Origin of the sequence: Halorubrum saccharovorum DSM 1137, assembly GCF_000337915.1 — an archaeon.
Lineage (GTDB): Archaea > Halobacteriota > Halobacteria > Halobacteriales > Haloferacaceae > Halorubrum > Halorubrum saccharovorum.
Genome location: NZ_AOJE01000069.1, coordinates 1 through 54683, shown reverse-complemented (window position 1 = coordinate 54683; position 54683 = coordinate 1). Strand labels below are relative to the sequence as shown.

Annotated in this window: 59 protein-coding genes and 1 pseudogene (1 of these 60 running past the window's edge); 32 read left to right on the top strand and 28 right to left on the bottom strand. The window is 68.7% G+C overall.

The genetic code is table 11. The features are described from left to right. Window positions 1-149, top strand: partial view of a DUF7129 domain-containing putative zinc-binding protein gene (locus C471_RS17510; protein WP_004050202.1) — the 3' portion only. 22 nt of this gene lie to the left of the window's left edge; the window shows 149 of its 171 coding nt (coding positions 23-171); its start codon lies beyond the left edge, outside the window; its stop codon occupies window positions 147-149. Window positions 150-162: 13 nt separating this feature from the next. Here C471_RS17510 and C471_RS14350 read toward each other — a convergent pair whose 3' ends face one another. Then, complete coding sequence (locus C471_RS14350) at window positions 163-1053, bottom strand: universal stress protein (protein ID WP_004050201.1); 891 nt, start codon at window positions 1051-1053, stop codon at window positions 163-165. Between the two features lie 120 nt (window positions 1054-1173). Then, complete coding sequence (locus tag C471_RS14345; protein ID WP_004050200.1) at window positions 1174-4287, bottom strand: PAS domain S-box protein; 3114 nt, start codon at window positions 4285-4287, stop codon at window positions 1174-1176. 173 nt (window positions 4288-4460) lie between these two features. On the opposite strand from C471_RS14345, the gene C471_RS14340 reads away from it, so the two are divergent. Beyond that, window positions 4461-5918 carry a sensor histidine kinase gene (locus C471_RS14340; RefSeq protein ID WP_004050199.1) on the top strand — a complete coding sequence of 486 codons (1458 nt, stop codon included), beginning with the start codon at window positions 4461-4463 and terminating at the stop codon, window positions 5916-5918. 617 nt (window positions 5919-6535) lie between these two features. Next, window positions 6536-7780, top strand: coding sequence for an adenosylhomocysteinase (locus C471_RS14335; RefSeq protein WP_004050198.1), 1245 nt, complete (start codon window positions 6536-6538; stop codon window positions 7778-7780). Between the two features lie 140 nt (window positions 7781-7920). On the opposite strand, the gene C471_RS18255 is transcribed toward C471_RS14335, so the two are convergent. After that, window positions 7921-11040: a surface glycoprotein gene (locus C471_RS18255; protein ID WP_004050197.1), complete on the bottom strand. Its 3120-nt coding sequence runs from the start codon at window positions 11038-11040 to the stop codon at window positions 7921-7923. Between the two features lie 413 nt (window positions 11041-11453). Beyond that, window positions 11454-12467 carry a PLP-dependent cysteine synthase family protein gene (locus C471_RS14325; protein ID WP_004050196.1) on the bottom strand — a complete coding sequence of 338 codons (1014 nt, stop codon included), beginning with the start codon at window positions 12465-12467 and terminating at the stop codon, window positions 11454-11456. A 203-nt stretch (window positions 12468-12670) separates the two neighbouring features. On the opposite strand from C471_RS14325, the gene C471_RS17775 reads away from it, so the two are divergent. The 3 genes from C471_RS17775 to C471_RS14320 all read left to right on the top strand — a co-directional run bounded on the left by C471_RS17775 (window position 12671) and on the right by C471_RS14320 (window position 14151). Beyond that, entirely contained in the window at window positions 12671-12820 is a 150-nt protein-coding gene (locus tag C471_RS17775; protein ID WP_004050195.1) for a DUF7557 family protein, read from the top strand. A 112-nt stretch (window positions 12821-12932) separates the two neighbouring features. Further along, complete coding sequence (locus C471_RS17505) at window positions 12933-13094, top strand: hypothetical protein (RefSeq protein WP_160163151.1); 162 nt, start codon at window positions 12933-12935, stop codon at window positions 13092-13094. Window positions 13095-13179: 85 nt separating this feature from the next. Next, window positions 13180-14151 (top strand): TIGR03557 family F420-dependent LLM class oxidoreductase, encoded by a 972-nt coding sequence (locus C471_RS14320; protein ID WP_004050194.1) that lies wholly within the window; start codon window positions 13180-13182, stop codon window positions 14149-14151. 121 nt (window positions 14152-14272) lie between these two features. Here C471_RS14320 and C471_RS14315 read toward each other — a convergent pair whose 3' ends face one another. After that, complete coding sequence (locus C471_RS14315) at window positions 14273-14794, bottom strand: response regulator (protein ID WP_004050193.1); 522 nt, start codon at window positions 14792-14794, stop codon at window positions 14273-14275. Window positions 14795-15114: 320 nt separating this feature from the next. Here C471_RS14315 and C471_RS14310 point away from each other — a divergent pair, with 320 nt between their 5' ends. From C471_RS14310 to C471_RS14290, 5 genes are all read left to right on the top strand, one after another. Next, complete coding sequence (locus tag C471_RS14310) at window positions 15115-15726, top strand: hypothetical protein (protein ID WP_004050192.1); 612 nt, start codon at window positions 15115-15117, stop codon at window positions 15724-15726. A gap of 149 nt (window positions 15727-15875) precedes the next feature. Then, entirely contained in the window at window positions 15876-16271 is a 396-nt protein-coding gene (locus C471_RS14305) for a DUF2267 domain-containing protein (RefSeq protein ID WP_049909440.1), read from the top strand. A gap of 158 nt (window positions 16272-16429) precedes the next feature. Next, window positions 16430-16810 carry a DUF5789 family protein gene (locus C471_RS14300; protein WP_004050190.1) on the top strand — a complete coding sequence of 127 codons (381 nt, stop codon included), beginning with the start codon at window positions 16430-16432 and terminating at the stop codon, window positions 16808-16810. 2 nt (window positions 16811-16812) lie between these two features. After that, complete coding sequence (locus C471_RS14295; RefSeq protein WP_004050189.1) at window positions 16813-18153, top strand: erythromycin esterase family protein; 1341 nt, start codon at window positions 16813-16815, stop codon at window positions 18151-18153. A 128-nt stretch (window positions 18154-18281) separates the two neighbouring features. Further along, window positions 18282-18914 carry an HAD family hydrolase gene (locus C471_RS14290; RefSeq protein WP_004050188.1) on the top strand — a complete coding sequence of 211 codons (633 nt, stop codon included), beginning with the start codon at window positions 18282-18284 and terminating at the stop codon, window positions 18912-18914. Between the two features lie 40 nt (window positions 18915-18954). Here the strand turns inward: C471_RS14290 and C471_RS14285 are convergent, their stop codons facing one another. Next, entirely contained in the window at window positions 18955-19374 is a 420-nt protein-coding gene (locus C471_RS14285) for a CBS domain-containing protein (RefSeq protein WP_004050187.1), read from the bottom strand. A 114-nt stretch (window positions 19375-19488) separates the two neighbouring features. Between C471_RS14285 and C471_RS14280 the strand changes: the two genes are divergently transcribed. After that, window positions 19489-19737 (top strand): hypothetical protein, encoded by a 249-nt coding sequence (locus C471_RS14280; RefSeq protein WP_004050186.1) that lies wholly within the window; start codon window positions 19489-19491, stop codon window positions 19735-19737. Window positions 19738-19782: 45 nt separating this feature from the next. Beyond that, the gene (locus C471_RS14275) at window positions 19783-20421 is read left to right on the top strand and encodes a phosphoribosyltransferase (RefSeq protein WP_004050185.1); all 639 of its coding nucleotides are present in this window, start codon (window positions 19783-19785) and stop codon (window positions 20419-20421) included. A gap of 15 nt (window positions 20422-20436) precedes the next feature. Here C471_RS14275 and C471_RS14270 read toward each other — a convergent pair whose 3' ends face one another. Both C471_RS14270 and C471_RS14265 read right to left on the bottom strand, forming a co-directional pair. Next, window positions 20437-21414 (bottom strand): amino acid kinase family protein, encoded by a 978-nt coding sequence (locus C471_RS14270; RefSeq protein ID WP_004050184.1) that lies wholly within the window; start codon window positions 21412-21414, stop codon window positions 20437-20439. A gap of 76 nt (window positions 21415-21490) precedes the next feature. Further along, window positions 21491-22816, bottom strand: coding sequence for a GTPase (locus C471_RS14265; protein ID WP_049909438.1), 1326 nt, complete (start codon window positions 22814-22816; stop codon window positions 21491-21493). 179 nt (window positions 22817-22995) lie between these two features. Between C471_RS14265 and C471_RS17240 the strand changes: the two genes are divergently transcribed. Beyond that, window positions 22996-23127 (top strand): rubrerythrin-like domain-containing protein, encoded by a 132-nt coding sequence (locus C471_RS17240; protein ID WP_152421915.1) that lies wholly within the window; start codon window positions 22996-22998, stop codon window positions 23125-23127. 12 nt (window positions 23128-23139) lie between these two features. Here C471_RS17240 and C471_RS14260 read toward each other — a convergent pair whose 3' ends face one another. From C471_RS14260 to proS, 3 genes are all read right to left on the bottom strand, one after another. Next, window positions 23140-24363, bottom strand: coding sequence for a helix-turn-helix transcriptional regulator (locus tag C471_RS14260; protein ID WP_049909437.1), 1224 nt, complete (start codon window positions 24361-24363; stop codon window positions 23140-23142). A 110-nt stretch (window positions 24364-24473) separates the two neighbouring features. After that, window positions 24474-25631 (bottom strand): hypothetical protein, encoded by a 1158-nt coding sequence (locus C471_RS14255; protein ID WP_004050181.1) that lies wholly within the window; start codon window positions 25629-25631, stop codon window positions 24474-24476. A 124-nt stretch (window positions 25632-25755) separates the two neighbouring features. Next, complete coding sequence (gene proS, locus C471_RS14250) at window positions 25756-27231, bottom strand: proline--tRNA ligase (protein ID WP_004050180.1); 1476 nt, start codon at window positions 27229-27231, stop codon at window positions 25756-25758. A 152-nt stretch (window positions 27232-27383) separates the two neighbouring features. On the opposite strand from proS, the gene C471_RS14245 reads away from it, so the two are divergent. Both C471_RS14245 and C471_RS14240 read left to right on the top strand, forming a co-directional pair. Beyond that, the gene (locus C471_RS14245) at window positions 27384-27986 is read left to right on the top strand and encodes an NUDIX hydrolase (protein ID WP_004050179.1); all 603 of its coding nucleotides are present in this window, start codon (window positions 27384-27386) and stop codon (window positions 27984-27986) included. 135 nt (window positions 27987-28121) lie between these two features. Next, window positions 28122-28475 (top strand): hypothetical protein, encoded by a 354-nt coding sequence (locus tag C471_RS14240; RefSeq protein WP_004050178.1) that lies wholly within the window; start codon window positions 28122-28124, stop codon window positions 28473-28475. A gap of 26 nt (window positions 28476-28501) precedes the next feature. Here C471_RS14240 and C471_RS14235 read toward each other — a convergent pair whose 3' ends face one another. Both C471_RS14235 and C471_RS14230 read right to left on the bottom strand, forming a co-directional pair. Next, window positions 28502-28996, bottom strand: a complete 495-nt coding sequence (locus C471_RS14235; RefSeq protein ID WP_004050177.1) for a DUF371 domain-containing protein — start codon at window positions 28994-28996, stop codon at window positions 28502-28504. 64 nt (window positions 28997-29060) lie between these two features. Continuing rightward, entirely contained in the window at window positions 29061-29891 is an 831-nt protein-coding gene (locus C471_RS14230) for an amidohydrolase family protein (protein WP_004050176.1), read from the bottom strand. A gap of 87 nt (window positions 29892-29978) precedes the next feature. Here C471_RS14230 and C471_RS14225 point away from each other — a divergent pair, with 87 nt between their 5' ends. Then, window positions 29979-30446 carry a GNAT family N-acetyltransferase gene (locus C471_RS14225; RefSeq protein ID WP_004050175.1) on the top strand — a complete coding sequence of 156 codons (468 nt, stop codon included), beginning with the start codon at window positions 29979-29981 and terminating at the stop codon, window positions 30444-30446. Between the two features lie 9 nt (window positions 30447-30455). Here C471_RS14225 and C471_RS14220 read toward each other — a convergent pair whose 3' ends face one another. Both C471_RS14220 and C471_RS14215 read right to left on the bottom strand, forming a co-directional pair. Further along, entirely contained in the window at window positions 30456-31643 is a 1188-nt protein-coding gene (locus C471_RS14220; protein ID WP_004050174.1) for a redox-regulated ATPase YchF, read from the bottom strand. A 69-nt stretch (window positions 31644-31712) separates the two neighbouring features. Then, window positions 31713-32822, bottom strand: coding sequence for an OBG GTPase family GTP-binding protein (locus tag C471_RS14215; RefSeq protein WP_004050173.1), 1110 nt, complete (start codon window positions 32820-32822; stop codon window positions 31713-31715). Window positions 32823-33020: 198 nt separating this feature from the next. Between C471_RS14215 and C471_RS14210 the strand changes: the two genes are divergently transcribed. Further along, entirely contained in the window at window positions 33021-33221 is a 201-nt protein-coding gene (locus C471_RS14210; RefSeq protein ID WP_004050172.1) for a VNG_1110C family protein, read from the top strand. A gap of 202 nt (window positions 33222-33423) precedes the next feature. Here the strand turns inward: C471_RS14210 and C471_RS14205 are convergent, their stop codons facing one another. Continuing rightward, on the bottom strand, window positions 33424-33876 hold the full coding sequence (locus C471_RS14205; RefSeq protein WP_004050171.1) for a hypothetical protein: 453 nt from the start codon (window positions 33874-33876) through the stop codon (window positions 33424-33426). A 206-nt stretch (window positions 33877-34082) separates the two neighbouring features. On the opposite strand from C471_RS14205, the gene coxB reads away from it, so the two are divergent. Then, window positions 34083-34871: a cytochrome c oxidase subunit II gene (coxB, locus tag C471_RS14200; protein ID WP_004050170.1), complete on the top strand. Its 789-nt coding sequence runs from the start codon at window positions 34083-34085 to the stop codon at window positions 34869-34871. Further along, a pseudogene (locus tag C471_RS14195) lies at window positions 34868-37310 on the top strand (cbb3-type cytochrome c oxidase subunit I). Before coxB ends, C471_RS14195 begins: the two are co-directional and overlap by 4 nt. A gap of 44 nt (window positions 37311-37354) precedes the next feature. Here C471_RS14195 and C471_RS14190 read toward each other — a convergent pair. Beyond that, on the bottom strand, window positions 37355-37885 hold the full coding sequence (locus C471_RS14190) for a zinc ribbon domain-containing protein (protein ID WP_004050168.1): 531 nt from the start codon (window positions 37883-37885) through the stop codon (window positions 37355-37357). A 79-nt stretch (window positions 37886-37964) separates the two neighbouring features. Between C471_RS14190 and C471_RS14185 the strand changes: the two genes are divergently transcribed. Then, complete coding sequence (locus C471_RS14185) at window positions 37965-38153, top strand: hypothetical protein (protein ID WP_004050167.1); 189 nt, start codon at window positions 37965-37967, stop codon at window positions 38151-38153. A 52-nt stretch (window positions 38154-38205) separates the two neighbouring features. Beyond that, entirely contained in the window at window positions 38206-39198 is a 993-nt protein-coding gene (locus tag C471_RS14180) for an NAD-dependent epimerase/dehydratase family protein (protein WP_049909435.1), read from the top strand. Window positions 39199-39221: 23 nt separating this feature from the next. On the opposite strand, the gene C471_RS14175 is transcribed toward C471_RS14180, so the two are convergent. Together C471_RS14175 and C471_RS14170 are read right to left on the bottom strand one after the other, a co-directional pair. After that, on the bottom strand, window positions 39222-39971 hold the full coding sequence (locus C471_RS14175; protein WP_004050165.1) for a GNAT family N-acetyltransferase: 750 nt from the start codon (window positions 39969-39971) through the stop codon (window positions 39222-39224). Between the two features lie 116 nt (window positions 39972-40087). Further along, window positions 40088-40363, bottom strand: coding sequence for a cytochrome C oxidase subunit IV family protein (locus tag C471_RS14170; protein ID WP_004050164.1), 276 nt, complete (start codon window positions 40361-40363; stop codon window positions 40088-40090). Window positions 40364-40517: 154 nt separating this feature from the next. On the opposite strand from C471_RS14170, the gene C471_RS14165 reads away from it, so the two are divergent. After that, window positions 40518-41036 carry a hypothetical protein gene (locus C471_RS14165; protein WP_004050163.1) on the top strand — a complete coding sequence of 173 codons (519 nt, stop codon included), beginning with the start codon at window positions 40518-40520 and terminating at the stop codon, window positions 41034-41036. A 104-nt stretch (window positions 41037-41140) separates the two neighbouring features. On the opposite strand, the gene C471_RS14160 is transcribed toward C471_RS14165, so the two are convergent. Beyond that, window positions 41141-41755, bottom strand: a complete 615-nt coding sequence (locus C471_RS14160; RefSeq protein WP_004050162.1) for a halocyanin domain-containing protein — start codon at window positions 41753-41755, stop codon at window positions 41141-41143. Window positions 41756-41890: 135 nt separating this feature from the next. On the opposite strand from C471_RS14160, the gene C471_RS14155 reads away from it, so the two are divergent. After that, window positions 41891-42490, top strand: coding sequence for a hypothetical protein (locus C471_RS14155; protein WP_004050161.1), 600 nt, complete (start codon window positions 41891-41893; stop codon window positions 42488-42490). 30 nt (window positions 42491-42520) lie between these two features. On the opposite strand, the gene C471_RS14150 is transcribed toward C471_RS14155, so the two are convergent. Continuing rightward, window positions 42521-42874, bottom strand: coding sequence for a helix-turn-helix transcriptional regulator (locus C471_RS14150; protein ID WP_004050160.1), 354 nt, complete (start codon window positions 42872-42874; stop codon window positions 42521-42523). 56 nt (window positions 42875-42930) lie between these two features. Further along, window positions 42931-43806, bottom strand: coding sequence for an NRDE family protein (locus C471_RS14145; protein WP_004050159.1), 876 nt, complete (start codon window positions 43804-43806; stop codon window positions 42931-42933). Between the two features lie 106 nt (window positions 43807-43912). On the opposite strand from C471_RS14145, the gene C471_RS14140 reads away from it, so the two are divergent. The 5 genes from C471_RS14140 (at window position 43913) to C471_RS14120 (ending at window position 47630) form a co-directional block, all read left to right on the top strand. After that, window positions 43913-44983, top strand: a complete 1071-nt coding sequence (locus C471_RS14140) for a glucose 1-dehydrogenase (protein ID WP_004050158.1) — start codon at window positions 43913-43915, stop codon at window positions 44981-44983. Continuing rightward, the gene (gene gfcR, locus C471_RS14135; RefSeq protein ID WP_004050157.1) at window positions 44970-45602 is read left to right on the top strand and encodes a transcriptional regulator GfcR; all 633 of its coding nucleotides are present in this window, start codon (window positions 44970-44972) and stop codon (window positions 45600-45602) included. Before C471_RS14140 ends, gfcR begins: the two co-directional genes overlap by 14 nt. Before the next feature lie 84 nt (window positions 45603-45686). Continuing rightward, complete coding sequence (locus C471_RS14130; protein ID WP_004050156.1) at window positions 45687-46031, top strand: glutaredoxin family protein; 345 nt, start codon at window positions 45687-45689, stop codon at window positions 46029-46031. Window positions 46032-46211: 180 nt separating this feature from the next. Then, window positions 46212-46781 carry a DUF7110 family protein gene (locus C471_RS14125; protein ID WP_004050155.1) on the top strand — a complete coding sequence of 190 codons (570 nt, stop codon included), beginning with the start codon at window positions 46212-46214 and terminating at the stop codon, window positions 46779-46781. Window positions 46782-46913: 132 nt separating this feature from the next. Beyond that, window positions 46914-47630 carry a diphthine--ammonia ligase gene (locus C471_RS14120; RefSeq protein WP_004050154.1) on the top strand — a complete coding sequence of 239 codons (717 nt, stop codon included), beginning with the start codon at window positions 46914-46916 and terminating at the stop codon, window positions 47628-47630. A 24-nt stretch (window positions 47631-47654) separates the two neighbouring features. Here C471_RS14120 and C471_RS14115 read toward each other — a convergent pair whose 3' ends face one another. Together C471_RS14115 and C471_RS14110 are read right to left on the bottom strand one after the other, a co-directional pair. Then, window positions 47655-48908 carry a Glu/Leu/Phe/Val family dehydrogenase gene (locus C471_RS14115; protein WP_004050153.1) on the bottom strand — a complete coding sequence of 418 codons (1254 nt, stop codon included), beginning with the start codon at window positions 48906-48908 and terminating at the stop codon, window positions 47655-47657. Between the two features lie 67 nt (window positions 48909-48975). Beyond that, window positions 48976-49842 (bottom strand): HpcH/HpaI aldolase/citrate lyase family protein, encoded by an 867-nt coding sequence (locus C471_RS14110; RefSeq protein ID WP_004050152.1) that lies wholly within the window; start codon window positions 49840-49842, stop codon window positions 48976-48978. A gap of 136 nt (window positions 49843-49978) precedes the next feature. On the opposite strand from C471_RS14110, the gene C471_RS14105 reads away from it, so the two are divergent. Then, entirely contained in the window at window positions 49979-50449 is a 471-nt protein-coding gene (locus tag C471_RS14105; RefSeq protein WP_004050151.1) for a MaoC family dehydratase, read from the top strand. A gap of 34 nt (window positions 50450-50483) precedes the next feature. On the opposite strand, the gene cyaB is transcribed toward C471_RS14105, so the two are convergent. Then, complete coding sequence (gene cyaB, locus C471_RS14100) at window positions 50484-51074, bottom strand: class IV adenylate cyclase (protein WP_004050150.1); 591 nt, start codon at window positions 51072-51074, stop codon at window positions 50484-50486. A gap of 162 nt (window positions 51075-51236) precedes the next feature. Here cyaB and C471_RS14095 point away from each other — a divergent pair, with 162 nt between their 5' ends. Together C471_RS14095 and C471_RS14090 are read left to right on the top strand one after the other, a co-directional pair. Then, the gene (locus C471_RS14095; RefSeq protein WP_004050149.1) at window positions 51237-52154 is read left to right on the top strand and encodes an FKBP-type peptidyl-prolyl cis-trans isomerase; all 918 of its coding nucleotides are present in this window, start codon (window positions 51237-51239) and stop codon (window positions 52152-52154) included. Between the two features lie 107 nt (window positions 52155-52261). Further along, window positions 52262-52528 (top strand): hypothetical protein, encoded by a 267-nt coding sequence (locus C471_RS14090; RefSeq protein WP_004050148.1) that lies wholly within the window; start codon window positions 52262-52264, stop codon window positions 52526-52528. 116 nt (window positions 52529-52644) lie between these two features. On the opposite strand, the gene C471_RS14085 is transcribed toward C471_RS14090, so the two are convergent. From C471_RS14085 to C471_RS14075, 3 genes are all read right to left on the bottom strand, one after another. Beyond that, window positions 52645-53304 (bottom strand): RAD55 family ATPase, encoded by a 660-nt coding sequence (locus tag C471_RS14085; RefSeq protein ID WP_004050147.1) that lies wholly within the window; start codon window positions 53302-53304, stop codon window positions 52645-52647. Between the two features lie 74 nt (window positions 53305-53378). After that, window positions 53379-54050, bottom strand: coding sequence for a MinD/ParA family ATP-binding protein (locus tag C471_RS14080; RefSeq protein ID WP_049909433.1), 672 nt, complete (start codon window positions 54048-54050; stop codon window positions 53379-53381). Window positions 54051-54136: 86 nt separating this feature from the next. Next, window positions 54137-54529 (bottom strand): YlbF family regulator, encoded by a 393-nt coding sequence (locus C471_RS14075; RefSeq protein ID WP_004050145.1) that lies wholly within the window; start codon window positions 54527-54529, stop codon window positions 54137-54139. Window positions 54530-54683 lie beyond the last annotated feature (154 nt).

The window sequence follows — 54683 nt, the reverse complement described above, 5'->3', positions numbered from 1 at the left end:
CCGAACGGCCGTTCGTGTACGAGTGCGCCGAGTGTCAGAGCCGTCTCGATCCCGCGACCCTCTCGGGGTTCGATCCGGGAGACGAGCTGATCGAGTGCCCCGAGTGCGGCGGCGAGCTGTGGAACCTCAGGACCCCGTCGGGGGAGTGAGCGCGCCGACGCCTCACTCGGCGATCGGGATCGCCAGGACGGGCGCCACCCCGTCTCGGACCGTCCGCTCGGTCACGCTGCCGAGGAAGAACCGCCGGACGCCCTCCCGACCGTGGGTCCCCATCGCGATGAGGTCGACGTCCCGCTCGCGGGCGTAGTCGGAGATCGCCCGTTCCGCGGTGCCCTCCATGACCCGTGACTCGAAGTCGAGGCCGTAGGCGTCGGCGTGTTCGCCGACCCTCTCCACGTCGTTCGAGCGCTGCTCTTCGAGGGCGTCGACGATGTCGGGGACCGCGATGGCGCCCGTCCCGCCCGTGGCCATCGACTGCACGTCGACGACCGCGAGACCGTGGACGGTCGCGTCGCAGGCGTCCGCGAGCGCGCAGGCGTGCTCCGCCGCGCGCTCCGATCCCGCCGAGCCGTCCGTCGGAACGAGGACGTCGTCGACGGCCGCGACAGCGTCGGGACCGGGGACGGCCAACACCGGCACGTCGAGGGTCCGAAGCGCCCGCTCGGTGACGCTCCCGAGCAGCAGGCGGTCCAACCCCGTCCGGCCGTGCGTGCCCATCGCGACGAGATCGGCGCCGACCCGGTCGACGTGGGCTTCGATCCGCTCGTGGGGCGCCCCCATCTCGATCGTCGTCCGAGAGGAGACGCCCGCGTCGGCCGCCGCGGCCTCGACGCGGCCGATGGCCTGCACCCAGTGCGTGCCGAGGTCCTCGCGGTCGGGGTCGTCCGGCAAGGGGTCGTCGGACACGACGCCGGTGCGCGGGTAGTGCGAGGGCTCCGCCACGGCGAGTATCGAGACCTCGGCGTCGACGATGTCTGCCACCCGAACGGCCGTCTCCGCGGCGGCCTCTGCCGGTTCACTGGCGTCGAACGGAACGACGATTGAATCGTACATGGGCTTCACTCCGGACCCTCAGCGGAGAGCCGGAAAAGGGGCGGACCTATCTGCTTACACGGACGGGGGTGGCACCGGCGACCGCGAGGGAGGCGCAACGCGGGAACGGGGCGCGCCGCCTCAGGCGCGGTCGAACCGCAGCCGGAAGACCGCGCCGTCGTGCTCGCTCTCGCCGACCTCGATGCTCCCGCCGTAGAAGTCGATGACCTCCTTCACGAGGTAGAGCCCGAAGCCGGTGCCGGGGTTTTCGAAGTCCTTCGCCGTCTGGTCGAACACGGTCTCGCGCCGCTCGTCGGGGATCCCGGGCCCGTTGTCGGCGACCGAGACCACGACCGAGTCCGAATCGACCGTCACGTCGACCCACACGGCCGGGTCGTCGCTCGGGTTGTGCTGGACGGCGTTGAGCAGGACGTTGTCGAGTACCTCACCGAGCAGGTCGTCGGCCACGACGTCGACGGACGGCGCCGACTGGAGGCGGTACGTCGCCTCGGAGTGAGTCCGCTGTGCACGGACGACGCGGCGTTCGATCACCGACCCGATGTCGCGGGGGCGCAGTTCCCGGTCCTCGCCGCGCCCGACCAGGTCCGTCACCCGCTGGACGGTCTCGACGAAGTCGATCATCTCGCGGGTCCGTTCGCTGGCGGTCTTCAGGCTCGACGCCACCTCGTAGTCGACGCGGCCGTCGAGCTGATCGAGGCGCGCTTCCAGCACGTTGAGGCTGTTGAGGAGGTTGTGGCGGAGCAGGCGGTTGATGAACTCGAGGCGGTTCCGCTCCCGCTGGAGCTGCCGGTCCTGCTCGACCGACTGCAGCGCGTACGAGATGATCGACCCGAAGCGCTCCAGCGCCGCCTGTTCCTCGTCGTCGAAGGCGTTCGTCCGGCGGGAGTACACGTTGAGCGTCCCGTGAAACTCGCCGCCGTCGACGATCGGGATCGACGCGGACGCCGAGTAGTCGAGCCGCTCCGCGTGGTCCCGCCACGGGTCGTATCGGCTGTCGGCCGAGACGTCTTGGACGACCTGCATCTCGCCCGTCAGGTGGGCCTGCGCGGTCGGGCCCTCGGTGGTCGGCCCCCCGTCGAGCCAGATCGTGGTGTCGTCGAGGTACCCCTCGACGCCGGCCTCGGCGCTCACCGTCACCTCGTCGTCCTCCGCGGTCCCGATCCACGCGAACGCGTAGGAGTCGGACGAGGCGAGCCGATCGCAGACCAGCTCCTCGATCTCCGACCGGGAGGAGAGACCGAATATCGACTCCACGAGGTTGCGCACGAGCGAGTTGAGGTCGTTGAGCGCCGTCAGCCGCTCGTGCTGGTCACGGAGCGTCTGCTCGCGCTCGATCCGGTGGACCGCGGCCGCGGCGGTCGTCGAGACGATCTCGATCAGCTCCCGCGTGCTCGCGTCGAACGCGCCGACCGCCGGCGAGCCGGCGACGAGGGCGCCTCGGTCGCCGACCGGTGCGAAGACGGCAGACCGGAGGTCGGCGTCACGGTCGAGGCCGTCGTAGCGGGGCGCGGTTCGGACGTCGTCCAGGCGGCGAGTCTCGCCCGCGGCGAACGCCGAGCCGAGAGGGGTCTCTCGGTCCAACGACACCGCGGGCGGATCGAGGTCCAGCAGTTCCGCGTCGTCGGCGATCGTCCGCGGTATCAGGGCGTCTTCCTCCGGGTCGTGATCGAGATACCACGCGGCGGGCGCGTCCAGCACGTCCCGAACGGCCGCCGTCGCGATCTCGGCGACCGCCTCCTCGGAATCGGCCCGGAGGAGGTCGGTCGTGACCCCGTGGAGGGCGACGAGCCGCTCCTCGAACCGCTTGCGCTCCGTGATGTCCCTGACGACGCCGCAGCGCCCGGTCCCCTCCTCGAACGCGAGGGGCTCTAACCGCGCTTCGACGGGGCGTTCCTCGCCGGACTTCGTGAACAGGTCGAGTTCGAGCGTCGCCTCCTCGCGGGTCCCCCGGACGAGCTCCTCGGCGAGCCGTTCGGCCTCCGAAGAGACCGCTTCGTCTTTGAGGACCGTTACGGGCTGGCCGAGCAGCTCCCCCCGATCGTATCCGCTCAGCTCGCAGAACGCGTCGTTGACCATGATGAACCGATCGTCCTCGTCGACCGCGTAGACGCCGTCGGTGACCGCCCCGACGACGCGTTCGTACAGCTCGAGGTCGCGTTCGCGCTCCTTGCGCTCGGTGATGTCCTGCGCGGTGCCTCGGAGCTTCGCCACGTCGCCGCCGTCCGTCACCGGCACGCCCTGGACGTGGAGCCACCTGACCTCGCCGTCGTCCGGCACGAACCGCGCCTCGATATCGAAGGAGTCGCCGGAGTCGAGCGCTCCGTTCACGGCCTCCTCGACGAGGCGTCGGTCGTCCTCGTGGTAGACCCCGAGGGCGGCTTCGAGGGACGGCTCCTCCTCGCGGTCGAAGCCGAGCATGTCGAAGAGGTGGTCGGACCAGAAGACCTCCGTCGTCTCGGCGTCGAGCTCCCACCCGCCGACGTCGGCGATCCGCTCCGCCTGTTCGAGCAGCTCCTGGGTTCGGTCGAGCTCCCGCTGCCGCGCTTTCTGTTCCGTGATGTCCCGGACGACGCCGACCCGTTCGCCGCTCGGGAGCAGCGAGAACGTGGCGACGGCGTCGAGCGTCTCTCCGTCGGCCCGTTCGAGCGTCGCCTCCAGGCTCGCCGTCGAGCGCGCTCCCGACCGCAGTTCGGCCTCGAGCGCCGACGCCGTTGCGGTCGTCTCCTCGTCGACGACCGCCGAGACGTCTCGACCGACCAGGTCCGCCTCCGAGTAGCCGACCATCTCGGCGTAGGAGTCGTTGGCCATCTGGAAGGTCCCCTCCTCGTCGACGACGTAGATCCCCTCGTGGATCGTCTCGACGATCCGCTCGTACCGTTCGAGGTCCCGCTCGCGTTCGATCCGCTCCGTCACGTCTCGGAAATACACGGACAGCCCCGTCTCAGACGGGTAGGCGTTGACCTCGAACCAGGAGTCCAGGGGCGGGTAATACTCCTCGAAGGAGACCGGCTCCTGGGTTGCCATCGCCCGCTCGTACTCGCGCTGGAAGGTCGTCCCGACGGCCGCCTCGAACGCGTCCCAGACGACCGTTCCGACGACGGCGTCCCGGTCGGCTTCGAGAAGCTCGGAGGCGCGTGCGTTGAGATACGTGAACTGCCACTCGTCGTCAAGCGCGAAGAAGGCGTCTTCGATACGCTCTAACACCTCCTCCGCGTCCGTGGCAACGGTCGCCATAGCGTATTACGGCAGTCTCGAAACAGCGGTATAGGCATTACGCCTCGGGGGGTGATCGGCGGCCGCCGGCGCGCCGACCGGGAGGTGGCTCGACGCGTTCGGACCGGCGCCCGGTCGGGCGAGTCAACGATTAGGTCGGGGGTTTATCAGTGGGATTCCGAATGCCACCCGTAATGAGCCTCCCGTTGGGAGACCGACTCCGACGCTGGCTCGCCGGCGGGAGCGTCAGTCTGCTCGGAGGCGGCCTTCTCGTCGTCCCGTTGTACGACATCTGGGACGACATCACCGATCTGTCGTGGAGTATCGCACCGACGCTGATCGAAAACGCCCCGTTCCTGCTTCTCGCAAGCGGGCTCGCGGTGGGGGGTATCTGGCTGATCCGGACCGACTGGGAGACGAGGCAGGTCACGACGGTCGCGCGCCGCACCCTGCTCACGGCAGCGGCCGTGATCGTGCTTCTCGGGCTGGCGATGGCCCTCCAGCTCCACGTGCTCGGTCGACTCAAGCCTGTCGTGTTGGCGCTCGACGGCATGCTGGTCGGGGCCGCCGCGTCGTTCGCGCTCAGCATCTCGACGGTACGGTCAAACATCTTCAGACAGCAGATCAGCCACCATCGGGAGCTGAACGATCGGCTGGAGGACCTCTACGAGGCCGTCAACGAGCTCGCCTCGGCGACGGACCGGGCGGAGACGTACGAGATCCTCGAAGACACGATCGCGGGCGTCGCCCCCGCCACCCCGTTTCGCGTCGTGGTCGACGGCGAGACCGTCATCGAGCACGGTCGGGAGGCGAACGCGACCGATCCCGCCCGCGACGTCGAGACCGTCCCGATCGGCGAGCGTGGGGCGATCGAACTCCAGGGCGGGAGCCTCGAACGTCACGAGCGCTCGACGCTGCAGCTGTTCGGCTCCTACGTCGACGAGACCATCCAGCGCGTCGAGCGCGAGGAGCGGCTCCGCGACGAGCGGAACCTGTTGGAGTTCGTCAACCGCACCCTCCGGCACGACCTGATCGGAGACATCTCGCTGGTCGAGGCGCGGCTCGGAATGCTCGACCGGAACGCGGACTTCGAGGACGACAGCAACGAGGACCACCTCGCGGTCGCGTTGGATCGGACCCAAGAGATGGAGGAGTTCGTCCAGACGATGCGAACGTATATGCGGTCGGTGTTGAACGACGACCACGACCTCCAGACCGTCGCGCTCGGACCGGTCGTCGACGAGCAGACAGAGGCGATCGAAGAGACGCACCCCCACGTCGAGGTCGAGAGGGGACGGGTTCCCGAGGCCCCCGTCCGGGCGGACGACCTGTTCCACCGAGTGCTGGCGAATCTGTTCGAGAACGCCGTCGAGCACAACCGCTCGTCGACGCCCCGGATCCGGATCGACGGCGAGCGGGACGGCGAGGTGGTCCGGCTCCGCGTCGCCGACAACGGGCCCGGAATCTCGGAGTCCCGGCGGGAGTCGATCTTCGCCCAGGAGGAGCGGGGAACCGACAGCGACGGGACCGGGTTCGGGCTCTACCTCGTCAAGGACATCGTCGAGGGATACGGGGGGAGCGTCAGCGTTCACGAGAACGATCCGCGCGGCGCCGTGTTCGAACTTGAGCTGCCGGTCGCCGGCCGTGGTTGACGACGGGCGCAGCGATCCGGCATCGGACGGCACGGCGATCTAACGCCGACCGCTGCCGGTGCTCGGCGCAGACGTGACCGCCACGTCCGCGACTGAAGCCGTGGGGTTCAGCCTCGCCCATCCGTGATCCGACGCGTTCTGTCACCGCCTCCGTACTCAAGGGCGGAGCGTCGACGGGAACTGCGGAAGAAGATACCCCGAGGGCCCACAGCACTCGGGGATTTCCCCGACGATGGGGCGCGGAACAACCATGTGATTGCCGGTCCCAGCAGAGGGGGGGGGGAGTGGGGCGGGCAGGTGGATGGTCGGCAGGTGGGCAGGTGGGTGGTCGGCAGGTGGGCAGGTGGGTGGTCGGCAGGTGGGCAGGTGGGTGGGGAGAGGGACCCTGTCGTCGTGTGGCGGACACAGGGCAGGGTTGTCGAATTGCGGATCGCCTCTGATCGACCCGCAATACCCTCTCCGTGCCTTAGGCTACTGAACCATCGGCCTAATCACGTGGCGAGTTCGACTTCGCCGGCTGCGTTCGCCGTGTGCCGGAACTCCCCGAAACGTCTCGCTCGGTCCCAGGACGGGCGTGTAGCCCGGAGCTATTTACGGAAACGGTCGCGGATCAGCGTATGGTCGAGCGACACCACGCCGATGACCCGCTGGCCCGACTCCGCGAGCGGACCCCCGTACTCCAGACGCTGAGCGAGGCGGGCGCGGAGGACCTGCCGTTCGAGGGGACGGCGGTCGCGGTCTCGTCGCACCTCGAACCGAAGACGGGGATCTTCGTCGAAACGCTGCGAGACGCCGGTGCGGAGGTCCTCTGCACGGCGAACGATCCCGAAAGCGTCCACGGCGACGTCGTCGCCCACCTCGACGCACAGCCGGGGATCACCGCGTTCGCCGAGCCGGGGATGAGCGAGGCCGATCTCGATCGAGCCCACCGCGAACTGCTGGACAGGGAGCCGGACGTCCTCGCGACCGACGGCGCGGAGCTGCTCGCCAAACTGTACGCCGACCCGGACCGTTCGACCGACGAAATACGCGGGTGTACCGAACAGACGACCTCCGGCGTCTCGCGGGCGCGGGCGATGGAGGCCGACGGCGTCCTCGACGTCCCCGTGTTCGCGGTCAATCACACGCCGATGAAACACTGGTTCGACAACGTCCACGGGACCGGCGAGAGCGCGCTGACGAACGTGATGATCTCGACCAACACGGTCCTCTCCGGGCGGACGGTCGTCGTCGCGGGGTACGGGTACGTGGGTCGCGGTGTCGCGACCAAGGCGCGCGCGATCGGGGCAAACACCGTCGTCACGGAGGTCGACCCGCGGAAAGCGATCAGAGCCCACATGGACGGCCACCGGGTGCTTCCGATGGACGAGGCCGCCGATGTCGGCGACCTGTTCGTCACCGCGACGGGCAACTGCCGCGTCCTCCGCGCGCGGCACTTCGAGCGGATGAGCGACGGCGCGATGCTGTGTAACGTCGGCCACCGCGACGTCGAAGTCGCCGTCGCGGAGCTCGCGGACATGGCGACCGAAATCACGGACCTCGAAGAGGGGATAACCCGCTACTCGCTGGCGGACGGTCGGGAGATCGACCTGTTGGCCGAGGGCAAGCTGGTGAACCTGACCGGGCCGTACAGCCAGGGACACCCCGCCGCGGTGATGGACTCGACGTTCGGTGCGATGTTTCTGGCGGCCCGCGAACTGGCGGTCGGCACCGAACGCGAGCCGGGCGTCCACCAGCTTCCCGAGCGGCTCGACAGGGACATCGCGCGGCTGAAACTCGACGCGCTCGGGGTGGAGATCGACTCGCTGACAGACCTGCAGCAGCGCTACCTCGACGCCTGGCAACGCGACGAGATCGTGTAGTTCCGGCGTCAGACAGGGAAAAAGGGATTCGCGGGAGATCGGAGGGGAAAGGCGGCGCTTCCCGGAGAGACGGGAGACGGGCGGTCCGCCGAGAGCCCCGGCCTACGGCCGGATCTCTGGCCGGTCACCGAGAGGGACAGTCAGTCGCGACGCCTTCGGGCCAGGAGCGCGACTCCGAGGAGCGCGATCCCAGCGAGCACCGCGAGCGCGATCTGCGATGCCCCGATGGGCGACGGCGAGTCATCGGTCACCGGTTGCCCGTCTCGGGTGTCCTGCCCGTCGGCTACCGGATCGAATTCGGGGACGGTCGGCGCGGGCAGTGCGTATTTCGGCGTATCGTCACCGTCAGTACTCCCGTCCGAACCGCCGTCGTCGCTGCCCGCGGTTCCGTCACTCCCGCCGGTTCTGTCGATCTCGTCACTCCCGTCGGTTTCGTCGCTCCCGTCGGTTCCATCACTTCCGTCAGTACCGTCGCTCCCGTCGGTTCCGTCACTCCCGTCACTCCCGTCGGTCCCGTCACTGCTATCGGTCTCGCCACTACCATCGGTCCCGTCGCTTCCGCCCCCACCGTCGCCGCCGGTCGTGGCGTCGATAGTGGCGACGTCGCTCCGCGTCACGCTACCGATCTTGCTGTCGACGAGTTGCGAATCGACGTCGTAGGTCGCCTCGCCGTTCGGATACGCGACGCTGACGTCGACGGAGACACAGAGGTCGATGTCGCCGCCACCGTCGGCGCTGGTCGCGAACTTCACCGTCTCGTCCGTGCCGTCGTCGTCGTACCCCTCGACGAGTTCGGCGCTGGAGGTGATGCTCGTGGCGTTGGCGTTCGCGGAGTTCACCGAGAGCCCGCTTGCGAGCGCGTTCGGGAACTCCACGTAGTGCCAGTCGGTGTCGCCGTCGGCGCTGACGTCCGACAGCTGGACGCACACCTTCTGGTTGTTCACGGTCTCGCCGGGCGTGACCGAGTTCGGCGTCGCCGAGCCGTCAACGATCGTCGCGGGCGTGCTGTCGAGCGTCACGGTGCCCGACTCGCCGTCGGCGCCGTCGTTGTTGTCGGCGTCGTCGGCCTCGGTCAGCGTCGCCGTGTAGGTCCCGTCGCTCGGGGCCGAGTACGTCGTGTCGTAGACCCAGGTGCCGCTCGCGTTCGTCTCCGAGAAGTCGCTCTCGGTGAGCGTCGCCACCGTCTCGTCGCTGCCGTTGGTGACATCGACGGTGGCGTTGACGATTTCCTGGCTGGAGTCGAAGCGCACGCTGACGTTTCGATCGGCGGGGTTCGTCACCGCGTAGTCGGTGATGATCGGCGCTTCCGTCTCGCCGACGGTGATCGACGTGACCGCGTCCTGTTCCGCGCTGTCGCCGTCGCTGTCCTCGACGCGGGCGTCGATGTCGTAGGTCGCGTTGGTGTCGGGGTAGTCGACGCTGGTGTCGACGGTGACGGTCAGATCGACCGCGCCGCCGGCGTCGGTGTCGGTCTGGAACCGCACCGTCTCGTCCGTGCCGTCGTCGTCGTACCCCTCGACGATCTGGGCGCTCTGAGCGATGCTCGCCGAGCCGTTGACGGTCGCGTAGTTCACCGAGAGCCCGTCAGCGAGCGCGTTCGGGAACTCCACGTAGTGCGTGTCGGTGTCGCCGTCGGCGCTGACGTTCGCGAGCGTCACCGCGACCTTCTGGTTGTTGACGGTCGTGCCGGGCGACACCCGTTCGGGGTCGGCCGCACCGCCGTCGATACCGACCGTGAGAACGTTGACCCTGACGGACTCGGTCTCGCCGCTGGCACCGTCGTGGCCCTCGTCGTCGACGGCCTTCCGAAGCGTGACGTCGTAGCTGCCGTCATCGCTCAGGGCGGTCGTCGCATCGTACGTGTAGGTGCTGTTGTGTCGGGTCTCGGTGAAGTCGCCCTCGGTGAGCGTCGTCACCGTCTCGCCGCTGCCGTCGGCGACATCGACGGCGATCTCCGCGAGGTGCTCGCTGGAGTTGAACGAGACGTTCACCTCCCGATCCGTCGGGTTCGACACCGCGTAGTCGGTGATCGAGGGGACCTCGCTCGTGGTGACCGTCGTCGCGTTCGTGACCTCCGCGGTGTCGCCGCCGCTGTCGACGACTCGGGCGTCGATCCCGTAGGTCGATTCGCCGGCGGGGTAGGTGACGCTGGCGTCGACCGTCAGGTCCAGGTCGGCGTCGCCGCCGCCGTCGCCGCTGGTCGCGAACTTCACCGTCTCGGTCACGCCGTCGTCGTCGTACCCCTCGACGAGTTCGGCGCTGGAGGTGATGCTCGTGGCGTTGGCGTTCGCGGAGTTCACAGAGAGGTTCCCGGCCAGCGCGTTCGGGAACTCCACGTAGTGCCAGTCGGTGTCGCCGTCCTGGCTCACGTTCGCCACCCGGACGGACACCTCCTGATTGTTCACCGTCTCGCCGGGGGTGACCAAGTCGGGATCCGCGGAGCCGTCAGCGATCGACATCGGGCCGGTGACGGTGACCTCGGTCGCACTCAGCTCGTCACTGATCGCGATGTCGCGAGCGCCCGTGGCGCTGAAGTCGGTGACGAACGAAACGGTCGTGCGCTCGCCGCTCGCGAGCGTCCCGTTGCGGTAGCGGACGACCGACCCGTCGATCCGCAGGGAGGCGTTGTACGTTTCGCTCCCGCTCGCCGTGTTTTCGACCGTCGCCGAGACGGTCAGGTCCTCGCCGACCTCGACCGTCGTGTTGTTGCCGTCGGCGACGCCGTCGTCAAACGTGAGGTTGCTGTACGTGACGTTCGGCGACGTGTCGATGTCCACGGTGTCGTGATACTCTTGCCACTGGTTGTCGCTCGTGTCGTGGAGCGTCAAGTTGGCGTCGAAGTCGTCGGACGGGTTCGTGACGTTGCCGACGACGACGCGGACGGGGTCACCGTCGCTCACGCTCCGGGAGTCTCCGAGCTTGAACCCCACAGTCCCTCCGGAGGAATCGAACTGAGTGAGATCGCCGGCGAACTCGTCGCCGTCGACGTACACCTGTACGTCCGACTCGCCGACGTCGCTCACGTCGGCCGGGGCGAGGTGGACATCGATGTGCTGCAGGGTGTCTTGGTTGTCCAACTCGACGTTTCCGTCCGCCGTGTACGTGACGTTGGACGCGCCCGCGTCGTCGTCGTCCGGGGCGATCGACGTGTTCGTCGCGGCCGCGGCGGTGCCGGCGAGGGCGACACTGCCGGCGACGACCGACGCGACCACGAGCGCCGAGAGCGCCAGCGCACGCCGCTTCGCTGGATCGCTACTCATCGATTATCTCCGCGGAGCGGCGGTTCGATTCGCCGGATCGGTCCGGGCTGTCGGACCACTCCGGGTGACGAGGCGCCGTCTCCGGCCGGGATGGTGTTGGTTCCTGGTCGTGCCCGCGACGCCAGTGTCCGTTCGCCGTATCGACGCGTCGGTCGAGTGGGCGGCTCATGATCGGTAGTCCTCTCTGATGCCGGCTCGGTACCGGAGCCTGGCACTGGACGGTGGTTGACTGAGAAGCCCAATCAGGGACGGACCTACACACTTCACGAAAAATCCGTCGAGACGCTCAGTAAAATCGCGAGACTGCAGCCGGATCCCACGGGCGGTTAGGCCGATATAGCGCGGGCGAACGGCGGCCAAGTCGCGACCTCAATGGGGCTCGACCCCGGGTCTCGTCGATGTCACCGCGACGCTCACGCGTCGTCCGTCGCCCCCGACCCGCGCAGGTCCCGCTCCGAGTACCGATCCCCGCGATCCGGGAGCGGGACCACGACCACGTCGTCGGCGCCGAGGACACCCAGCTCCGCCAGCCGATCGACCTTGGCCAGGCACGCACCACTCGACGGGCCGACGAGGAAGTCACCGTCGACCCGGAGGTGGTCGCGGACGAACGACCGGTCCCACTGGCCGGGGTCGACGATCCGGAGCCGCCGGTCCTCGTGTGCCCGGTAGAGCCGCCGTACGTACCGATAAGCCGTGTCAGTCGAGACGAACGACACCGTCTCGACGGCGCGCGGCTCGAACGTCCCCGGGACGTAGTGGCCCTGCGAGTGCATGTGTTTGAGCCCGGCGATGTCGTGCTCGTCGGTCGCCGGTTCGAACCCGTAGACGTCGACGCCCCGGTCGGCCAGCGCGCGGCTCACGCCGACGAGCGTGCCGCCCGTCCCCGCGCCGGCGACGAAGTGCGTGACGGCGCCGTCGGTCTGGCGCCAGATCTCGACGCCGGTCGTTCCGGCGTGGACGCCCGGGTTCGCCGGGTTCTCGTACTGGTCGAGGTAGCGGTACCGATCGGGGTCCGATCGGACCGTCTCCCGGCAGCGCTCGACGTACGCGTCGTAGCCGCGCTCGTCGTCGACGAACGTCGTCTCGGCGCCAGCGTCCTCGATCGCGGCGATCTTGCCCGCACCGGCGTCGTCGGGTAAGACGATCTCCACGTCGAGCCCGTATCTCCTGCCGAACCGCGCGACCGCCGCGCCGGTGTTCCCGCTCGACGCCTCGACGAGGGTCCGCCCGTCGAGCGGCTCCGGCGACGCCCGCGCCGCGTCGACCATCGCCTTCGCGATCCGGGTCTTGATCGACCCCCCGCCGTGCGGGAGCGTCGGCTGATTGAACCACTCGGCTTTCCCGTACACGGTCGGATCGACGTCCACCGCCAGTTCGACGAGGGGGGTCTCTCCGACGGCGTCGGGGTCTGCGGCGTTCGACATACCGGGCGTCCCGGTTCGATCGCCGAAAAACCCGAGCAAAATCGTCGCCTCTCCGTCTCGCGACGCTCCGACCGCGGCGGTGCGACCGCGACGCTCCGACCGCGGCGATGTGAGCAGGGGACCCGCCCCGTTCGCGTCGGACGCTCGCGGCGACCGTCGGTTAGCCCCCCGTTTTAACCGGACGGCACCGAGACGGGCGGTGCATGAGCCCGACGATCGAGGTCAGCGAAGAGACGGTACGCGAGTTGGACTCCCACCGAGAGGACGGCGAGAGCTACGACGAACTCATCCAGGAGTTGGTGGCCATCTACGAGCAACAGGGGGCGTTCACCCAAGAGGGGTACTCCGAGTAGCGAACTCGATCGGTAACGGCCTTCGAACGAACCGCCGTCGAGCGGCGGAGAGACGGCGCTGGTCGTCGCATTAGGGTGTGCGGTTATGAGCGCTGCCCCGCCTGCTTCGCCCATGTTCGACACGGACCCGACTGAGGGACTGGTCGCCTGTGAGGAGTGCGGCGCGCCGCGCTCCGCGACGGATATCGGACTGAGCGAGACCGACTCGGCCATGAGCTGCGTCCGGTGCGGGAACGACTCGTTCACGGAACTCCGCGACCCCTCGGAGGAGTGAACCGAACGCCGGGAGACGCGATCCGCGTCGCGGGGAGGTCCGGATTTGGAGCCGGATACAAGGGGCCGGCCCGAGGAGAGCCGCCATGGATATCGGCCTGTTTGCGCCGCACGAACAGCATGGCCCGTCCCGGCTCGTCGACCTCGCCGAGCACGCCGAGCGGGCGGGCTTCGACTCGGTCTGGACGAGCGACCACTTCCACCCCTGGTGGCACTCCGGCGCGGAGTGCGGCGCGGCGTGGCCGTGGCTCGGTGCGGCGCTGGAACGCACCGACGCGGTTCGGATCGGAACCGGCGTGACCGCGCCGATCGCCCGCTACCACCCGGGGCTGATCGCGCAGGCGTCGGCGACGCTCGCGTCGATGTACCCCGGTCGGCACCACCTCACGCTCGCGACGGGCGAGGCGCTCAACGAGCGGCCGCTGGGGTTCGACTGGCCGCCGTACGCGGAGCGAAAGCGTCGGCTGATCGACGCCTGCGAGATCGTCGATCGCCTGTGGGACGGAGGGTTCCACGACTACGACGGCCGCTACTGGGACCTCGACACCGCGAGGCTCTACACGCTGCCCGAGCGGCGCCCGCCGCTCTTCGTCGCAGGCAACGGCGCCGAGACGACGACGGTCGCCGGCCGATACGCCGACGGCTTCCTCACGCTGGCCGACGTGGAGACCTACCGCGACGAACTGGTCCCCGCGCTTGAACGGGGGGCCACCGAGGCGGGGCGGGACCCCGACTCGATCAGGCGGATCAAGCAGGCGTCGGTCGCCTTCGCGACCGACCGCGACGCGGCGCTCGACGCCGCGGAGTTCTGGAGCGGCTCGCACGCCGTCGGCTTCGACGAGGACGTCCACGACCCCCGCGAGATCGAGTCGCGGGGGGAGTCGCTGTCCCGCGAGGAGCGGGCCGACTGGGGGCTGGTCACGACCGACCCGGCCGAGGTGCGGGCCCTGATCGACCGCCACGCGGCGGCCGGCTTCGATGAGGTCGAACTGCTGGTCACGTCCCCGGATCTCGGGGAGTTCGTCGACGCGATGAGCGAGACGGTCCTGGGCGACTGATCGCCGCGGGACTCCGCCGCCGCTACCCCTCGAAGTACGCCGTGAGCACGTCGAGCGGGCGGGTGTTGCGCGCGTCGTCGAACTCGCGCCGGCCCCGCCCCCGCGATGAGAAACCGGAGCCTCACTCCAGGATCTTGTACGCCTTCCTGACCTCGTCGAGGTCCGACATCTGGTCTTCGATGCGCGCACGCGTCTGCTCGGCCTCGCGCCTGAGGGCGTCGACGGTGTCCGCGGTGTCGGTGGCGTCGTTGTTCTTCAGGGCCGCGATTTTCGACGTGAGCGTGAAGTGACGCTGGAGTTCGTCGTCCAGGTCCGATCGGACCCGGAGTTCGTCGACGGCGTCGCGGAGTTGCGACTTCGTGACCGGCTTCCTGAGGTACTCGTCGCAGGGGAGCTCGGCGAGGTCGCTGCCGGGCTCGAGGCCGGTCAGCATCGCCTTCTGATCGTTGACGTCCCGCTTCTCCATGTTCTGGATCACCGTCATTCCCGAGAGGTCGGGGATCTGTCGGTCGAGGAGGACGATGTCGACCGACGAGTCGTACCAGGTGAGTCCGTCCGATCCCGAGTAGGCGGTCCGAACCTCGTACTCTGGTTCGAGCCAGACCGAGTAGGTGTCCGCCAGTTCTCTGTCGTCCTCTACCACGAGTACGGTCGGCTCATCACCGGAGCGTCGAGTCTGTGACATGGTTAGGTTGGGCGGCTGTCGCTGGGCGTCGTCTCTCGCGACGTGACCGGCTTCACCGGCGGGCCTCGCGTCGTTTCCGTTCGGCCACTCATCGTTTTCGTGCGACAACTCTGGTCTGAACAACCATTAAAGACGGACCAATTTCGGGGTCCGGAAACGAGACCGACGAGGCATTCCCCGAGAGTGACCGACCGCGTCGCGTACTCGGTCGTGTCGGCGGCCGACCCAGCCCGTTAGGCCCTGGCATTACCCAACTGACGCCGGTAGAACCGGCTGAAATGTACGAGGATAGAGTTACCGCGGGCAGGAGACTCGGCGAAGAGCTGGCCGGTCAGTACATCCGCCCGGACGTCGTCTTCGCGATACCGGCGGGCGGTATCAACGTCGCCCGGCCGATCTGCGAGCGGTTCGACGCCGAGCTGGGGCTGATGGTCCCCGAGCCGATCCGGACCTCGGCGACCGACGACCTCCCGGTCGCCGCCGTCACCGACACCGGCGTCACGTGGGTCGACGAGCGCGCGGTCGAGGCCTTCGACGTCGACGACGAGGCGTTCGCCGCTGAGAAGCAGCGGGCCTTCCGAGACGCGAGGACCAAGCGCGAGCAGTACGAGGCCGAGGTCGGGGACCCGTCGCCCTCGGGGACGGTCGCGATCGTCGGCGACGGGGTCATCGACGGCATGCGGATGAACGCCTGCGTCTCGGCGGTTAGTCAGGTCGACGACGCCAGCGCCGTCGCGGCGGCGCCGATCGGGACGACCGACGCCGCCGCCGCCCTCCGCGCCGAGTGCGACGAGGTGGTGTTCAACCGGACGGTCTCCGGCAGCGAGGTTCTGGGCCGGTACTACGAAGCGTTCGGCGGGAGGACAGACCTGCCGGATTCGCAGCCGTAGGACGGTGGGACTCGCGCTGGCGCGGCGGTCACTTCGGTCCGCGATCCGCGGAGTGCATCGACGCGGAGGGAAGACAATAGGTCCCGTCTTGAGGGGGCCTCGGTCGGAACTCCCGTTCCGGTTTGTTCCGCGCAAACCGGTGATCCCACATGGATTACGACAGTTTCATGGGCGAAGTACAGCACAGACTCGAACTGAGTTCGAGCGGCGAGGCGGTCAGGGCGACCCGCGCCGTGTTGACGACGCTCGGGGAACGGCTCGGATCGGGTGAGGCGGCCGATCTCGCGGCCCAGCTCCCGATGGAGATCGATCGCTTCCTCACCGAGCCCCGTTCGGGCCAGCAGTTCACCTACGACGAGTTCGTCGACCGGGTCGCGGAGGAGGCACACGTCGGCGAGAGCGAGGCCGCGTTCTACGCGCAGGCCGTCGTGTCGCTGGTCTGTTCGATAGCCCACGACAGCGAGGTACGGGACGTTCGGACCCAGCTCCCGGACGAGTTCTCGGCCCTCTTCGAACTGGCGGACGCCGACGCCGCTCCCTGGTAACTCACTCGGGGAGGGGTTCCCGGGGTCCTGGGATCGACCGCCGAGCGCCGGGGGTTCGGCGTCGAGAAACGGGGCTTCCGCCCCCAACGAAGGCACACAGGGGCGTTCCGGCCCCCGATAGGCCGTGTCTTTTTCCCGAGCGTCGGGAGAGTCGTCCTATGGGCGAACCCGAACAGAACAGCGGTCTGCCCGTCGATCACGAGGAGTCGCGCGCAGAGCACGTCGAGTCGATTCTGGCGGAGACGGAGTGTCTCGCGGACGACGCCCACAAGTACCCGATGCGACGAGAGGAGCTGGCGACGGAGTACGCGGACCGCGTGATGGACCTGCCGAACGAGACGGAGTCGCTCGGCAGCGTCTTCGACAGGCTCGTCGACGAGCGGTACGACAGTCCGATGGAGGCCCGCGAGGCCGTCCTCAACGAGCTCACCGGCGAGGAACACGAGCTGCGCGAGTACAACGACGAGCGCGAACTCGAACGGCTCGCGGAGGACACCCACGCGGTCGGGTCGCTGCAAGACGACGACCGGGGGGAGTAACGATGGCACGGCTCGATCCGCGTCGGTCGTTCCGCGGCCCGTCCGAGGCGACCCCCGCCGTCGAATCGGTGAACAGACACGCTCGCGCGGTGAGCGATCCCCGGGACCTCGACCCCCTCGTCGACCGTCTCGCGGACGCCGACTGCGTCCTCCTGGGTGAGGCCTCGCACGGCACGTCGGAGTACTACCGCTGGCGTGCGGAGCTCACGGCGAAGCTGCTCCGCGATCACGGCTTCTCGTTCGTCGCCGTCGAGGGCGACTGGCCGAGCTGTTACGAGGTCAACCGCTACGTCAAGGACCTGCCGGACTCCCGCGACGGGGCTCGCGAGGCGGTCGACGCCTTCGGTCGGTGGCCCACCTGGATGTGGGCCAACTGGGAGACGATCGGCTTCCTCCGGTGGCTCCGAACGCACAACGACGGGCTCCCCGAAGGCGAACGGACGGGCTTCTACGGGCTGGACGTGTACAGCCTCTACGAGTCGCTTCAGGCGGTCATCGACTACCTCGACGAGGTCGATCCCGAGGCCGCCGCGGACGCTCGCGAGGCCTCCCGGTGTTTCGAGCCCTACGGGAAGGACGCACAGCGGTACGCCCGGTCCCTCCGGCTGGTCCCCGAGTCCTGCCAGGAGGAGGTCGTCGAACTGCTCGACGAGCTGCGTCGGAGCGCGCCGAAGTACGGCGAAGCGAGCGACGACGACGCGTTCAACGCCGAACAGAACGCGCTGGTCGCGCGGAACGCCGAGGCCTACTACCGGACGATGGTCGACGGCGAGGAGGACTCCTGGAACGTGCGCGATCGGCACATGACCCGAACGCTGAACCGGCTGCTCGACCATCACGGCCCGGACGCCTCCGGGATCGTCTGGGCGCACAACACCCACGTCGGCGACGCGCGCGCGACCGACATGCCGCGGCACGGGCGAATCAACATCGGTCAGCTCGCCCGCGAACAGGACACCATCGGCGACGTCGAACTCGTCGGGTTCGGCTCGACGGAGGGCGAGGTCGTCGCGAGCGACTCATGGGGTGCGGAGATGCGCACGCTGGACGTTCCCGCGGCCAGCGCGAACAGTTACGAGGACGTGTTCCGCCGGGCGGAGCCGGAGAACGCCCTCCTGTTCAGCGACGAGGTGCCCGACGGCGACCCGCTCGAAGACGCGCGCGGTCACCGCGCGATCGGCGTCGTCTACCGCCCGAAAAACGAATCCGGGAACTACGTCCCGACGGTCCTCCCCGAGCGCTACGACGCGTTCCTCCACATCGACGAGACGACCGCGCTCCACCCGATCGAGTTCCACCCCGATCGCGAACGCGTTCCCGAGCTGTACCCGTACGGGCTCTGAGGGCGTCCTCAGTCGGGGGCGCGCCGGGGCCGCGTCGGATGGGAGGCCCACCCGCCGTCCCCGCGGCGTCCGTCCGATGAAGATATTTGGGTCGGGGACTATCTCCCCTCGCCGCGAGCGGTTACGCAATGCTCGTCGCATTCGATTTCGACGGCGCGTTGGCGGTTTCGGACCCGTTCGTCCGACTCGGCGAACAGCACGGCACGGGAAACGACATCGCTTCCCTCCTCGACCGGATGCGGGCGGGCGACATCGAACACGAGGGCGGGCTGCGATCGATCGCCGACCACCTCGAAGGACTCGAGACCGAGGAGGTCGAGGAGGCGTTCACACACCTCCAGCGTCGCAGCGGCGCCTCCGACCTTCTCGGCGCGCTCCAGCGCGCCGGCCACCACGTCGCCGTCATCAGCGACGCCCCGGAGGTCGCGATCCGGTCGTGTCTCGAAGCGGATACCTTCGACGTTGACACGGTCGTCGGCACTCGCCTCGTGGGCGAGAAGGGCGCCCTCACCGGGGAGATCGAGGGGTCGCTTCTGGGAGAGAGCAAGGACGCGGTCCTGAAAGAGATCGTCGCTCGGGAGGGCGCAGAGATGGCGGAGACCGTCGCGGTCGGCGACGACCGGCGCGATCTACCGATGATTCAGGCGGCGGCGACGGGGATCGGCGTCGATCCCGACACGGCCGTCGCCGACCAGTGTGACCACGTCGTGCCCACGATCGACCGACTGCAACTCCGGTTCGAGGAGCACGGCATCGTCTGAAGGACGGGCCGACGAGCGTCGGATGAATCGGTCGCGGCGCTCAGGGCGAGTACTCGGGCGACTGGGCCTCGATCACTTCCGCGATGTCCCCCAACTCCTCGCCCGCCGTCGCGACGACGTCGTCGAGCGTCGCGACGCCGATGAGCTTCCCGTCCTCGACGACCGGAATCCGGCGCGCGTGCGTCTCGGCCATCGTCTTCGGCAGCTCGACCGCCTCGGCGTCGCCCTCGATGGTGACCGGGTCGGCGGTCATGATGTCGCTCGCGTCCAGCGCCGAGACGTCCCCGTGGTCCGCGACCGCCATCGCGACGTCCCTGTCGGTGACGACGCCGACGGGCCGTCCCGCCTCCTCGACGATGACGCTCCCGACGCCCTCGTTCCTGAGGAGCTCCGCGACGCGGACGGCTGGTGTGTCCGGCTCTGCGACGACTGGCTCGACTGCGAGGTGTTCGACTGGCATAGGTGCGGCCCTCACTTCCGGAGATTGGGGGTTAAACACGGAGCCTAAGCGCCCGAGCGACGTGTCGACGGATAGGCACGGGAGTATAACCCGCGGCGCCGTCAACCGCGCACCATGGCCGGGACCGACGAGACGGCTGGCCAAACGACCGACGGTCAGTTCGAGACGCCGAGCGACGTCAGCGACGACAACCCCTACGTCCGAGAGCCGGACACGGAGTTCGGGGCGGTCGCGGACCTCTCGAAAGCCGAGGCCGAAGCGCAGGCGGAGGACCTCCGGGAGGCGATCCGGTCCGCCGCGATCCGGGAAGCCGAGGTTCGAGCCGTCGAACACCGTGGGGCCCCACACCGGGCCCTCGATTAGGGCGGTCCTTCTTCGGTCCCGATCGCGAGCCGACCGAGACGAGCCATGTTCACGGACAGGGCCGACGCGGGTGAGCAACTCGCATCGATGCTCGAAGAGCGCGGCGTCGACGCGGACATCGTCCTCGGGATCCCGCGCGGCGGGTTGCCCGCGGCCGCGGCGGTGGCGGAGCGACTCGGGGTACCGTTGGACGTCATCGTCGCCAAGAAGATCGCGCACCCGGGCAACCCGGAGTACGCCGTCGGCGCGGTCACCGCCGACGACGTCGCGTGGTACGACGACGAGCCCCTCCGCCAGCTCGGGCTCGACGAGGACGAGCTCGACGACGAGCGCGAGCGGGCCCGACAGCGCGCCGAAGAGAAGCTCGACGGCTTCCAAGACGGGCGCCCGCCGGTCGATCTCGAGGGGAAGCACGTCCTGATCGTGGACGACGGCGTCGCGACCGGTGCGACGATGCGGTCCTGTGTCCGGACCGCCAAGGACGGGGGAGCGTCGCGCGTCACCGTCGCGGTCCCGGTGGCCCCGTCCACGAGAGTCCCCGAGCTGGAACGGGAGGCCGACGCAGTGATAACCCTCCGAGCGCCGGAGCGGTTCACGGCCGTCGGCCGGTTCCACCAGACGTTCGACCAGGTGTCGACCGAGGAGGCCGTCGAGTATCTCGAAGCGTCCGCCGCTCCCAGATAGCGGTCGAGACCTCCGTCAGGGGCGGATCTGCGTCCCGGCGTCCCCGGCGACGGCGGCGTCGATCTCGTCGGGGGTCGTGATGACCGCTCGCTCACCGCCGTCGTCGAGGAACGCCAGACACGCCTCGATCTTCGGTCGCATGCTCCCCGCGGCGAACTCGCCTTTCTCGAGAGCGACCCGGAGCGACGCGGCGTCCGTCTCCCGGATCGGTCGCTGGTCGTCGGTCCCGAAGTCGCGGTACGCGTACTCGACGTCCGTCGCCATCACCAGACACTCCGCGTCGACCGCCGAAGCGACGAGCCGCGTCGTGCGGTCTTTGTCGACGACGGCGTCGACCCCGTCTCCGTCGCGGACGACCCCGTCGCCGTCTCCGTGGCCGACGACCCCATCTCCCCCTCTGTCGCGGACGACCGCATCGCCGCCGTCGTCGACGACCGGAACGCCGCCACCGCCGCCGCAGACGACCGTCGATCCCCCGTCGACGAGGGCTCGGATCGCGTCGGTCTCGAGCACCGCCGTCGGTTCGGGCGAGGGGACCAGCCGCCGGTACGCTCGATCGCCGTCGGGCGTCGTGACTTCTCCCGTTTCGAAGGGCTTCTCCGCGGCTTCCGCCGCCGTGTAGTACGGGCCGACCGGCTTCGACGGGTCGTCGAAATCCGGATCGGCAGGGTCGACGCGCACCCGGGTCACGACGGTCGCGATCCGCCCGTCGACCGCGCCCTCCAGCTGGTCGGCGATCAGATAGCCGATCTGCGCCTGGGTCTCGGCGACGAGCACGTGGAGCGGGCGTTCGGGGGCGTCCGCCGTCGCCTGCTGTACCAACGACTGGCCGACTTGCGGGCCGTTACCGTGGGTGAACACGAGCTCGTGTCCCCGGTCGGTGAGCGCCTCGACGGCGTCGACCGTCTCCCCGATCCGCGCCTTCTGCCGGGCGACCGTGACCGGGCTCTCGCTGGCGATGGCGTTCCCGCCGAGCGCGATCGCTGTTCGCATACGCGTTCGTCTCGGTCGACGCTCAAAAATCAGCGGGCAAATCGCCGAACGGCGCTCCGGACTGAGTGTTGGCCGGTCAGAGGCCGAGCCGGTCGTCGTACCGGTCCAGCAGGTCGTCGAACGACCCCTCGTGGAGGTCGATGTCGTAGCCGACGTCGACGACTGGGACGTCGACGTCGACCTGGCGAGCGAGGTCGTGGGGGGTCCCCGCGAGGACGAGGTCGCAGTCGACGCCCGCGATCGTCGCTTCGAGGTCGCGGATCTGCTCGTCGCTGTACCCCATCGCGGGGAGGACCCCGTCGAGGTGGTCGTACTCCGCGAGCGCCTCCGCGATGCTCCCGACCGCCGCGTCAGTCGGGTCGACGCGAGCCGCCGCGCCGTACGTCTCGGCGGCGGCGGCGGCGGCGCCGCGGGTCGCGTCGCCGTGCGTGAGCGTCGGGCCGTCCTCGACGGCGAGCACGCGGGCGCCGTCGATCCGGTCCGGGTCGGGGACGCTCACGACCGAGTCCGCGTGACGGATATCGGCGTCGGGATTGACCTCGCGGACGTTCTCGACGACGGGCGCGACGGCGTCGGCGGTGTTCTCCTTGTTGAGGAGGACGCAGTCGGCCCGTCGGAGATTCGTCTCGCCGGGATGGTAGCTCGTCTCGTCGCCGGCCCGCAACGGGTCGGCGAGCACGACGTGCAGGTCCGGTCGGACGAAGGGCAGTTCGTTGTTTCCGCCGTCCCAGACGATGACGTCCGCCTCGGCCTCGGCGGCGTCGAGGACGGCCTCGTAGTCGACGCCCGCGAAGACCACGTGTCCGGCGTCGACGTGTTGTTCGTACTCCTCCCGTTCCTCGATGGTGACGCCGGCGGCGTCGAGGTCCGCGTGACTGGCGAACCGCTGGACGCGGTTCTCGACGAGGTCCCCGTAGGGCATCGGCTCCCGAATGAGACGGACGGCGTGGCCGCGGTCCGCGAGCGCGTCGGCGAACGCGCCCGCGGCCTGCGACTTGCCGCAGCCGGTGCGGACCGCGTCGACCGCGAGCACCGGCACGGACGCCTCAAGCATCATCGCGTCGGGCCCGACGATCCGGAAGTCCGCACCCGCCGCCATGGCGCGGGAGGCGGCGTGCATCACGTGTTCGTGAGAGACGTCGGAGTAGGAGAACACGACCTGATCGACGTCGTGGGTCTCGACCAGTTCCGCGAGCCGCTCCTCCGGCTCGATCGGGATGCCCTCGGGATACCCCTCGCCGGCGAGCGCGCTCGGGAACCGCCGGTCAACGCCTCCGAGTTCGCCGAGGTTCTGTCCGGGCGCCCGCGTGAAGGCGACGACCTCGGCGTCCTCACGGTCCTCGAAGACGGTCAGGAAGTCGTGGTAGTCTCGCCCCGCCGCACCCATAATTAGGACGCGCATCTCGGCATCGCGTTGAACCGCCGCGTGAAAGTGAGTTTCCCCTAATCGCTATGCCAGAGGCCGTTCACGCTCGTTCCCCGCCGAACCGATCGTTCGTTCACAGGACGCTCCTCCTTGGATTATACACTGTAAAGAATATTAGGGCTAATACTACACCCATCGGTAACAATTCACACAGTATGCGACCAGAATCAGAACACACCGGGCGAGAACTGTACGAGTGTTTCGAATGCGGCGAGCGCTACGAGAGGGGCGGCACCTGCGAGTGCGGCGGCGAGCTTCGACACCTCGGTCGGTCGCGGGACCTGTAACGAGGGCGGGCGTCACTCCTCGTCGTCGTCGTCCGCCTCGTCGTCGTCCGCCCCGCCGTTGTCCGCCGTCGCGTCGTAGTCGGGCAGCGAGAGGACGTTCTCCCGCCCGAGCCGGAACCCGTCGAGGTCGCCCTCGTCGCGGAGCCCGGTCACGACCTGACTCGTCTTGGCGGCGGTCCAGTCGAGCTCCTCGGCGACCCGCTTCTGCTTCATCCGGCCGCCGTTGGCCTCGACGAGGCGGAGCACCTGCTCTTCGTTGCTCAACAGGTCCTCGTCGATCTGCGGCGCCGAGTCGGAGCGCTCGTCCCCGTCTCCGCCGTCGTCGCCTTCCCCGCCCGCGTCGCCCTCGGATCCGCCCGCTGGCCCGCCGGATCCGCCTTCCCCGTCGGCAGTGCCGCTCGTCGGGGGTGCCGCGCTCTCCGCGGCCCCCGTGTCGCCGGGATCCGCGGCGGGCTCGCCGCCGGTCGCGGCCGGTCCCTCCGACGGTTGATCGGGCGCCGAGCCCTCCCACGGACGGCGCCGGTATCCGATCGCCGCGACGACCGCCACGAGTAGACCGAGCGCGACGAACAGGATCGGCCCGTCGGAGCGCCCCTCGGGCTCGATGGCCACGCGCGGTTGCCCCTCCGTGAAGTCGACCGGGCCCTGCCAGACGACCGCGCTGTCGCGGGTCTCGGTCGGCGACGGCGAGGCGTCGCCGAGCCGGTAGCCGTCCTCCCACGAGACGATGAGCGACGAGGCCTCGTCGAGGAACAGCGCGTCGATCGCGTCGCCGACGACGAGCCGGTCGCCGTCGACGGCCGCGAAGTTGCTCCACTCGAACCGGTAGGTGAGCACGCCGTACGACTGCGGGAGCTCGCGCCGCTCGGCGGTCACCGTGACGTTCGTGACGTTCATCTCGCGACCCGTCGCGTTCTCGGCGGCGCCGGCCGTCGCGCGCATCCGGTCGCCGAACCGCCTCGTGTACGCGTCCGGGTTCGCCCCCACGTCGGCGCTGAGCTCCTCGAAGGCCTGTTCCTCGTCGTCGCTCGCGAGTTGGACCCGATACTGCGTCTCCCAAACCGCGTCGCCGTCGGGCTCGACGGAGACCTCGATCAGGATGTCGTCCGGATCGACGTCCATCTGGTCGAAGCCGCCGGCCGGGAGGCCCGCGCCGCCCTGTGCCGCCCCGGTCGACGCGAGGCCGGCGCCGGCGGCGAGCGCGATGACGACCAGAAGGAGCACCGTTCGCTGCACGAACGGACAGTTACGAGGCACGGATAAATCGCTTCCCATCTACCGAGTGATGCCGAGTCGCACTCGGACCGCTCGCGGCCGCCCCGCGGTCCGGCCCGGCTGATCCCGGCCTATCCATCGATACCGCCGACGATCCGTCGGACGAGGTCGGCACCGTCCGTCACCGGTTCGGCGAGCCGCTCCGCGACCGCGTCGACGGCGTTCGCGGCGTTGGCGTCGAGGCGGTCACCGTCGCCCGCTTCCGGACCGTCACCGTCGCCCGCTCCCGGACCGTCACCGTCGCCCGCTCCCGGACCGTCATCATCGCCCGCTCCCGGGGAGTCGTCCCGGTCGCCGCCAGCGGGCGGGGACGGGCCGTCTCGCGGAGGCGTCGAGTCCCCCGCGTCGGCTCCGGTCCCCCGGTCGGCGCCGTCGCTCGCGTTCGCGGCGTTTCCGGCGTCGCGGTCCGGTGGCCCGCCACCGTGTGACACGTTACCTGGCGTTCCGTTACGGGGTGGTCCATCACCCGCTCCCGGAGTGTCACCCGCTCCCGGTCCGTCGCCGGCGCCCGATCCGTCGCCGGCGCCAGGTCCGCCGCCGGCGCCCGGTCCGCCCCCTCTCTCGGGGCCCTCACCGCCGCCCACGCCCTCCGGCGGTCCGCGTCCGGCGGACGCCAGCGGACCGCCCACATCGTTGCCGGCGACGCCGCGGGCGATGGCCGCGACCTCCGGGCCGCCCGCCTCGCTCGCTCGCTCGCGGAGTGCGTCGAGCCGCGCCTCGTCGAGCCCGCGGTTCTCCCTCGCGGCCTCCGGGAGCTCGCGGGCGACGGTGGCGCTCCGGTTCGCCTCGCGTTCGACCGTCTCGGCGCGAGCGCCCGTCTCCGCCATCCGCGCGGCGAACTCGCCCTGAGTCAGCTCGCCGGCGGCGCGGAGCTCGCGGAGCTCGCGCTGGCGCCGCTCGATATCGGTCAGCCGCTCCTCGGTCCCGTTCAGCCGCTCGGCGACCAGCTCGGCCCGCTCCTCGGGGCTCTTCGTTCGGTTGAGCGCGACCTCGAACGCCCGCGAGTCGACCTCGCCGGCTATCTCGGCGCGCTGGACGCCGAGCACGCCGGAGAGGCGCTCGCCGGGGCTGATGTCGGTCCCGTTCGTCGTCTCGTTACCCTCGCTCGTCTCGTTCGTCGCCAGTGGGTCGTCCTGGGCGACGGCCGTCCCGACGGGGCCGGCCGCGGCGATCCCGGCGACGCCGACGAGCACGACCGCGACGGCGATGAGCGCGATCCCTCGGTTCATCACCTGACGGTACGCGACGTATCCGTATATAAACCGATCTCCGTTAAGCCGGATCAACGCGGATTAAACGGGGGACGGCGGCGAGATGGGGGGGAGCGGGTGCGACCGCGTCGACGCCCCCGGTTCAGTACGACTTCGCGAAGTACGCCGTCCGCTCGGCGTCGTCGTCGCAGATCGCGCAGGTCTCGTCGTGGTCCGTCTCGACGAGGGGGTCGTCGTCCTCGAACGGGACCATCACGATCTCGGCGGCCATCGGCTCCTTGATCGGCTCCTCGCACTCCTCGTCGCCGCACCACGGGGCCTTCACGTAGCCGCCGTGCTGGCCGAGCGTGCCGAGGATGTCGGCGCGGTCGTCCGCCTCGCGCACCTCGCCGTCGAGGGTCTCCTCGGCGGCGGCGTACAGCTTCGCGTACACCTCGTCGAAGTGGTCACAGACCGTCTCGACGACGCCGTCGCGCCCCTCGACGACGCTCTCGCCGTCGGGTCGGTGGACGAGGGTGAGCTCGCCGTCCTCGACCTCGTGAGGGCCGATCTCGATCCGAAGGGGGACGCCGTTGAGCTCGTGCTCGTTGAACTTGAACCCGGGGTTGCGCCCGTCGCGGTCGTCGAGTTCGACGCGGATCCCCGCGTCGTCGAGGTCGTCAGCGACGCCCCGAGCGTACTCCAGCACCTCGTCTTTCGTGTCCTCCTGCCAGATCGGGACGACGGCGACCTGCTCGGGGGCGACGCCGGGCGGGAGCACGAGCCCCTGCTCGTCGGAGTGGGTCATGATCAGCGCGCCGAGTGCGCGCCACGAGAGCCCCCACGAGGTGGTGTGCGCGAGCCGCTCCTCCTCGTCCTCGTCGGAGTACGTGATGTCGAACGCCTCGGCGAACGACTGGCCGAGGTGGTGGGAGGTGCCGGCCTGCACCGACTTGCCGTCGGGCATCAGCGCCTCGACGGTCGCCGTCGTGTCCGCGCCGGGGAACTTGTCGTGGTCGGGCTTTTGCCCCTTCAGCACGGGCATCGCCAGCAGGTCCTCGTAAACCGACTCGTACTGGTCGAGCCGCGTCATCGTCTCCTCCCACGCGTCCTCGCTCGTCGCGTGGGCGGTGTGGCCCTCCTGCCAGAGGAACTCCTTCGTGCGGAAGAACGGCTTCGTCTCCGTCGCCTCCCAGCGCACGACCGAACACCACTGGTTCACGCGCAGCGGGAGGTCGCGGTGGCTCCGCACCCACTGGCTGATGTACGGAGTGATGATCGACTCGGAGGTGGGCCGGACGGCGAGCCGCTCTTCGAGCTCCTTGTTGCCCGCCTCGGTCACCCACGCGACTTCGGGGTCGAACCCCTCGACGATGTCCTTCTCTCGTTCGAGGTACGACTCGGGGATGAACAGCGGGAAGTAGGCGTTCTGGACGCCGGTGTCCTTGAACTTCGCGTCGAGGAACCCCTGTAGCCGCTCCCACACCGCGTACGCGCGGGGGCGGGTGACGATGAACCCGCTCATCCCCTCGGGGCCGTAGTCCGCCAGCCCCGCCTTCTGTACGACCTCGGCGTACCACTCGCCGGTGTTGTGTGACTTGGACTCGGTAATGCCGAGCTCCTGGTCGTCGTCGCTCATTGTCCTGTGAAGGGTTGGTCGCGGGCTTAAAACGTCCGAAGCCGTGCGGCCGCGTCCCGAACTCGACGCCGCCGTCTCGGTCATCCACCGAGTCGTTTCGGATCGCCGGAACGCGGAGAAACGTTAACCCCGTCCGAGCGTCTACTCCCGACATGGACCTGACGGGGCTCCGCCGGCACACGCCCGAGGAGGTGACTCGGACGCGCCGCGAGGCCGCCGTGTTGGCACCTGTCATCGAGCGCGGCGGCGAGGCCCACCTGCTGTTCACCAAGCGCGCGGCCCACCTCGGGAGACACCCCGGACAGATGAGCTTCCCCGGCGGCGGCCGCGAGCCGATCGACCGCACCCTGACCGACACCGCGCTCCGCGAGGCCGACGAGGAGGTCGGGATGCGACCCGTCGAGGTCGACGTGGTCGGACGGCTCGACGACACCCGAACCTCCTCCGCCTACCGGATCCGGCCGTTCGTCGGCGTCGCACCCGATCGCGAGTACGTCCCCGACGAGTCGGAGGTCGCGGAAGTGGCCGTCCTCTCCGTCAGCGGGCTGACCGACCCCGCGAACTACGAGTCTGAGCGTCGCGTCGGCCACCCGGAGTACGGCGACCACCGCGTTCACTTCTTCCACGTCGACGGCTACACCGTCTGGGGAGCGACCGGTCGGATGGTCGTGCAGCTTTTGGAACGGACGACCGACTGGCGCGCGCCCGAGGAGGTCGATCGGGTCGTCGGGGCGGACGCGGAGTTGCCGATCTGAGTCCCGCGTCGGCGACGCGTCCGGCCGGAACCCACCGGTCGGACACCTCGCCCGTCAACACGCTCTAATCCCGCCGGATCGGTCGGTAGGAACCCACCTGAGCACATTTACAACATACCAGTAATACTTGCTGGTATGTCTCAGATCGTCGATACTCTGCGCGGCATCGACGGGGCCACCGCTCGGGTTATCGCCCGCTTGGACTCCCTGGATTTCACGATCGAATGCGTCCGGGAAGACCTCGAATCCGAGTACACCGATCGGGATCTCGAGGAGGCGTATCAGCTGCTCATGGCGAATCAGGTCACCGGCGACGACTTCAAGGACCTCATCGGAGAGGAGTTCCAGGCGCAGACGCTGTTCTTCGAGAACATCGTCGTGCTCGTCCTCCCCTCGGCGCGCTACGAAGCCGCCTTCGCGTCGTTCGATCGCCGCGATCCGTTCCCCGTCATCGACCTCGCCGAAGCCGCTACCAGCGAGTTCGCCTGATCGGTGCTGATCGGGTCCTTCTCCCCTCACTCCGCGGACTCGACTTCCAACCGCAGCGTCAGGGGCGCGCCCCCCGCGAGCGCGGCCACGAGGTCGCGGTCGAGATCGGCGGCGGCGCCGTCGCCGTCGACGAAGATCGTGCGCTCGTCGTCGGTGTAGTCGCTGGTCCGGCCGACCATCGATCGGTCGTCGAGGAGGGCGAGTCCGGGGTCGCCGCGGCCGACGATCTCGGCGACGTGAGCGGGGTCGTCGAGGTCGGCCGCGTCGTCGCCCGGCTCGGCGACCGCGAACGTCGCCGTGATCGTGGCGTCCGCGTTCCGACACGCCTCGCGGAAGTCGGCGGCGAAGTCGCGCGGCGTTCGGTCGGCCTCGACGCCGACGATGCAGTCGCCCGCGGGGGTGAGCCAGTCGTCGGTCGTGAGTTCGACGGTGCTCGCGTGCTCGGCGGTGACGTTCTCGTGGCCCACGGCGCGGACGACCTCGACGAGCGGGCCGTCAGCGGAAGCGTCTGCGTCGCTCATGCTCGTCGGGTCGGCGTCGGTGCGACAAGTGGCTACCGTCTCGGACCGGTCGGACGGCAACGACTCAGACGTCGGCCCCCTCGGCGAGCGCGGGGATCAGCCGGGCGGGGTTCTTCGCAAACACGCGGCGCATCAGGTCCTCGGAGACGTCGAGGGTGAGCACCTCCATCACGCCGACGTTCGGGTGCACGTCGGGCGCGCCGGAGCCGAAGAGGACGCGGTCGGGGTGCTCCAGGACGCCGCGCTCGAGCACCTCGCGGTACCGCACCGCGCTCGTCTCGACGTACAGCCGGTCGTGATCCTCCAACAGGTCGAGCGTCTCGTTCATCAGGTCGGCGTCGAGGGGGTAGCCGCCGAAGCTGGCGAGCACGACCGGCATGTCGTAGCCGAGCAGCTCGCGCTCGACCGCCTCCGGGGGAAACCGCTTCCCCGCGTGGACGATCACGGGGAGGTCGGCGTCCTCCAACCGGGTGAGCACGTCCTCGTTCGGGAGCCCGTCGGCGTGCGGGACGAGGGTGAACCCGTGGAACCGGTCGTCGTAGGAGTACTGCTCGACGTCGTCGGGCCGGGCGTGGTGGTCGTCGCGCTCGGCGCGGATGTTCCTGACCGCGGAGAGGGGACCGCTGCCCGGATCGCGGGGGCCGTTGAGGCGGGCGAAGGCGACGAACGGGCGGTCGATCGAGAGCCGCGCGACCGCGTTGTTCGCGCGGAGGTAGCTCTGACCGGACGCGCGCCGGCCCGGGCTCGCGACCGCGCGGACGACGCCGGCCTGCAGCATCTCGCGTTCCAGCCGCTCGGGGGAGATGTCCCGCCCGTGGGTCGCGACCGACGACTCGTCGGGGTCGAGCGTCGCGCGGGTGTCGACGATCCGGAAGTCGTGTTCCAGCCCGAGCATCTACCGGCCCCTCTCGGCGGATCCGCATGTGCCTGTCGGTCGCACGCCGAGGGAAAACTGAAGGCCCGCGGCCGCGGGCGGGACGGCATGGAGCTCGTCGAAGCCACCGAGGCGGACCTCGACGCGCTCGTCGAGCGGTGGTACGACCTCGCGACGTCGATGGAACCGTACTCGGAGCTGAACGAACTCGCGTTCGAGGAGGCGACGGCGGTCCCGGACGACTGGTTCCGCGCACATCTCGATGACCCGTCCGTGACGGATTACCTCGTCGTCGTCGACGGCGACGCCGTCGGGTTCGTCACGGTCAAATCGGGCCGTCGACCCTCGCGGAAGCGCTCGCGATACCTGAAGATCGTGAACCTCGCCGTCGACGAGGAGCACCGAAACCGCGGCTACGGCACCGAGGTCCTCGACCGCGTGGCGGCGATGGCCCGGGATCAGGACCGCGACTATGTCACCGTCTCCTGCGAGCGGGGCAACGACGGCGCGCGGCGGTTCTACCGCGACTCGGGATTCGAGCCGAAGCGGGTGACCTTCGTGCGGTCGCTGGAGTGATCCCCGCGGTCAGGGTCCCGCGGTCGAGACGATCTTCACCACGTCGCCCTCCGAGAGCTCGTGGTCCTCGCCGATCCGGCGCGAGGAGCGCGCGTCGACCGCGTGGAGGTACCCCTCGCCGATGTCGGTGTGGACCGCGTACGCCAGGTCCGGCGGGGTCGCTCCCGACGGGAGAAGGAACGCGTCCGGGAGGACGTTCCCGGTCCCGTCCGTCCACTTCGAGGCGTCCTGCACTGGGTACACCGTGATCCGGTCGAGCAGGTCGTACACCGCCGCGTTGAGGCCAGTCTGAACGCCCGTCCCGCCGTGTTCGGCCATCGCCCCGCGGATCGCTTCCAGGCCTTCGCGTTGTCCGTCCGACACGTCGCCGACCACGTCGAACCCCTCGTCGCCCGGGTCGTAGTCGACGACGCCAGCCTCCGCGGCGCGGCGCAGGGCGAGTTCGCCGTCCGCCGTGGCCGGGACCACCGGCTTGTCCGTCCCCTCGCGGAGACGGTCGACCGCGCCCTCGGGCGCGGCATCGACCTTGTTGGCGACGACGACGATCGGCTTGGTCCGCCGCCGGATCGCCCGCGCGAGCGCCTCGCGGTCGTCGCCGCTCCACGCCTTCGGGTCGTCGGGGTACTCCAACTCGCGGAGGACCGCGGTCACGTCGTGCTCCGTCGCGCCGAACCCGGTCAAAAGATCGGTGACCGCCGCGTCCAGGTCGAAGTCGGGCGAGCGGGACTGCCGCTCGACGCCCTCCCAGTTGCGGTCGACGATCCCGGCGAGCCACAGGTCCATCTCCTCCTCGATGAAGTCCACGTCGTCGAGGGGGTCGTGGCTCCCGGGCTCGACGGGCTCGCCCTCGGCGTTCGTCGCCCCAGAGGCGTCGACGACGTTCAACACCACGTCCGCGTTCGTCAGCTCGTCGAGGAACTGGTTACCGAGCCCCTTCCCCTCGTGAGCGCCCGGGACCAGCCCGGCCACGTCGAGGAGCTCGACGGGGACGTACCGCTTCCCGTCGCGGCAGTTCTCCGACCCGCAGCGCTCGTCGCGGTCGAGGCAGGGGCACTCGGTGCGGACGTGGGTCACGCCGCGGTTGGCGTCGATCGTCGTGAACGGGTAGTTCGCCACGTCGACGTCGGCCCTCGTGGCGGCGGTGTAAAAGGTGGACTTGCCGGCGTTCGGCTTGCCCGCCAGCGCGACCGTGATCATGGTGGTGGGTCGCGGCCCCGGAAAAAGCGCCTTTCGGTCGGGCGGGGAGAGGCGTCGACCGACCCGGGTTTACTTCCGAGCGACGATCCGGAGCACGTCCTCGTCGGCCAGCTCGTGGCCCTTCCCGACCTGCTGGTCGTCGTGTTTCGCGCTCGGACCGGAGACGCGAGCGAACTTGAACCGCTCGTCGAACTCGCCGCCGATCTTCGAGCAGGCGTCGCCGACGGTGTCGCCCTCAAAGAGGACCAGCGGCTCCTCGTAGTCGACGCCGCGACCGGGCTTGTCCATGTAAATGCGGATGAGTCCCAGCTCCTCCCAGAGGCGCTCCTTGAGCCCGTCGAGACCGAGTTCCTTCTCGGCGGAGATAAAGAGCACGTCGTCGGGGTCGAGGTCGCGCTCGCGGAGCTCCTCTTTGACCGTCGGGAGGTAGCTCTTGTCGATGAGGTCCGCTTTGTTCACGGTGACCATCGAGGGGAGGTACTCGCGGTTGTCCATCACGGCGTCGATCAGCTCGTCGATGGTGAGGTCGTGAGGGATCGTCACCTTGGCGTTAACGTAGCCGTACTCGCGGAGCACCTGCTTGACGGTGCCCTCGTCGAGGCTCACGTCGTCGCTCATCGTCACCCCGATCCCGTCCTTGTGGGTTTTCCGAATGTTGATGTTGGGCGGCTCCGTGTCGAGCCGGATGTTGGTCGCGTACAGCTCCTCGCGGAGGCGGTCGTACTGCTCGATCTCGAAGACGGAGAGCATGAACACGACCAGATCCGCGGTCCGGACGACGGAGAGTACCTCCTTGCCGCCCCCGCGCCCGCCCGCGGCGCCCTCGATCAGTCCCGGCACGTCGAGGATCTGGATGTTCGCGCCGCGGTACTTCAGCATCCCGGGGTTGACGTCGAGGGTCGTGAACTCGTAGGACCCCACCTCGCTGTCGGCGTTGGTGAGGGCGTTGATGAGGGTGGACTTCCCCACGCTCGGGAACCCGACGAGCGCGACCGTGGCGTCCCCGTGCTTCTCGACCGCGTAGCCGTGGCCGCCGCCGGCGGAGGACTGGTTCTCCAGTTTCTCCTTTTTCTCCGCGAGTTTCGCCTTCAGCCGCCCGATGTGTGCCTCGGTGGACTTGTTGTAGGGCGTCTCGGCGATCTCCTCGCGGAGGTCCTCGATCTCTTCCTCCAGTCCCATTGGCGTACAGTCGGCCGCTCGTCTCGTTAAAGGTGTTCCTTCCGCCTCGCGGCCGCACCAGTCTCTCTCCATGCGCCGATTTCCGTCGACCCTGCCCACGGCTCGGAGCGTGACGGACCGCGTTGTTGGGAGATTCGAACCGATTCGGCAAACTTTCGACACGATTATACCGGTTTACTGCGACGGACGACACGTCGAATGCCCGATCCGTCGAGCCTCCGTGACAGCACGCAGATCGTTCTTCCGCGCCGCGCGCTCGACGGACTGCGGGACGGCGTCGCCGAGCGGTTCACCGTGACGGTGGTCGAGGGCGACGACCACTACCGGATCATCGGGAGTCCGGTCGAGATCAAGGCCGCGAGCGATTTTCTCGCCCGGAACGGCGTCGCGGTCGCCTGATCGGTCACGCGGCGAGGCCTACCACGCGGCGAGGCCTACCACGCGGCGAGGCCTACCAAAGTCGAAGCTTCTCGCGAGGGGCGCGCCTGAGTCGGAGCGCGTCGAGCGAGACGAAGAAACCGTCCTTCTGTCCGGCAGCCCCGCTGGCTGCGTGTCCGGTCACCTACCGGTCCGATCGGGTTACCCGAGAAAACCGACCGGGCTACCCGAGAAACCCGACGAGGAGCTCGGCCGCGATGAGCACGAGGAACACGAGCCCGGACGCGAACGTGCCGGCCGCGACGCCGTGGGCGTTCCCGAGACCGCGACCGCGGGTGCTGAAGTAGGCGCCGAGGAAGACGAAGCCGGTCACCAGGAGCCCGACGGCGACGTACGCGAGCGTGAGGAAGCTCCCGGAGAACCCCTCCGGCAGCCCGAAGTTACCGACCGCGAGGAGCGCGGTCGCACCGATGCCGACCGCGATGGCGATAAACGCGACCGCCCAGACGACTGGTTTCTGGGCGATGTCGCTCAGCGTCCCGACGATCGCGTCGTACCTGCTGGTCGATCCGGCGCCGGGCGCGGTTCGTTTCCCGCCGATCTGCGCGACGGCGACGAAGGTGGCCACGACGAGCAGCCCCATCAGTGCCGTGCTCAAGAGCGTGAGTGAGACCATGGTGAGTTCGTTGTTAGCCGGTCCGTTCCCGCGTACAAATAGCCTTCGTATGTTCCGCCGAACGCCCTTCGTACGTTCCGCCGAACGCCCCCCCGCGTCACCCCTGGGTCAGCTCACGTTGACCGCCAGGGGGTGCACGTCTCGGTCGGCTACACAAGAGTTAACTGCGCCTTCGCCAAGGAGGGTACAAGAGCAGAGAGACGAACATGACAGATACACTTATCCTGCAACAGGGGAGCAGCTGGCGCGCGCAGGCGGAGGTCTTCGACGAGATATTCTTCGTCTTCCTCGCGTTAGGAACCCTCATCGGAACCATCGTCGTCGCGTACACGCTGTGGAACGTGTACAAGTACCGCGACGACGGCGGGGAACCGAAAGAGGACTTCGACGCGCCGGAGGTCGGCGAGCTCCCGACGGGACAGGGCGGTCCGAAAGCAAAGAAGCTCTTCCTGTCGTTCGGGCTGAGCGCGATCGTCGTCATCAGCCTCGTCGTGTACGCGTACGGGATCCTCCTCTATGTCGAGGAGGGACCCGACGCCAACGGGGACAACATCGAGATCATGGTCGAGGGGTACCAGTACGGCTGGGACTACGAGTACCCGAACGGCCACACCGAGACGGGTGAGATGATCGTTCCCGCCGACACGCGGATCGACATCTCGGTGACCTCACGGGACGTGTGGCACAACTTCGGCTCGTCGGAGTTGCGGATAAAGTCCGACGCCATCCCGGGAGACACCAACACCAACTGGTTCTCCGTGAGTTCCGAAGAGGTCCAGGCGCAGGGCGGCGAAGCGACGTACAGGGTCGAGTGCTTCGAGCTCTGCGGCCCCGGTCACTCCGCGATGAAGGGACAGATCACCGTCATCCCGCAAGACGAGTGGGAGGAGTGGTACGAGGGGACCGGCGGTAACTCCTCCAACGTCGAGGGCGGTGCGAGCGTCGGCGGTGCCGCGAGCATCAACGGCGCCGCCATCGGAGGTGTGAGCGCATGAGCGAGCTTCCGCCCACGACCTCCGTCAAGCGCTGGTTCGTCACGACGAACCACAAGGACATCGGCATTCTGTACACGATCACCGCGCTGTTCTTCCTGCTGTTCGGCGGGGTGCTCGCGCTGCTGATCCGCATGCAGCTGTGGGACCCGACGAGCCAGATCCTCTCCGGGCTGGCGTACAACGAGGCCGTCACCGCGCACGGGCTCATCATGGTGTTCTGGTTCCTCTCGCCGTTCGGATTCGGGTTCGCGAACTACTTCGTGCCGCTGCAGATCGGCGCCGACGACCTCGCGTTCCCCCGACTAAACGCGCTGTCCTACTGGATGTACCTGTTCTCCGGCATTCTGCTGGGGATCAGCTTCTTCCAGGGAGGGACGCTCGACGCCGGGTGGACGATGTACGCCCCGCTCAACATCCCGATGTACACGCCGAGCATCGGGTCGACCGGGGCGGTGCTCGCGCTGTTCATGTTCGTCGTCGGCATCACGGCGTCAACGGTGAACTTCCTCACGTCTATCCATCACTCGCGCGCTGAGGGAATGGGGATCATGGACATGCCGATGTTCACCTGGTCCATGCTCGCGACGGTGTGGATGATGCTGTTCGCGTTCGCGGCACTGCTGGCGGTCGGGCTCATCCTCGCGTCCGACCGCGTGCTCGGGAGCGTGTACTTCTCCGCGACCGAAGGGGGCTCTCTGCTGTGGGGCCACCTCTTCTGGTTCTTCGGCCATCCGGAGGTGTACATCGTCTTCTTCCCGGCGCTCGGCGTGATGTTGGAGCTGTTCCAGACCTTCTCCGGGCGGCGGCTCGTCGGCCGCAAGTGGGTGATCATCTCCATCTGTCTGATCTCGGTTCAGTCGTTCCTCGTGTGGATGCACCACATGTTCCTGACGACGATCAACCTGGAGATCAAGACGCTGATGATGGCGACGACGATCGGGATCTCGTTACCCTTCGACCTGGTGGTGTTCTCGCTTATCTACACTCTGATCAAGGGTCGTATCCAGTTCACGACCCCGTTCCTCTTCGCGTTCGGGGCGCTGCTGCTGTTCATCCTCGGCGGCATCACCGGGGTATTCCTCGGCGCGATCGTGCTCGACTACGAGTTCCGCGGCACCTACTGGGTGGTCGCGCACTTCCACTACGTGATGTTCGGCGGCGCGACGGCGCTGTTCGGCGGGGCCTACTACTGGTTCCCGAAGGTGACCGGGAAGATGTACGACGAACTCCTCGGTAAGCTCCACTTCGTCGTCTTCTTCATCGGGTTCAACGCCGTCTACTTCTCGATGTTCCTCGGCTGGGAGACGCCCCGCCGTGTCTTCGAGTACAACCCCGAGTTCCAGATCTACCACCAGTTCGGGACGATCGGGGCGTTCGTGCTCGGGCTGTCCTTCTTCATCATGTTCTACAACTTCGCGAAGTCCTACGTCTCCGGCGAGCCCGCCGGGGACAACCCGTGGGACTACTCGCGGACCGCGGAGTGGGCTGTCTCCTCCCCCCCGCCGCTTGAGAACTGGCCGAACCGCCCCTCGTACGCCTCCGGCAAGCTCGAGTTCGTGAAGGACTACGTGCCCGACGGCGGCCCGGCCGTGAAGACCGACTCCGAGGGTAACGCCGCGACCGACGGCGGCGACAGCCACGACGAGCACATCACGGAGTATCCGTACTGGGACAAACACCCGAGCCACGCGAGCATCTGGCCGTTCGCCCTCTCGCTGGCGCTCGGCGTCATGCTGCTCGGCCTCTCCGGGTTCAGCGAGTCGGTCACCTTCGTCCTGGGTGAGACGCTGACCCAGACGAGCGTCGAGATATCGAACCCGATCTACCCGATACTCGCCGTCGCGGGACTGGTCGGGCTGATCTGGACCGGCGTGAAGTGGGGACTGGAGGACTTCTACGCCCCGCCTACCGAGTTCGCCGAACGGTGGCCCTTCGAGGGCATCGAGAAGGTGAAGCTGGGGGTGTGGTTCTTCCTCGCGTCGGACGTCATCGTCTTCGGCGCGTTCCTCTCCGCGGCCATCTTCGTCCGGTACAACGCCGGCTGGATGACGTGGGAGCCGCTGACGGAATCGCTACCCGGCCTCATCAACACGTTCGTGCTGATCACCTCCTCGTTCACGGTGATCCTCGCGCTGGTGGCCGCCCACCGCAAGAGCTGTCTCTTATACACATCTCTGAGCGGGCTGGCNGATGTGTATAAGAGACAGGATCAACGCCAACGCTCACGGCGACCCGGTTCAGGCGTCGATCTACTACGTGACGACCGGGCTCCACGGGATCCACGTGGTGATCGGTCTCCTGATCGCCATCTTCCTGTTCGTCCGGGCGTATCAGGGTCACTACATGGACGACGAACGGCCGATCGAGTACTTCGGCCTCTACTGGCACTTCGTGGACATCGTCTGGGTGTTCATCTTCCCGCTGTTCTACCTCTTCTGAGGTAGCGACGGACACCCCGGTTCGGCTCTTTTGCGGATTCGCCGTTACGCATCGAGCGACTCGGCGCACCACTGACAGAAGTCCAGCGTCGCGTCCGTGTCGCGACCGCAGTGGGGACACGAGACTTCGTCTTCGACCGGATCCGACACCGCTTCGGGCGGTCCACGTTCGGCGTCGGTCTCGCCGGTCTCTGTACCCTCAGCGACGGTAGCGGCCTCGATCCGCGGTGTCTCGCCGCGGTCGTCGGAGCGCGACGGGCCCTCTTCGGCCCCGGTCGACGACGAGCGTCGCTCGCGGGTCCGGTTGTCCCGGACGGCGAGGACGTACGCGTCGACGACGCTGGCGGCGACGACGACGAGCGCCGGAGCGATATCGCCGATCGGCGGGGGATCTCCGGCGACCACCCGATCGACCGCCGCGTCGGGGACGACGAACACGAGCGTCGCCGTGACCAACACGTACCACCCGAAAGCGCGGGCCCACCGCCTGAGGTAGGCGTGGCCGAGGCCGGACACCAGAAGCGCCAGCGCCGCCGCGAGCCACGGCCGGCGCCGACTGGGTTCGTGATCGCTCATGTCGGCGGGAACGGGCGCCAGCGCCGAGAAACTACCCCTCCCTCGGAGCGTTTATGTGGCCGAGTCGCCGAGGGGGAGTATGTTCGGCGTGCCGACCGGGGACTTCCTGATCGGAATCGGATTCGCGATCGCCGGGGTCGGGAGCTGGGTCGTCGGGCTCGGCGTCGCGTACCTCCTGTACCGCCGGTGGCGCGGCGACGGGCCGCGCGGCGACGGGGGCGACGGCACCGGAGGCACCGGTGACGACGAGCCGCGACCGGAGAACTGAGCGCCCGTTCCCGTTCGGCCACGCTTTTGAGTCCGCTTCCCGGATGGCCGGTATGACCGACACGGCGCTCGTCATCGGCGGCACCCGATTTATCGGCAGACACACCGTCTCGGAGCTGCTCGCGAACGACTACGAAGTCGGGATGTTGAACCGGGGCACCCACGAGAACCCGTTTTCCGACGACGACCGGGTGACGCACATCGAGGGCGACCGGAAGAACGAGCGAGACCTCCGGACCGCGAAGCTCTCGGTTGAGCCCGATGTCGTGATCGACTGCGTCGCCTATCAGCCGGCCGACGTGGAGACGGCCGCGGACGTGTTCGGCGACGTCGACGGCTACGTGTACATCTCCTCGGGCGACAGCTACGCCGCCGAGGAGATCCCCAAACGCGAGGGCGAGACGCCGCTTCGCCCGTGCACGCCCGAGCAGGCGACCGACGACGGGTCGAACACCTACGGGAACCGGAAGGCCGAGGGCGACCGGGTCGTCTTCGCGGCCGCCGAGGAAGGCGTCCGGGCGATGGCGGTGCGCCCCTGTATCGTCTACGGGCCGTACGACTACACCGAGCGGCTCGACTACTGGATCGACCGGGTGCTCTCACACGACCGCGTCGTCGTCCCCGGCGACGGGCAGAACCTCTGGCACCGCGCGTACGTCGAGGACGTGGCCAGCGCGCTCCGGATCGTCGCCGAGCGCGGCGAGGCGGGACGGGCGTACAACGTGGGCGACCGCCGGGCGCTCACGCTCGAAGAGACGCTGGAGGCGATCGCCGACGCGGCCGGCGCCGACTGCGAGCTCGTCACGGCGAGCGCCGACGCGCTCGCGGCCGGCGGCCTCGAACCGGACGATTTCGTGCTGTACCGAGAGTACCCGCACCTGCTCGACACGTGCGCGCTCGCCGACCTCGGATGGGAGTCGACGCCGGTCGACGAGGCGATGGCGCGGACCGTCGCCGAACACCGAGAGGCCGACCGCGACGGGAGCGAGTGGGACCCGGGCCGAGAGGCCGAGGAGCGCGTGCTGGGCGTGAAAGAGACGTTGTAGTCGGGAGGTACGAGCGGCGCGGCTCAGTACGCCGCGTCCCACCGGGCCGGCTTGCGGCGGTTACCGCAGTCGCGGCACTCCATCCGGTCCATCGTATCGATGGCGACGTTCGTCCCCTCGCAGTTCCCGCAGAGGTAGCCGTACCGCTGTGACAGGTCGGCGTCGGTGTACGCGACGTAGAACGGTGCGTGGGAACCCCGGTCGCTCTCGTCGAACGCGACGTAGACGGTATCGCCGTCGTCCGTCTCGTAGGTGCCCTCGGAGATGCCGGTCAGCCGTCCGATCTGTTTGCGGTACTCCCGCTCGTCGAACGTCTCGTCGCCGATCTCCACCGAGCGTTCGCCGTCGAGGTCGTACCCCTCGCGCTCGTAGAAGGCCGTCCCCGCCTCGTTGTCGACGAGGACGCGTGACTCGATGCGGTCGACGTCGGCCGCGCGGAGCTCCGACTCCACCCGTTCCAAGAGCTCGGAGCCGATTCCCGACTCCCGATGGTCGGGGTGGACGTGGAGCCAGTCGATCTCGCCGACGCGCTCGCGTCGGCCGACGACGTAGCTCTCAGCGAACCCGACGACCGTCCCGTCGACGACGGCAACCGGGAACACCGTGTCTTCGTCGCCGATATCGGCGCCGAGCTCGTCGGGGTCGTACCACTCGTCGACCGCCTCTTCCAACAGCGTCTCGTCGACGGCGTGACCGTAGGAAGCGATCAGCGATTCGCGCGCGACCGTTCGGATCGCGTCGATGTCGTCGAGCGTTGCAGGTCTGAGATCCATATCGCCTCATTCACGCGCGGCTACAAAAAACACACAGACGGAACGGGCGGGGGAAACGGAGACGGAACGGAGCGGGCGCGGGAAGCGCCGGAAAATCCGGGCAGTCGCGCGGCGCTCTACGAGATGGAGTACGTCGCGGCGGCCATCAGCAGCATGGTGAGCGCGAGCGCGAGCGACATCACGTACGTGAGCGAGCGGTTCTCCCACCGGAGGTGCTGGAAGTACGCGACGATGAGGAGCGTCTTGACCGTCGCGATCACCAGCGTGCCGCCGAGCGCCTGGGCGTACGTGAACTCGATGAACGATGTCTCGAAAAGAGCGAAGTTGAGGCTCGCCGCGACCAGGAGCGCGACGTAGATCGCGGTGTACAGTTTGAGCGAGTCGTCCGACATTGCTTGCCATCGACTTCGTCCCCGTGCTTAAAGAATTAACCATCCGGGGGGCGCGGTCGCGTCGGGGACGCCGAACTCCGACCGCGGATCCCGAAACGCCTATCCGCGCGACGCACCCACCTCACACCGGTCGCAGCCGCCGACCGGTATCACCGTGGACCCGCTCGAACCGACGGACGATCTGCTCGAATCGCTGTACGTCGTCAACAAGGTCGCGAAGCAATTCGCCGACGAGGCGACCGCCGCCTACGAGCGCGGCGACCTCACCGAGAGCAACGTCCGGTCGGCCCGCAAGGACGCGCTTTATCGGACGAAGACCGACGTCCTCTCGCGCGTCGTCGCCCACGACCCCTCCCGGGTCTCCGGGGAGTACCACGCGATCAACGGCGACGTGTGGCTCTTTCTGTCCGTCGACGGGTGGAAGTTTCACCAGCCGGCGTACGCGATCGGCGCCGAACTCACGGACGCGATCGACATCTCGAACTCGCGGTCGAACCCCCTCGACGCGCCGTACGCCCGCGACTCGACAGTCGAGCGCTCGGACCGCACGTTGGAGGAGTCGCTCTCGCGGCTGGCGGACGCCGGCGTCAACGCGAACGATCACCTCGCGCGCCCGACGGTCACGAGCGAGCACGACCGGATCGTCGACGTGCGGTGGTCGTTCCTCCCGTAGCCGTCGATGCCGGCAACACGGTCGCGATAGATCCGGACGGTCGCGCCGCTGACGGGTCGGCGTCCGAAAAAAAAAAAAAAACGGACCGCGGTCGATCGCCCGAGTTACGCTTCGACGACTTCGATAGCGCCGAGCATCCCGACCGTCTGGTGCGGGGTGCAGTAGTAGAGCTGAATCCCGGTGTTGTCGAACGACTGCTCGAAGGTTGTGCCCTCCTCGCTGACGGCGTTGCCGCTCTCGAAGTCGGACTCGGAGTTCTCGGCGGAGGCCACGTTGTGCGCGCCGCCCTGACCGGTCCACTCCCAGACGACGGTCGTGCTGGAGTCGATCCGGATCGCCGGCGGGTCGAACGCCAGCCCGTCGCTCCCGCCGCCGACGGCGACCGTGACCTCGTCCTGTCCGGTGTAGTCCATGATCGTCCCGTCGTACATCCGGGCGTCGGCGAGGTACTCGTCGATCTCGGTCGGAACGTCGTCGGCGGCCGACCCGCCGGAGTCGCCGCCATCGGAGCCGTCGGACCCGTCGGAACCGTCGGACCCGTCGGAACCGTCGGACCCGTCAGAGCCGTCGGAACCGTCAGAGCCGTCGGACCCGTCAGAGCCTACCTCGTCGCCGCCGTCGCCGCCGTCCCCGCCGCCGGAACAGCCGGCGAGCGTTCCGAGGGTCAGCGCGGCTCCGGTTCCGGCGACGTACCGCCGTCTAGACAGTTTGTCAGACATCAACCGTAACTAGGGGTTCGAGCCTTACAAACCCCTTGATGAACCCCGGACGGAGAGAACCCCTCATCGCCCGACCGGTCGGCGATGCGCTCCGCTGGCGGCGGCTTTATTCGCGGGCGCCTCCGTGGTCGATCCATGCGGGAGGACGAACTGGCGACGCGCGTGGTCGATCACTACGTCGCCGCCCACGACGATCCCGAGATTCGGTTGGAAGAGCCGTACGACGCGGGCGGGCGTCGCGGGGTCGTCGACGTGTACGTCCGGGTCCGTACGCCGGAGCGCGTCGATCACGTCGTCGAGCTCAAAGGCGATGCGGCCGTCCGACGCGCGACCGGCGCCAACGAGGTCCTCCGGCAGTACCGCCGAATGGAGCGGTACTTCCACGCCGACGCGGCCCACGCGCTCCGACCGAAGCTCGGCCGCACCGAACCGGGCGCACGGTTCCTCCTCTGTTTCGCGCCGACGCCGACCTGCGTCTACCACGTCGCTACCCATCGGTCGCTGTACGGCTCCGTCGACGCGGCGGCGCGGGTCGATGACGTGCCCGCGGTCCGAACGGTCGCGTTCCTCACCGGCCTCGACGGCGACCCCGCCGACCTTGGGATGGTGTCGGTCAACGGGGACGCGCCGTTCGGCTCTGACGCATTTTTAAAGGCCGTCCCCGACGGCTCTCGGCTGGCCGAGAGCATCCGACGTGTCGACGACGACGTGATCGATCCGGGAAACGAAGAATAAGACGTTCAGGGAAGCGACTCGGCGTCCGGCTTAGTACTCCTCGTACGCCAGGTTCATCATCCACTGCGAGAAGGCGTCGGCCTGCGCGTCGACTTCCTCCTCGCCGATGAACGGCGAGAGCATGTCGCCGGCCATGAGCAGCGAGAAGTCCAGGTCGCGGGGCGCGGGTTCGAGATAGTACGTGTTGTGGCCGTCGTAGACGGTGTCCGAGCGCTGGATGAGCCCGGACTCCTCTAACGCCTCCGCGATGCGGCTCCCCTTGCGCGAGGAGACATCGAGTTCCTTCCAGAAGTCGCTCTGGTGGATACCACCGGTCTCGCGGATGAGTTCGAGGCCGGCGCGTTCGTCCTCCGAGAGGTCGGCCTCGAGTTCGGACACGCTCATACAACACCGGGCGCCCGCGAGTCGCTTAAAACTGGCTTTCCGTGCCGTCGCCGCCGCTACGCCGATCCATCCGGTCGACCCGATCCGTCCGATCGACCCGGCCGACCCGATCCGAACCCCGCCGGCAGCGGCACCGACTCCGCGGGCGTCTCGCAGGGCGGTCCGTCGGCGTACGCGAACTCGGGTGCCGCCTCGGAACCGGAGACCGTCTCCGAATCGGGCGCGGTCCGAATCCGCGTGAACGACCGCGTGCCGAAGCCGTCGCCGTGGAGGCAGGCGCCGTACTCGTGGTCCGCGAGCGTGTCGCTCGCGCGATCGAGCCACGCCGCGCCCGACTCGCCGGGCTCGGGCACCAGCGCGGCCGCGACCGCCCGCGAGCTGTCGGCGCGCTCCGCGCCGAACTCCCGTCGCCGGTCCGGAACCGCGAAGCGTTCGGCGCCGTTGACCACGCCGCCGACGTTGCCGACGACGTGGACGCCGGGATCGAGGCGGGTGAGCGCCAGCCCGCCGTCGTACGAGAGGACGAAGGCGGCGTCGGCGTCGGCGAGCACGAGGTTGAACCCGTCGTACGACCGAGATTCGAGCTCGCGTTCGACCGTTCGAACGGCGCCCTCCGCGGAGTCGGCCTCCAAGCAGTCGCGGACGAGCAGCCCCCGGGAGCGGTCGCCCTCTCGGTCGGCGTCGAGCCAGCGGTTCGTGACCGCGGCGACGACCCCCGACGCGGAGAGCCCGATCCACGTCCCGCCGGCCTCGGCGTCGCGAGGGGCGACGTAGCCGCCGTCGCTGTCGCCGCTCTCGGCGTCACCTCCGCTGTCGTCGACCCCGCGGAGGGCCGGCGGTTCGGACGGCCGATCGAACGCTTCGTCGCGGTTCGCAGCGAGCGCGATGGGCGCGTCACCGAAGGTTCGCCACGCGAGCGAGAGGGTACACACGGCGATAGATCCGGCGGGCAACGACGAAAAACCAATGGTCAGCGCGGTGCGATCGTTTACTCATAATAAAAGAAATCTTTTGGTGACTGGCCGTCAAGACCGGGATATGAATGCGATCGCCGTGTACGACGGGACGGACGAACCGGTCGTGACTGAGAAGCCGCGACCGGAGCCGTCGCCCGGAGAAGCGCTTGTTCGGACCCTCAGAGTCGGCGTCGACGGAACCGATCACGAGGTTATTTCCGGGAGTCACGGTGGCTCTCCCGAAGGCGAGGACCACCTCGTGATGGGCCACGAGGCGGTCGGCGTGATCGAGGAGCCGAACGACACGCCGTTCGAGGTCGGAGACGTCGTGGTGCCGACGGTCCGTCGACCGCCGAACGGGGCGAACGAGTACTTCGCGCGCGGCGAGCCCGACATGGCGCCGAACGGCCAGTACCACGAGCGCGGCATCGTTGGCGCCCACGGCTTCATGGCGGAGTACTTCACCAGCCCCGCGGAGTTCCTCGTCGAGATTCCGCCCGCGCTGGCGGAGTGGGGTTTCCTCGTCGAGCCCGTCTCGATCGCGGAGAAGGCGATCGAACACGCCTACGCCAGCCGGTCGGCGTTCCACTGGGAGCCGGAGTCGGCGCTGATCTTGGGGAACGGCTCGCTGGGGCTGTTGACGGTGGCGACCCTCGACAAGGAGTTCGACCGGATCTACTGTCTCGGCCGCCGCGAGCGCCCGGACCCGACGATCGATATCATCGAGTCGCTCGGGGCGACGTACGTCAACTCCAACGAGACGCCGGTGCCCTCGGTGCCGGCGGCCCACGAGCCGATGGACTTCGTCTTCGAGGCGACGGGCTACGCGCCGCACGCCTTCGAGACGATCGAGGCGCTCGCCCCGAACGGGGTCGGCGCGCTGCTCGGCGTCCCGAGCGACTGGGAGTTCGAGATCGACGGCGGTCGGCTCCACCGGGAGTTCGTCCTCCACAACAAGGCGCTCGTCGGCAGCGTCAACTCCGGCTACGAGCACTTCGAGGCCGCCATCGACTCGCTATCCCGCTTTTCGGACACGTTCCTCGGCGATCTCGTCACGGGCGTACACGGTCTCGACGACTTCGAGGCCGCGTTCGCGGATGACGACACGACTATTAAAACGGCGGTCGAATTCAGCGCATATGAAGAACGTTGACGACCTGATAGACAGCGCGGCCGAGCTCGCTGAACACGGGCTCTCGAAGGGCGAAATCGCCGACGAACTGAACGTCTCCCGGGAGACCGCTAGTTGGCTCGTCGAGCGCGGCGGCAACGGCGCGGACATCGAGACCGCGGCGTCGACCTCGACGTCCGATATCCACGTCGACTGGTCGGCCCTGGGGCGCGACTCGACCCGGCTCCGGTACGCGGCGAGCGCGATGGCGGACCTGCTGGCCAAGCAAGGCGACGAGGTCGACCTGACGGTCGGCGTCGAGAAGGCCGGCGCGCCGCTCGCCACCGCGGTCGCGAACGAACTGGACACGGACCTCGGGACGTACGCGCCCGCGAAACACCAGTGGGACGAGGGCGATATCGACGAACAGGGCGGCGGTTTCTCGCGGAACTTCGCCGCCATCCGCGACCGCGACTGCTACGTCGTCGACGACATCATCACCTCGGGGACGACGATGCGCGAGTCGATCGACGCGATCCGCGATCAGGGCGGCGAGCCCGTCGCGTGCGTCGTGCTCGTCGACAAGCGAGGGTACGACGAGATCGACGGCGTCCCGGTGTACTCGCTCGTCGACGTGGTCCGCGTCGACCGCGAGGAGTAGCTCGCTCGCCGGCCTCCGCCCGTCGCGCGGAGGACGCCGTTCCCGTGCGGAACCCATTTGCGTCGCGGGCGCGTATCAGTTCCCATGACGTTCCAACCGGAAACCGACGCCGAGCCCGACGAGATCGAGGCGCGAGTCGAGGAGACGATCGCCGATAACGACGTGGTGCTTTTCATGAAGGGTAACCGCCTGATGCCGCAGTGCGGCTACTCGAAGCGCGCCGTCGAGCTGATCGGCCAGCACGTCGAGGAGTTCGAGACGGTCGACGTGCTGCCGGCGCTGCCGCACTACCGCGAGGCGTTAGAGTCCCACAGCGGCTGGGAGACGATCCCTCAGACGTTCGTCGACGGGGAGTTTGTCGGCGGGAGCGACGTGCTCGCGGAGCTCGACGAGCGCGGCGAGCTGGCCGCCGAACTGGGCGCCGAATAGCCGGAGACGCTCCGTCGGACGTCCCGGAGCATCGCGCGTCCGCTCGGAGGTCGAAGGGCATTTCCGACCTCGGAAGTCGAAGGACAGGCGATATAAACCCACGGGCCGTAGATAGGGTAGGTGCAGCAGTCGCCGCTGCCGCCGTGCCGCTCGGTTCGACCCCATCTCACCCAACCAACAATGACAGGCCGCGTGTTCAGACTTCATTCGACGCTCGAACTGCCACTCGAAGACGTGGAGACGTACTTCGAAGAAGATCCCGACCTCCCGCCGGAGATCGACGACATCGACATCACGCGTCGAAACAACACCCTCATCATCAAGGCCCTGTCCGACGACGAGTCAATTAGTAAGTACACGCCGACCGCCCAGCTGAAGGCGTCGGTCACGGAGACGCGCGTGTGGGAGGAAGAGCCCCCGCGCGCCGGCGGCCCGCAGTGGATGGATGACGAAGAGGAGGAGATCCCCTCCGAGCTCGTCGAGTTCGCCTGCTTCAAGGGCGACCGCGAGACCGTCCTCCAGAACTCCGCGCTCCAGTACCCGATGTTCCGCGTGTTACGCAAGATCGCGACCCTCTCGGAGAAGGGGACGCTGACCGCGATCACCGAGGAGGACGGCGAGCTGGAGGCGACCCGCATCGTCGAGGGCGAACCGCGTCCCGCGAGCATCGAAGTCGTCGAGAGCCCGCAAGGGGCGGGCGAGGGCGACGGCGGCGTCAACTGGCGCGACAACGAGTTCATCTCGGACTGACTTCCGGCTCTGAACGCCGGCTCGTCCGGAGCGATCCGACACCGACTCCATTCTCTCACACTGCGGCTCGCCCACCGAGCGACGTCGTCGCGGACCGCCGACGCTTTAGGCGCTCCGGGCCTCTCCCCGTCAATGACCGACGACTGGGTGAGCCTCTTTTCCGGCGGGAAAGACTCCTCGTGGGCGCTGTACCGCGCGCTGGAGGAGGGCCTCGACGTCTCGCGGCTCCTGACGGTCCACCCCGCGGGCGACTCGTACATGTATCACACGCCGGCGACCGAGCTCGCTGAACTCGCGGCCGAGAGCGTCGGGATCGACCTCGTCGAGGTGTCGCCAGACGACTTCGGCGCCGGCGACGTCGACGACGCGGGCGCGCAGGGGGACGCCGAGCTGGAGCCGATGGAGGCCGCGCTGCGCGAGCTCGCCGACGAAGAGGACCTCGACCTCGCGGGCGTCACCGCCGGCGCGGTCGAGAGCGAGTTCCAGACGAGCCGCATTCGGGGGATGTGCGACCGGCTCGGGCTCGACCTGTTCGCGCCGCTGTGGCGAGAGGACCCGATCGAACTCGCCGAGGCGATGTTCGAGGCGGGCTTCGAGATCCGGATCGTACAGGTGGCCGCCTACGGGCTCGACGAGTCGTGGCTCGGCCGGCGCTACGACGCCGACGCGCTCGCCGAACTCGTCGACCTCCGCGAGGAGTACGGGATCCATCCGCTCGGCGAGGGTGGAGAGTTCGAGACGTACGTCGTCGGCGGACCGCACATGGACCGGCGAATCGACATCGAGTACGACGCGGTGTGGGAGGGCGACCGCGGCCACGTCGAGATCCGGGACGCGCGGCTGGAGTGAGTTCGCCGCTCCGAACGGGCCGATCTACGGCCAGTTACCGGCCTGATCGTAGGCGTCGACGATCCGATCGATGGCGACGACGTACGCCGCGGTCCGGAGGTTCAGAGCGTCGTTCGTCTCGTAGCTGTCGACCAGCCGATCGAAGGCGTCGACGATCACGCGCTCTAACTCCTCGTTCACGCGCTCTTCCGTCCAGTAGAACCGCTGCCGGTTCTGGACCCACTCGAAGTACGAAACGGTGACCCCGCCGGCGTTCGCGAGGATATCGGGAACGACGTACACGTCCTTGTCTGCGAGCACGTCGTCGGCGTCGGGGGTGAGCGGCCCGTTCGCGGCCTCGACGACGAGGTCGGCGCGCACGTCGGCGGCGAGGTCGCCGTCGATCGCGTTCTCCAGCGCGGCCGGGACGAGAATGTCGATGTCGCGCGTCAACACCTCCTCGTTCGTGATCGACTCCGCGTCGGCGTACCCGCTGACGGAACCGGTCTCGGCCTTGTGGTCTTTGACGGCGCGCGGGTCGAACCCGTCGGGGGCGTAGATGCCTCCCGAGGAGTCGGAAACCGCCACTACGTCCGCGCCGAGGTCGTCGAGCAGCGCTGCGGCGATCGACCCCGCGTTCCCGTACCCTTGGACGGCGACAGTCGCGCCTGCGATGTCGCGGCCGAGCCAGTCGAACGCCTCGCGCGCGGAGAGGGCGACGGAGCGACCGGTCGCCTCGACGCGCCCCTCGCTGCCGCCCGAATCGAGCGCCTTCCCGGTGATGACGCCGGGAGCGGTCGTGTTCTCGAGGGTCTCGTAGGTGTCTTTGATCCAGTTCATCTCCCGCTGTCCGGTGTTGACGTCGGGCGCGGGGATGTCGCGGTCCTCGCCGATCAGGGGGCGGAGTTCGGTCGCGAACGCGCGGGTGAGCCGCTCCAGTTCGGCCTCGGAGTAGTCGGTGGGGTCGATCGCGATCCCCCCTTTCCCGCCGCCGTACGGGATGTCGACGACGGCGCACTTGTACGCCATCCACCCGGACAGCGCCTTCACCTCGTCGCGGGTGACGCCGGGGTGGTACCGAATGCCGCCCTTATACGGGCCGCGGTCCCCGTTGAACTGCGAGCGGTACGCCCGGACCGTCTCCAGCGACCCGTCGTCGAGTTCGAAGGTGAGGTTCGTCTCCAGTACTCGCTCCGGGTTCTTCAGCCGGTCGATGACGCCCGGTGACGCGTCGAGGAACGCCGCGGCGTCGTCGACCTGCTCTTGAAGGCTCTCGAAGGGGTTGGCTTGGCCGGTCATACCTCAGTCTCCCGGGGGGTCGAGGTTAACTGTGGCGGACGGTTCGGTACTTGTCTCGATCGATGGCTTACCGATCGCTCGCCGCGGCGCGCTCGGCGATCCGCTCCGCCTGCGCGATCAGCGGCGCGTCGATCATCTCGCCGTCGACCTGGAAGACGCCCCGTCCCTCTCGGTCGGCGGCGTCGCGGGCGGCGAGCACCTTCTCGGCCCACTCGATCTCCTCGGGGCCCGGCGTGAACGCCGCGTTGATCGGGTCGACCTGGGCCGGGTGGATCGCCAGCTTCCCGTCGTAGCCGAGCGTGAGCGCGAACTCCGCCTCCTCGCGGAGACCGTCCGCGTCGGAGAAGTCGGTGTACACCGTGTCGATCGCGTCGACGTCGGCGGCGCCGGCCGCGAGGACGACGTGCTCGCGGGCGTACAGGACCTCGGTCCCCTCGTCGGTGCGGGTCGCGCCCACGTCCGCCGCGAGGTCTTCGGCGCCGAAGACCAAGGCGTCGGTCGCCGGGGCGGCCGCGATCGACTCGGCCGAGAGGACCCCCGCCGCCGTCTCGACGAGCGCAAACACGGCCGGTTCGAGCCCGCGGTCGGCACACAGCGCGGCTGCGCGGTCGACCCGGTCCGGGTCCTCGACCTTCGGGAGCATGACCGCGTCGAGCCGGAGGTCGTCGCGGTGACCGGTCTCGGAGCGCTCCCCCACCAGCGCGTCGAGGTCGGCGGCCGGTTCGGTGACCGTGAGCCGGACGCACACCTCCGCGTCGGGCTCGAAGTCGGGGTCGGCGAGCACGGCGCGGACCGATTCGCGGGCCTCGGCCTTCCGGTCGGGCGCGACCGCGTCCTCGAGGTCGAAGCAGATCACGTCCGCGTCCGTCGCCGGCGCCTTCCGCATGAGCTCCGGGCGATCGCCCGGCGAGAACAGCAGGCTTCGTCGTGCCATGTCGGCCGGTCCGCGCGCTCCGACATAAAGCGTCCCGACGGCGACGCGGGGAATGGGCGCGTCACGCGACGCGTGGTGACGTGTTCCGGGTCGGTGAAGCGGTACCGATTTGCTTCCCGCGGGAGACGGTGGCGCCATGCCCGGACGCTACTACGAGGAGTTCGCGGTCGGCGAGACGATCGAGCACGCGAAGCGACGAACGGTGAGCGAGGCCGACAACCAGCGCTTCTGCGACATGACGATGAACCAGCAGCCGCTCCACCTCGACGCCGACTTCGCCGAGCGGACGCAGTTCGGCGAGCGGTTGGTCAACGGGCTCTACACCATGTCGCTCGCGGTCGGCGTGTCGGTACCGGAGACCACCGACGGCACCGTCGTCGCGAACCTCTCGTACGACGCGGTCGAGCATCCGAACCCGGTGTTCCACGGAGACACTATCCGCGCGCGGTCGACCGTCACGGACAAGCGGGAGACGAGCGACGGCGAGCGCGGCGTCGTCACGATGCACGTGGAGGCGTTCAAGGTGGTCGAGGGCGAGGACGACGTGCTCGTCTGCGAGTTCGACCGGACCGTACTCTCGGAGAAGCGACCCGAGGACGGGGAGTGACCGGCTGGCGGCGGGACGTCGACTGCGAGCCGGCTCACTCGCCCTCCTCGCCGTCGGCCAGCAGCAGCCCGAGGTACGACGTTCGGACCTGTGTGTCGCCGTCGAGGCCGAGCCGATCGAGGGCCTCCAACGCCTCGTCGCGGGTGGTCTCGATCGCGTCCTCGCCGTCGACCTCGCGCTCGATCTCGACGAACTCGCCGACGCCGTCGACCGCGTCGAGGGTGACCGTAAACCCCGCGAACGACCAGAACTCGCGGCGCTTCTCGACGACCGCGGCCGGCTCGAACCCGATCCCCGAGAGCACGCCGGCCATCGCCTCGCCGTCGTCGACGGCGGTCTCGTGTTCCACGCGCGTCTTCGACCCCTCGTCGAGGAGGGGGCCCTTGTACGTGACCTTCGTCGTTTCCGCGGCCGGAGCCGATTCGGTCTCCGATCCGATCCCGTCCGGGAGGGGGGATTCCCGTCGGACTCGGAGCGCCTCGTCGGTCTCGGCGAAGTCGCGGTGCGGGGCGTCGTAGTACGCGTCGCGCTGGCGGCGGGCGTCGACGCGCTCGGCGCCGGCCGCCCGCAGTCGCTCGCGGACGGCGTCGACCTCGGCCGGAACCTTGATCTCGACCTCGTACATACCGTCGGGTCGGCCGGGACGGCTCTTAACAGCGGTGGGACGCGCCTCTCGGAGGAGGCGCCCTCACGGTTCGCTCGCTCGGCTTCGACGGCCGCGTTACGCGCCGTCACCGCTCCGGACCGAACCGTGCGCCTTAAGGGTGTAACAAGAGACCTTCTGGGTATGAGCGATCAGGAGCAAGCGGACGCGGCCGAGGACGCAGACGAGGCCGAGACCGAGGGACTCGCCGACGGCGACTTCGTGCGCGTCGCGTACACGATCCGAACCGCCGACGACGACCGAGTCATCGACACCACCGACGAGGAGGTCGCCGAGGACGCCGAGATCGACACCGAGGAACACGAGTTCGAGCCGCGCATCATCGCGCTCGGTGCCGGTCACGTGTTCCCGTCCGTCGAGGAGGCCTTCATCGGCGCCGAGGTCGGCGACGAGGGCGTCGTCGACGTGCCCGCCGAGGACGCCTTCGGCGCGTACGACCCCGAAGAAGTCGAGACCGTCAAGGCCGACAAGATCCCCGAGGACAGCCGCTACCCCGGTGCACAGGTCCAGATCGACAACCAGCAGGGCTACCTCGAGACGATCATCGGCGGCCGCGCCCGCGTCGACTTCAACCACCCGCTGGCCGGCGAAGACCTCGAGTACGAGTACGAAATTCTCGAGGAGATCGACGACCGCGAAGAGCAGGCCGCCGGCATGCTCGGGATGTACCTCCAGGAGGCGCCCGAGGTCCGCATCGAGACGGTCACCGAGGAGGAGGAGACGGTCACCGAGGACGACGACGGTGAGGAGGTCGTCGAGACCGAGGAGGTCGAGAAGGATGTCCTCTACGTGACGGCCACGCAGGCGATGCAGATGAACCAGCAGTGGATGTTCCAGAAACAGCAGATCGCGCAGGACCTCATGAGCCGGCTCGACCTCGACCGCGTCGTGGTCGAGGAGGTCATCGAGGGCGGCGGCATGGGCGGTCTCGGCGGCATGATGGGCGGCATGGGCGGCGCCGGCGCCGGCGACATCGAGGAGGCGCTCGAAGACGTCGACGTCGACGCCGACGAGATCGTCGACGAGATCGACGAGGAGTAATCCGGTCTCCGGCCTGACCGGTCGAATCGATCGTACCGATCGGGCCGACCGCGCGAACGCGAGCGCGAACAGATCCCTTTTGAACTGCGGTCGACCCACTGAGAGACATGGAGATCGAACGTGCGCGCGACGACCTCGTCGTCGCCGCGAGCGCCGGGGGCGCGACGATCGCGATAGCCCTGTTGTCCGGTGTCGCCGGCGTCGTCGACGTGCCAACTCTGCCGACGCTGGCGCCGCTCGTCGTCTACGCCGGCTACCTCTTCACGCGGAAGGGCGGACCGTACGGGGCGCCCGACCGACCGCGGAACTGGGCGGCGGCTGCCGTGCTCGTCGGCGTTCTCGTCGTCGTCACGACGTCGGTGGTGCCGCTTTGACATCCCCACCGCTCTGAAGGGCGAGGATTCCCGAGCGTTGGGATATTACTCATAGTCCCCTCTCGGAGGACTCTGAGTTGCCTTTCTGCAAATAACGCACCGGCCCGTGCGTCGGATCAGGCGATGTCGCGGCTCGTGTCTACCGAGACGGTGTCGGTGAGCTTCAGTTTGAGCGGCTCTTCGAGCGCCGCGCCGCCGCGGAACTTCGGTACGATCAGACGGTTCACGATCTCCGTACCGGTGACGGTCGTCCGGAGGTCGAAGACCACGTCCGCGACCTGCTCGGTGACGACCCGATTTTGCCCGTTGTTCCCCTTGAGTGCATGTATTACGGCGATGCCCCCGGCGTCGTCGACGTGTCCGCGCAGATCGGAGAGGAACGAACCGTACCGGGATCGGTCGGCCGCCTCCAGCGGCTCGACGGAGTCGACGACGAGGGTGGCTCGTTCCGGGAGGTCCGCGGCGGCCGCCAGCACGTCGTCGATCGGGGCTTCGCGGTCCGTCTCCTCGACGACGGTTTCGACGTCTCCCCCTCCCCCCTCACTCCCGTCGCTCTCGCCGCCTTCGCCCGCACTGCCGACCGTGAGAGTCCCTTCGACCGCGTCGGCCGAACGCACCGTCGTGAGGTAGCGGCACTCCCGCGGCCGCGAGAACCGGTCCACGATCAGTTCGGACTGGCTCGCGGGGTCCGCCTTCAACACGACGACGCTGCCGCTCGGGAGCCCGCCGCCGAACTCCCTGTCCAGCACGGAGATACCGGTCGGGAGCGTCTCCATACATGCGCTGCCGGCTCCGAAGGTTTGGCTCTGTCGGTGGCTGACGAGCGCCCGACGCGAGCCGGATCCAGCGTTCACGCGACCCGCCAGCGGGCCCCGTGTGCATCGACGAGCCGCCGTGCCAGGTCGCCGTACGCCGCCCGTACCGACGAGTCGGACAGCGGCTCGGGCTCGGCCGACGGGATCCGCCCGAGCACCGGACAGCCGAGCAGCTCGCCCACCCCCGCGGGAGCCGACTCGGCTCGGACGGCGACGGCGCCGACCGGAGCGCAGTCCAGTCGACGCGCGAGCGCCGCAGTCTTCGCGGTGTCTCGGAGCGCCGCCCGTCGGAGCGGCGTTACGAGGAGACACCGATCGGCGACCCGGAGCGGCGCAGCGGCGTCGGGCGACGCCCCCGCCGGACAGTCGAGGAGGACGGGCGCGTCGTCCGGGAGCGCCTCCGCCAACGAGGCGAGGACTCGACCGGCGTCGGCGCCGCCGCGATCGTCCGGCGCCGCAAGCACCGTCGGCGCCCGCCGATCGGGACGGATCTCTCCCGTCGTCTGGACCGCGTCGATCACGGTCGGCAGGTCTCCAGCGGGCTCGCGGGCGTCGTCGGTGGCGCTCGCCAGCCGCGCGAGGTTCGGGAGGTCCCAGTCGGCGTCGGCGGCGACGACGGGAGCGCCGCGTCGCGACAGCGCCCGCCCGAGCCCCAGCGTGGTGGTCGTCTTCCCGCTTCCGCCCTTTCCGCCGGCCACGGCTATCACGGGGCGGGGTGTGCCGCTATCGGTAATAAAGGACGGGACGGCGAAATCGGACGGCGGGAAGAGAGTGGCGGAGAGAGCGGAACGGCTCAGTCTTGACAGCAGCCGCCGGCCTCGCCGCCGAAGTCGACCGCGAGCGGCTCCGAGATGGCCTCGTTGACGGCTTCGAGGGTGTCAGTCAGGTCGTCTTGTGCGTCGAGGAACTCGCTCATGACGGGCATCGAGTGGAGTTCGTCTTGAGCCTCCTGCACTTTCTGGAGCCCAGAGTTCGTCGCCTGTCCGGTCTCTCGGGCCTGCATGAACTCCGCTCGAAGCTGCTCGAACTCGTCGATCTTCGCCTGAACCTCCTCGTCGCGCTGGACCGCTTCGCGGGCGGTCTCGAACCGCTCGTACTCCTGGGTCTGGGCGATCCGTTCGCCGAGTTCGCGACCGAGGTCCTCGATCGCGGCCTGTTCGTCGGGAGAGGCCTGTTCGACGCTCATATCCGATCGTCGGGCCGGACCGGTTTTAACCTGCCGGAGCCGGGGGTGTCTCCGGGGGCGGTCGCGCGTCGCGCGTCGCGCGTCTCGCTCACTCGACCTGTGACTCCACGAACGCGACGGTGTCACTCCTGTCTCTTATACACATCTCTGAGCG

Bases quoted from the DNA above. Each gene is read 5' to 3' on its own strand.
- C471_RS14095 (WP_004050149.1), top strand. From the start codon at position 51,237: ATGAGCGATCAGGAGCAAGCGGACGCGGCCGAGGACGCAGACGAGGCC.
- C471_RS14190 (WP_004050168.1), bottom strand. From the start codon at position 37,885: ATGAGCGATCACGAACCCAGTCGGCGCCGGCCGTGGCTCGCGGCGGCG.
- C471_RS14210 (WP_004050172.1), top strand. From the start codon at position 33,021: ATGCCCGATCCGTCGAGCCTCCGTGACAGCACGCAGATCGTTCTTCCG.
- C471_RS17775 (WP_004050195.1), top strand. From the start codon at position 12,671: ATGAGCCCGACGATCGAGGTCAGCGAAGAGACGGTACGCGAGTTGGAC.
- C471_RS14170 (WP_004050164.1), bottom strand. From the start codon at position 40,363: ATGTCGGACGACTCGCTCAAACTGTACACCGCGATCTACGTCGCGCTC.
- C471_RS14345 (WP_004050200.1), bottom strand. From the start codon at position 4,287: ATGGCGACCGTTGCCACGGACGCGGAGGAGGTGTTAGAGCGTATCGAA.
- C471_RS14265 (WP_049909438.1), bottom strand. From the start codon at position 22,816: ATGCGCGTCCTAATTATGGGTGCGGCGGGGCGAGACTACCACGACTTC.
- C471_RS14140 (WP_004050158.1), top strand. From the start codon at position 43,913: ATGAATGCGATCGCCGTGTACGACGGGACGGACGAACCGGTCGTGACT.
- C471_RS14255 (WP_004050181.1), bottom strand. From the start codon at position 25,631: ATGAACCGAGGGATCGCGCTCATCGCCGTCGCGGTCGTGCTCGTCGGC.
- C471_RS14335 (WP_004050198.1), top strand. From the start codon at position 6,536: ATGGTCGAGCGACACCACGCCGATGACCCGCTGGCCCGACTCCGCGAG.
- gfcR (WP_004050157.1), top strand. From the start codon at position 44,970: ATGAAGAACGTTGACGACCTGATAGACAGCGCGGCCGAGCTCGCTGAA.
- C471_RS14155 (WP_004050161.1), top strand. From the start codon at position 41,891: ATGCGGGAGGACGAACTGGCGACGCGCGTGGTCGATCACTACGTCGCC.
- proS (WP_004050180.1), bottom strand. From the start codon at position 27,231: ATGAGCGACGACGACCAGGAGCTCGGCATTACCGAGTCCAAGTCACAC.
- C471_RS14105 (WP_004050151.1), top strand. From the start codon at position 49,979: ATGCCCGGACGCTACTACGAGGAGTTCGCGGTCGGCGAGACGATCGAG.
- C471_RS14125 (WP_004050155.1), top strand. From the start codon at position 46,212: ATGACAGGCCGCGTGTTCAGACTTCATTCGACGCTCGAACTGCCACTC.
- C471_RS14085 (WP_004050147.1), bottom strand. From the start codon at position 53,304: ATGGAGACGCTCCCGACCGGTATCTCCGTGCTGGACAGGGAGTTCGGC.
- C471_RS14215 (WP_004050173.1), bottom strand. From the start codon at position 32,822: ATGGGACTGGAGGAAGAGATCGAGGACCTCCGCGAGGAGATCGCCGAG.
- coxB (WP_004050170.1), top strand. From the start codon at position 34,083: ATGACAGATACACTTATCCTGCAACAGGGGAGCAGCTGGCGCGCGCAG.
- cyaB (WP_004050150.1), bottom strand. From the start codon at position 51,074: ATGTACGAGGTCGAGATCAAGGTTCCGGCCGAGGTCGACGCCGTCCGC.
- C471_RS14075 (WP_004050145.1), bottom strand. From the start codon at position 54,529: ATGAGCGTCGAACAGGCCTCTCCCGACGAACAGGCCGCGATCGAGGAC.
- C471_RS14320 (WP_004050194.1), top strand. From the start codon at position 13,180: ATGGATATCGGCCTGTTTGCGCCGCACGAACAGCATGGCCCGTCCCGG.
- C471_RS14230 (WP_004050176.1), bottom strand. From the start codon at position 29,891: ATGCTCGGGCTGGAACACGACTTCCGGATCGTCGACACCCGCGCGACG.
- C471_RS14285 (WP_004050187.1), bottom strand. From the start codon at position 19,374: ATGCCAGTCGAACACCTCGCAGTCGAGCCAGTCGTCGCAGAGCCGGAC.
- C471_RS14340 (WP_004050199.1), top strand. From the start codon at position 4,461: ATGAGCCTCCCGTTGGGAGACCGACTCCGACGCTGGCTCGCCGGCGGG.
- C471_RS14280 (WP_004050186.1), top strand. From the start codon at position 19,489: ATGGCCGGGACCGACGAGACGGCTGGCCAAACGACCGACGGTCAGTTC.
- C471_RS14305 (WP_049909440.1), top strand. From the start codon at position 15,876: ATGGATTACGACAGTTTCATGGGCGAAGTACAGCACAGACTCGAACTG.
- C471_RS14120 (WP_004050154.1), top strand. From the start codon at position 46,914: ATGACCGACGACTGGGTGAGCCTCTTTTCCGGCGGGAAAGACTCCTCG.
- C471_RS14150 (WP_004050160.1), bottom strand. From the start codon at position 42,874: ATGAGCGTGTCCGAACTCGAGGCCGACCTCTCGGAGGACGAACGCGCC.
- C471_RS14160 (WP_004050162.1), bottom strand. From the start codon at position 41,755: ATGTCTGACAAACTGTCTAGACGGCGGTACGTCGCCGGAACCGGAGCC.
- C471_RS14270 (WP_004050184.1), bottom strand. From the start codon at position 21,414: ATGCGAACAGCGATCGCGCTCGGCGGGAACGCCATCGCCAGCGAGAGC.
- C471_RS14225 (WP_004050175.1), top strand. From the start codon at position 29,979: ATGGAGCTCGTCGAAGCCACCGAGGCGGACCTCGACGCGCTCGTCGAG.
- C471_RS14185 (WP_004050167.1), top strand. From the start codon at position 37,965: ATGTTCGGCGTGCCGACCGGGGACTTCCTGATCGGAATCGGATTCGCG.
- C471_RS14310 (WP_004050192.1), top strand. From the start codon at position 15,115: ATGTACGAGGATAGAGTTACCGCGGGCAGGAGACTCGGCGAAGAGCTG.
- C471_RS14240 (WP_004050178.1), top strand. From the start codon at position 28,122: ATGTCTCAGATCGTCGATACTCTGCGCGGCATCGACGGGGCCACCGCT.
- C471_RS14325 (WP_004050196.1), bottom strand. From the start codon at position 12,467: ATGTCGAACGCCGCAGACCCCGACGCCGTCGGAGAGACCCCCCTCGTC.
- C471_RS14245 (WP_004050179.1), top strand. From the start codon at position 27,384: ATGGACCTGACGGGGCTCCGCCGGCACACGCCCGAGGAGGTGACTCGG.
- C471_RS14350 (WP_004050201.1), bottom strand. From the start codon at position 1,053: ATGTACGATTCAATCGTCGTTCCGTTCGACGCCAGTGAACCGGCAGAG.
- C471_RS14220 (WP_004050174.1), bottom strand. From the start codon at position 31,643: ATGATCACGGTCGCGCTGGCGGGCAAGCCGAACGCCGGCAAGTCCACC.
- C471_RS14275 (WP_004050185.1), top strand. From the start codon at position 19,783: ATGTTCACGGACAGGGCCGACGCGGGTGAGCAACTCGCATCGATGCTC.
- C471_RS14115 (WP_004050153.1), bottom strand. From the start codon at position 48,908: ATGACCGGCCAAGCCAACCCCTTCGAGAGCCTTCAAGAGCAGGTCGAC.
- C471_RS14180 (WP_049909435.1), top strand. From the start codon at position 38,206: ATGACCGACACGGCGCTCGTCATCGGCGGCACCCGATTTATCGGCAGA.
- C471_RS17505 (WP_160163151.1), top strand. From the start codon at position 12,933: ATGTTCGACACGGACCCGACTGAGGGACTGGTCGCCTGTGAGGAGTGC.
- C471_RS14175 (WP_004050165.1), bottom strand. From the start codon at position 39,971: ATGGATCTCAGACCTGCAACGCTCGACGACATCGACGCGATCCGAACG.
- C471_RS18255 (WP_004050197.1), bottom strand. From the start codon at position 11,040: ATGAGTAGCGATCCAGCGAAGCGGCGTGCGCTGGCGCTCTCGGCGCTC.
- C471_RS14130 (WP_004050156.1), top strand. From the start codon at position 45,687: ATGACGTTCCAACCGGAAACCGACGCCGAGCCCGACGAGATCGAGGCG.
- C471_RS14290 (WP_004050188.1), top strand. From the start codon at position 18,282: ATGCTCGTCGCATTCGATTTCGACGGCGCGTTGGCGGTTTCGGACCCG.
- C471_RS14235 (WP_004050177.1), bottom strand. From the start codon at position 28,996: ATGAGCGACGCAGACGCTTCCGCTGACGGCCCGCTCGTCGAGGTCGTC.
- C471_RS14205 (WP_004050171.1), bottom strand. From the start codon at position 33,876: ATGGTCTCACTCACGCTCTTGAGCACGGCACTGATGGGGCTGCTCGTC.
- C471_RS14110 (WP_004050152.1), bottom strand. From the start codon at position 49,842: ATGGCACGACGAAGCCTGCTGTTCTCGCCGGGCGATCGCCCGGAGCTC.
- C471_RS14300 (WP_004050190.1), top strand. From the start codon at position 16,430: ATGGGCGAACCCGAACAGAACAGCGGTCTGCCCGTCGATCACGAGGAG.
- C471_RS14090 (WP_004050148.1), top strand. From the start codon at position 52,262: ATGGAGATCGAACGTGCGCGCGACGACCTCGTCGTCGCCGCGAGCGCC.
- C471_RS14295 (WP_004050189.1), top strand. From the start codon at position 16,813: ATGGCACGGCTCGATCCGCGTCGGTCGTTCCGCGGCCCGTCCGAGGCG.
- C471_RS17240 (WP_152421915.1), top strand. From the start codon at position 22,996: ATGCGACCAGAATCAGAACACACCGGGCGAGAACTGTACGAGTGTTTC.